We start from the raw sequence: 56189 nt of genomic DNA on the forward strand, positions 1-56189 counted from the left end.
AACCCAAGGGCCCGCAGCGCCCACATCCGCCGATCTGCATCGGCGGCAACGGTGAGAAGCGCACGCTCCGGATCACCGCCCGCTACGCCCAGCACTGGAATTTCGTCAACGGCACCACCGCGGAATTCGCGCGCAAACGCGATGTCCTGGCGGCGCACTGCGCCGATATCGGCCGCGATCCGAAGGAAATCCTGCTCTCGGCGCAGCGACGGCTCGACCCCGGTCTCGGCTACGGAGAGCTGCTCGAGTGGGCGGCCGCGCTGGGTGCCGAAGGGCTGGATCTCGCGATCGTCTACCTGCCGCCGCCGCACGATCCGGCGGTGCTGGAGCCGCTGGCCGAGGCCATCCGGGATTCCGGGCTCGCGTCGTGAACCGGGCCCGGACGGCTCGCCCCCGTATCTGCTGAACAGTTGTGTGCCGTGGGGCGAGTCCGCGGAGGGATCGAAGGGGACGTTGCGGCCCGGGGGTCCGGCCGGAGAACACGAACGGGTATCCGGCGACGGCCGAAACTGTCGAGTGACCGAGTGACCGAGTGACCGGGCAAAGATTCGCCGACGGCACGGCACCGGCCGGGCCGCGGCGGACGATCGGATCGCCCCGCGCGGCCCGGACGCCGAGCCGCTCAGGTGGTGCGGGCGATGACCTGCTCGGCGAAGCGGGACAGGTTCGCGATCTTGGTGTCCAGGCTCTCGGTGTCCTGCTCACGGGTGTAGGGGTTGCGGAAGCCGACGATCACATCGGTGACGCCCTTGTCCTCCAGACGCTTCACGCCGTCCACGGTGAAACCGTCCAGCGAGATGACGTGCACCTCGAAATCGTCGCGCGTTCCGTATTCGGCGCGCAACGCGCCGAGTTCGGCGAGTAGCCGGTCCAGTTCCGCCGGATCACCGCCGGCGTGCATCCAGCCGTCACCGAGCCGGGCGGCACGACGCAGCGCGGGGCGGCTGTGCCCGCCGATGAGCAACGGAATCGGTTCGGTGGGTACCGGCGCGATCTTGATCGGCGGCAGGTCGTAGAACTCGCCGTGGAATTCGAAATAGCCGCCGGCGGTGAGCCCGCGGACGATCTCGAGGCATTCGTCCATGCGCTTGCCGCGCTTGTCGAACGGCACATCGAAGATCTCGAAATCGTCGGGCCACGGGCTGATCCCGACGCCCAGCCCGAGCCGGTTGCCACTCAGCGCCGCCACCGACGCCGCCTGCTTGGCCACCAGCACCGGCGGGCGGATCGGCAGCTTCAGGACGAACGGGGTGAACCGCAAAGTGGTGGTGGCCGCGGCCAGGGCGGCGGCGAGCACGAAGGTCTCGACGAAGGGCTTGTCCTCCAGAAAATCCCGGCTGCCGTCCGGGGTGTAGGGATAGGTGGCATCGGAGTCGCGCGGATAGGCGATGCTGTCGGCCAGCACCATCGACGTGTACCCGGCCGCCTCGGCGGCCTGCGCCAAGGGGATGTAGTAGGACGGGTCGGTCATGGTCTCGGCGTAGGTGAACCGCATAATCGGCCTTTCTGCTGATCGGTCGGGTGAAGTAGAACACGTGCTAGTTTTTCGCGATGGCAAAACTGATCATCGCGCTGCACGGCACCGGCCTCGGCGCCCGGCTCGCCGCGCCGGAACTCCGGAACGCCCTGGCCACCGCGGGAGCGACCGCCGTCGCGCTGAACCTCGACGACGCCGATGTGGCCCCCGCGATGATGCGCTTCGGCCCTGCCGCACCGATCACCGCGCTGGTCTCGGTGTGGACCGACGGCGACCCCGCCGCCGCGCTCGACGTGGTGTCCGATGCGGCGGAGGAACCGGCCCCGCACGCCTACCGGGTCCGCGAACACGTCCGCCTGGACCCACTGCCGGTACCCGACGGCACCCGCAGCGACGCCCTGGCCGATATCGCGCTGCTCCGCCGGCCCGAGTCGATGCCCCGAGCGGAATACCTGCGGTACTGGCTGGTCCATCACACCCCGATCGCGATCCGCACCCAGAACACCGTGGCCTATATCCAGAACGTCGTCGAGGAAGCGCTCACCCCGTCGGCACCGGATATCGCCGCCGTCGTCGAGGAACATTTCCCCATGGCGGCGATGACCGACCCGCACGCGTTCTACGGCAGCGGCGGTGACAAGACCGAACTCGACCGCCGGATCACCGAACTGATGGCCAGCGTCGCCCGCTTCGGCGCGGACACCGGGCTGGACCTGATACCCACCAGCCGCTACCACTGGAACCTCTGAGAACACGGTTCCGCGGCGGCCGCCGACGCTGTCCGGGTTCGCTCACCGGACCCGCGACCGTGCCCGGGAAAACGCTGATCGTCGATACTCGAGCCCTCCCGCGGTTCGACGAACCAGCCAGACCATCGCATCGGAGCCGGTATGACCCTCAGCCCGCAACACGTCCGTGTGTCCGTCCGGGACGCAGTGGCCACCGTCGTCCTGGACCGTCCGCCCGCCAATGCCTTCGATCCCGGGCTCATCGCCGAACTGCGCACGACCCTGGAACCGCTCGCGGCGGACCCCGAGGTGCGGTGCCTGGTCCTGCGCGGTACCGGCCGGTTCTTCGTCGCCGGCGCCGATATCCGGGTGATGCGTGACCTGACCGAGGAAACGCAGCGGGCGATGCGGCCGTGGGTCGATATCGCGCGGCTGCTGGAAACCGCACCCAAACCGGTGCTGGCGGCGATCAACGGTCACGCACTCGGCGGCGGCGCGGAACTGACCCTGGCCTGCGATATGCGGGTGATGACCGAATCGGCGACCATCGGCTTCCCCGAGATCGACCTCGGCCTGTTCCCCGGCGCGGGCGGCAGTCAGCGCCTGCCCCGGCTGTTGGGTGCGCACCGGGCGAAATTGCTCATGATCGAGGGCAGCCGGCTGCCCGCCGCGGAAGCGCTGCGCATCGGGCTGGTGGACGAAGTCGTCGCGGACGCGCGCTTCGACGACCGGATCGACGAACTCGCCGCCGCCCTCGCCGCCAAACCGACCCGGACCGTGGGACTGCTCAAACATGTGGTCGACCAGGGCCGCGACCTCCCCCTCGACGACGCGCTGGACCTGGAGTTCGCCGCCGTCCTCGAACTCGTCCGCACCGCCGACGCGGCCGAAGGGCTGCAGGCGTTCCTCGACAAACGCGCCCCGTCGTTCAGCGGACGTTGAACCGGCCCGAAGGAGTCATGATGAAATTACGGAACTGGCGGCGCGGGATCGTCGCCGTTACCGCGCTCGCCACGGTCGCCCTGGCGGGAACGGCCTGCACCAGGCCCGCGACCCAGCAGGCCGGCGACTCCGGGGCGATCCGTATCTCGGTCGGCGTGGATCCGTCCTACGCGCCGTTCTTCCTCGCCGAGCAGGAGGGCATGTTCGAAGCGGCCGGTCTCGATGTCCGGATCGTGCAGACCGAGGGCGGCGCGGCCTCCGCCCAGAACGTGGTCGCGGGAACCTCCGAGATGTCCGGTAACGCCGACTCCACCGCGCTGACCGTGATGGCCGCCAACCCGAGTCTGCGCGCCCTCGGGGTGTACGAGGAGTCGACGCGGTACTTCCAGGTGGTGGTACGCGAGGGAATCGACCCGAAGTCCATCCGCAAGGTCGGCGTGTTTCCCGGGATCGGCCTGTACTTCACCGATCTCTATCTGATGAGCCTCGGATTGGATCCGGCCACCGTCGAACACGTCACCACAGGCCCGCCCGAACAGCCCGCGCTGCTGGGCCGCGGCGATATCGACGCGTTCGTCTCGTTCGACCCCTGGGTCGGGCAGGCGGTCGAAGGCGGCGGCCGGGTGGTGGCCACCAGCGGCGATTTCGGCGCCAAGTACACGCAGTGGCTGGTGGCGTCCGACGGGTGGCTGGCGGCCAACGAGAAGGTCGCGGCCGAGGTGTTCGATGTGCTGGCCGATGCCGCGGCCATCGTCGACGCCGATCCCGACCGCGCCGCCCGGGCGGTATCCGCGGCGATCCAGCTGGATCCGGCGGAGGCCCGGCGCACCGTGGACCAGATCGATTTCGGCGCGCGCGACTTCACCGACGAGGACATCGCCCGGGCCGAGGACCTGGTCACGTTCTTCCGGGCGCAGGGAAAGATCGGCGGCTCCGTGGATACCGGCCTGGTATTGCGCCGGGGCTGGCTGAACGAGCACGTCCTGGGCGCGCCCGCCTGATACCGCCACCCGGTTCACCCGGTATGTGCTCGCGCACCGGGTGCACCGGCCACGCACTACGAGATCGCCGAAGAACGGAGCAATCATGGTCGAGTCCGCCGTCCGGGTCGTGGAGTTGTCCACCCCTTTCACCCGCTTCGCGGGCCGGGTTCTCGTCGGGCTCGGTTATGAGGTGATCCTGGTCGAACCGGTCGGCGGGGATCCGGCCCGGGCCGACGCGGACGGCCGTTCGTTCGCGCACTGGCACGCCGGGAAGAAGTCGGTGGTGCTGGACGTGGACACCGAGACCGGCCGCGGGGCGCTGGCTCGCCTGGTGGCGACCGCGGATGTCCTGCTCGACGGCAGCCCACCCGGAGCCGAACCCATCGCCCCGGAACCCGGCCCACTCGTGCACGTCCGGGTGACCCCGTTCGGTCTGGACGGCCCCCGCGCGGCGTGGGCGGCCACCGACCTCACCGTCGCCGCACTGGGTGGCATGCTCGCCCAGGTGGGTGATCCCGACGGCCCACCGCTCGCGCTGCCGGAGAACCAGGCCGAACAGCTCGCCGGCGTGAACGCGGCAGTAGGCGCGCTGCTCGGGTTGCGGGCCCGGCGCCACGGCCCGGTTCCGGTCGTCGATATCTCCGCCCAGGAGTGTGTCGCCGCGAGTCTCGAGGCCGGCACGCTGGCCTATCTGCACGAGGACCGGGTACCGACACGCCCGGGCCGGGTCCATCCGCTGGTCCCGCACGGCCTCTTCCAGGCTGCCGACGGTTATGTGGGCGGCGGGCTCGGCGGTAGTCCGCGGATGTGGGACGCCCTGCTCGAGTGGCTGGTGCAGGAGAACGCCGCCGACGATCTGACCGACCCCCGCTGGGCCGACCCGGTGGAACGCAAACTCCATCAGGAGCACATTTTCCAGGTGGTCCAGCGGTTCCTGGCGAAATGGCCCAAGCAGGAATTCGCGGTGGCCGCACAGAGCCGGAAACTGCCCTGGTCGGCGGTCGATCGGCCGGATGAGCTCCTGCTCAACCCCCAGCTCAACGATCGCGACTTCTTCCTCGACGTGGTCGAGGACGGCGCGGTGTCCCGGGACCTCGGCTTCGGTTTCGCCTTCCCGGAGGGCGCCCGGATGCGCGAACTCGCGGTGGCGCGGCCCGGCGAACACCAGAGCCTCGTCCCCACGGCGCCGACGGCCGGTGTCACCGCTTCCGGTACCAGGGCGACCGCATCCGATACCGCGGCCGGGCAGCTGCCGCTGGCCGGTCTGCGGGTCCTCGATCTCACCTGGGTACTGGCCGGGCCCTACTGCACCCGCATCCTGGCCGATCACGGTGCCGAGGTGATCAAGGTGGAATCGCTGGGCCGGCCGGACCCGACCCGCTTCGCACCGTTCATGCACCTGTCCCGGAGCGGCCACGACGATCCGGACACCAGCGGCTATTTCAACGATGTCAACCGCAACAAGCGCAGCATCACCCTGGACACCCGCTCCCCCGCGGGCCTCGAGGTGCTCGCCGACCTGCTGACACACAGCGATGTGGTGGTGGAGAACTTCAGCTCCACCGTGCTGACGCGCATGGGTTTCGGCTACGACCGGCTGCGTGCGCTGCGGCCCGATATCGTCTACGTCTCCATGTCCGGTACCGGGCACACCGGTCCGCGCAGCGGATGGGTGTCCTACGCCGACATCGTCTCGGCGGCCACCGGTTTGACCGCGTTGACCGGGTGGAATGCCGACGAGGTGGTCGGCGTGATCTACGGTCACGGCGATATCGTCGCCGGGTTGCAGGCGGCGACCGCGGTCCTGGCCGCCCTCGAATACCGCGACCGCACCGGCCGCGGCCAGCACATCGACCTGTCCCAGCTCGAGGCGATGGCGTCGCATATGGGCACCAGCGTGCTGCGGTCGACCGCGTCCGGGCGCCCCTGCGTACCGATCGGCAATACCCACCCCGCCATGGCACCGCACGGTGTGTACCGCTGCCTGGGGCCCGACCGCTGGTGCGCGATCGCGGCGCGCGACGACGCCGACTGGCGGCGGCTGTGCGCGGTGATCGAACGCCCGGAGTGGGCGGGAGACCCCCGGTTCGGTACCGCCGCCGCGCGCCGGGCGGCAGCGGGCGCCATCGACGCGGCGATCACCGCGTGGACCGCGGTGCTGCCGGTGGAAGTGGTCGCCGAACGATTGCAGCGCGCGGGGGTGCCGGCGGGGCCGGTGCGGACCGGGCGCGATCTGGTGGAGGACGATCCGCAGCTGCGCGACCGGGAGTACTACGTGCGCGGAGTACATCCGAAAGCCGGTCCCGTCCTGCACGAAGGTTCACCCATCCGGGTGGGCGGACCGGCGGCGGTGCGCCGCGCCGCGCCGCTGCTGGGCGCCGATACCGACACCGTGCTGCGCGATATCGCGGGGTACTCGTCCGGCACCATCGAGCGGCTGCGCGCCCGCGACGTCCTGACCTGACCGCTCATCGATACCCACAGCACACGAACCAGAGGAGAGATCATGCGTGCCGCCCGGCTCCACGACTTCGGCGCAGACCCGGTCGTCGACGACATCGACGTACCGAAACGGAAACCCGGGCAAACCCTGGTCCGGATCGACGCCGCCGCACTCGGCCACCTCGACCTGACCATCGCGAGCGGCACTTTCGATGTCCGCCCGGACCTGCCGCATATCGGCGGCACCGACGGGGCGGGCACCGTGGTCGAATCGGACACCTTCGCGCCGGGAACCCGGGTACTGGTCCGCGGCGGCGGTGTCGGGTTGTTCAAGGACGGCTGCTGGGCCGAGTATCTGGCCGCGGCCGACAAGGTCTTCACCCCGTTCGACCCCGCGCTCGACCCGACGGTCGCGGCCACCTTCCTCCTGCCGAGCACCACCGGGTACGTCGCGGTGCACGATATCGCCCGGGTCGCCGCGGGCGAGCGCGTGATCATTTCCGGTGCCTCGGGCGCGGTCGGTTCGATGGCGGCGCAGTTCGCGCTGGCGGCGGGGGCGGCCGAGGTGATCGGGGTGGTGCCGCGGGCGGACCAGGCCGCGTTGCTGCCGCCCGGGGTGCGTGCGGTGGTCGGGCGGGGCGCGCAGGTCGCGGCGGCGCTGGGCACCGAGCCCGTGGCCGATGTGCTCGTCGATACCCTCGGCGGCGATCTGCTGCCCGTGCTGCTGCGGCGTATCGTGCCCGGCGGCCGGGCCGCCCTCATCGGCTACACGCTGGGTACCGAACTCGCGATCGACCTCCCGAACTGGTTGCTGGCCGATGTGGCGCTGCTTCCGGTCAATATGATCCGCAAAACCGCCCGGCAGGCGGAGCTGGCGCCGAAGCTGATCAGCATGCTGGTGGCCGGCGAAGTCCGGCTGGCCGTCCAGCCCTTCCCACTCGACGAGATCGCCGGTGCGTTGCGGGCCATGCGGGAGGGGAAGGTCGCCGGGCGCGCGGTGGTTACTCCCTGAGTGTGTGCCGTGACAGTTTCCGCGCCCGGTTCGTTGCCGGTGGACCCGACCATTCCCGCGCTGCTGCGCGACCGGGCGGATCGCCGCGGCGATCACCTCGCGCTGCGGGCGGGTTCGACCGCGCTGACCTATCGGGAGCTCGCGGACCGCGTCGCGGCCGTGGCGGGGGCGCTGGCACAGCAGGGTGTCCGGGCCGGGGATCCGGTGGCCGCACTGTCACGCAACCGCATCGAACTCGTCGATCTGCTGCTGGGTTGCGCCTGGCTGGGTGCGGTGGCCGTACCACTGAACACCGCGCTGCGCGGTGACTCCCTGGCCCATGTGCTGACCTCTTCCGGTGCCCGGTATCTGCTGCTCGAGGCCGAATTCGCCGGCCGGGTCGCCGAGGCCGGATACGACGGGGTCACCTGGGTGATCGGCACCGGTCCGGCGCCCGGCCCGCATGGCCGGCCCCGCCCGGCCGCCGCGGTGTCGGCGCTCGACCCGGCGGCGGTGCTGTTCACCTCCGGGACCACCGGCCTGCCCAAAGGCGTCCGCTGTCCGCACGCACAATTCCTGTGGTGGGGCCACGGTGTCGGCGCCTCGCTGGATCTCGGCCCCGACGATGTGCTCTACAACGGTCTGCCCCTGTTCCACACCAATGCGATCAACGCCGTCTTCCAGGCCTTCGTGGCGGGAGCCACCTTCGTCCTCGGCGAGCACTTCTCGGTACGCGAACACTGGCGGCGCGTGGCCGACGCCGAAGCGACGGTGATCTATCTGCTCGGCGCCATGGTCGCCATGCTCGCCGGACGGCCACCGGCGGAACTCGATCGCGCGCACCGGGCCACCCGCGCGCTGGCCCCCGCCACCCCGGCCCACCTGTGCGCACCGTTCCGGGAGCGGTTCGGTGTCGAGCTCGTCGACGGATTCGGCAGCACCGAGACCAATCTCGTACTCGGTAGTCTGCCCGGCGCGCGCCGGGCCGGCTATCTGGGCACGATCATGCCGGGCTACGACGCGGCGGTCGTCGACGAGGCGGGCGCCCCGGTGGCCGACGGTGACCCCGGCGAACTCATGGTGCGTACCGAGCGTTACGGCGCCTTCGCTCTCGGCTATCTCGGGGAGCCCGTCCCCGAGCCGGATGCGTGGCGGCGGACCGGCGACCGGGTGGTCCGCGAACCCGACGGCTGGTTCCGCTTCGTCGATCGCATCAAGGATGTTATCCGCCGGCGCGGGGAGAACATCTCGTCGGTGCAGGTCGAGCAGGTGCTGGCGCGGCATCCGGCGGTCGCTCAGGTCGCCGTGTTCCCGGTGCCGTCGGAGCTGGCCGAGGACGAGGTCATGGCTGCCGTGGTCCCCCGGCCGGGCGAATCGGTCGACCCGGCGGCGCTGCGCCGGTTCGCGGCGGCAGAGCTGGCCGGTTTCGCCCTCCCGCGCTATATCGACGTGGTGACCGAACTGCCGCTCACCGAGACCGGCAAGGTCCGCAAGGCCGAACTGCGCGCCCGCGGAGTCGGCGTGAACACCTGGACGGCCGAATCGAACGCTTCCTGACCGGCGTGCGCATCGGTCGGGTGCCTTGCGTTGTCGGCGCCGGATTCACCTACCGCATCCGTTGAGCGAGCACAGCGCCGGCGTGCACATCGCCGCGCTGTCCGGTGAGCTGTGGTGACATCGCATCGCCTGCAGTGCCCGGCTGATGCCCACCCCCGCGGTACGCAGCGCGCCGGTCACCCGGCTGACATTGAGCCGGGCGGTGGGCCCGGTGACCGACAGCGCGCCGGCGATCGTCTGGGGACCGGTGAACACGGGCACCGCGACGCTCATATAGCCGAGCCTGGTCTCCTCCACCTCCACCGCGATCTGTTCCCGGCGCATCCGCTCGAGTTGCTGCCGCAGCACCGACACCGACATGGTGGTGCGCGAGGTGAGCGCGGTGAAACCCTGTTCGACCACCTCCGCGAACACCGATTGCGGGGAGAACGCCAGGATCATCTTGCCGGTGGCGGTGCAGTACAGCGGCAACCGTCCCGCGACCCGTGACTGCTGTTGCAGACCGCGGTGGCCGACGATCTTCTCGATGTAGAGCACGTCGATCCCGTCGCGCACCGCGAAATGCACGGTCTCCTGCGTCGCGATCAGCAGATCCTCCATATAGGGCAGGGCCGCGTCGCGCAGGATCCGCTGCCGGGGCACCAGCTGACCGAGTTCGAAGAGGCGCAGGCCGAGCCGGTATTTGGTGCCGGACCGCTCCAGCAACCCCCATTCGACCAGCTCACCGGCCAGCCGGTGCACGGAGGCCTTCGCGACACCGCTGCGCCGCGCCAATTCGGTGAGCGCGAGATCGCGGTGCTCGTTGTCGAAGGCGTCCAGGATCATCCGCGCCTTGCTGAGCACCGACGACATCTCGGTGCCCTGGGCGGCCGCCGGTTCGAGGGAAAGATCCGGACCGAGCTCCGCCGGTCGGTGTGCGGCTGCCGTCATGCTGACCTCCTGGCGCCTTCCCGGCACCCTCCGTCGAGGGCCCGGACGGCGAAACTCGCCGGACTCGTGACGCTAGCGCAACACACCAGCGACCTGCATCACACCGGGTCCGCTCAGCGGACCCGGTTCATCGTCGCATTCTCGCGGAGAAAGCGGCGCACCGCGGCGGCGACCGGGACCGCCTCGCGTTCGATCAGCGCCACTGTGCCGTCCGTGAAGATCACCTCGTCCACCACGGCGGCGCCGGTGAGCCGGGCGCGCAGGATGGGCAGGTTCCGGATGGAGAAGGGGTCGGCCCCGGCGCCCAGCAGCAGCACCGGCGCCCGCACGGTGGCGATCCGGTCCTCCATGCGGTAGCGGGCACACGCCCGGTGACCTTCGGCCGGGTCCACGCCGAAGGCGAGCGCATCGCGCAGGAACCGGTCCAGCAGGTCGGTTCCGGGCTGTGGATAGTAGGGGCGGCGCTGTTCCCACAGTGCCCGCAGATGTCCGCCGTCCGGGGTCCGCTCGGCTCGATCCACCGCCGGTCCGTCGGCGTGCGCGCGACGATAGTCCGCATCCGCCCACGGACAGGACGACAGGATCAACGCCGCCACCCGCTCGCGGTAGGCGACGGCCATCTCCAATGCCACGGCGGCACCGGTGTGATGCCCCAGGACCGCCGCCACCGGGATCTCCAAGGCGTCCAGCAACGCCCGGGCGCCCGCGGCGAACGCCTCGATGGTCTGCGGCGCCGGCAGTGCGGCGCTCGCCCCGAACCCGACCATATCCATCGCGATCACCCGATGATCGGGGGCGAGCAAGGGCAGCAGTTCGCGGAACTCGTCCCAGGAGCGCGGTGTCTGGTGCAGCAGCAACAGTGCGGGCCCGGTGCCCTGTTCGGCGTAGTGCAGCTGACCGAACGCGGTATCGGCGTACCCGAACCGGAGGCCCATCAGTACTCCGCGATCATGGTGGTGTCCACGCCGATGGCTTCGATCTTCGCGGCGCCCCCGGGATTGCCGACCGGCTCGTCGCGACCGGGCAGGACTTCGGTGAAGAACCGCAGTGCGTCCTGTTTGAATTCCGGATCGGCCTTGCGGTCCACGGTGATCGCCTCGACCGGGCAGGCCAGTTCACAGGCCCCGCAGTCGATACATTCGGCGGGATTGATGTAGAGCTTGCGGCCGCCCTCGTAGATGCAGTCGACCGGGCACTCCTCCATGCAGGAGCGGTCCATGGTGTCGATGCACGCTTCACCGATGACGAATGGCATATCAGTTCTCCTGTTCGGTGGAGTGGCCGGGAAAGATGTCGGCGTCGGGATCGAGTGCCGCGGCGGCGTTGTTGACGGCGGTGGCCGCCTCGCCGAAACCCACCGCGATCAGCCGGACCTTGCCCGGATACTCGGTGATGTCTCCGGCCGCGTACACGCGCGGGACGGTGGTCCGCATGCGGGTGTCGACGACGATGTGCCGGGACTCGATGCGCATGCCCCAGCCGGTCATGGGCCCGAGGTCGGCGGTGAAGCCGAGCGCGGCGATAACGGACTGGGCCGGCACCGTCGTGGTCGTCTTATCGACCCGGTGGTGGATATCGACCTCGGAGATCCAGCCGTTGCCCCGGACGTCGGTCACGTCGGCGTTCACCAGCATGCGCACGCTGCTGTCCCGGACGCGGGCGACCGTGGCGCTGTGGGCGCGGAATCGGTCGCGCCGGTGCACCAGGGTCACCGAGGCCGCGATCGGTTCGAGGTGGACCGCCCAGTCGAAGGCGCTGTCGCCGCCGCCGACGATGACGACATCACGGCCGCTATGCGCGGACAGGTCGGGGACGAAGTAGCTGAGGCCGCGATCCAGGAAATCCAGCCCCTGGGTGAGCGGGCGCGGTGTGAAGGTCCCGATACCGCCGGTGACGACGACCGCGCCGGCGATGACGGTGCGCCCGGTACTCGTCCCGACCACTACCCGGCCGTCGGCCGCGTGGTCCACGGTCTGTGCCTGCTCCCCCAGCAGATATACCGGGTCGTACGGCGCGGCCTGGGCCAGCAGCCGGTCGATCAGTTCCCGGCCTTTCACCGCCGGGAACCCCGCGATATCGAGGATGGCCTTCTCCGGGTACATCGCGCTCACCTGCCCGCCGGGTTCGGACAGCGCGTCCATCACCGCGACCCGCAGTCCGCGGAAACCCGCGTAATATGCGGCGAACAGTCCGGCCGGTCCGGCGCCGACGACGAGAATGTCGACCTCGCGGGCGGTGCCGGTCGACGCGTGGGGCGATTCGTTCATACCGTGCACGCTAAGAGCGTTGCGACACCGGAGAAATGAATCCGGTCCGGTGAACAGACCCGGTTCACGGGGCGGGCGGGGCGCCCTCGGGCACGACGAACGGCGGGCCCTCGGTACGGCTACCGAAGAACCCGCCGTGCGTGGTCGGTGTCCGGCCGGCCCGGGTGCCCTCGTCGAACCCGGGCCGGACGCGGCCGACCGGTTCCGGTGCCACCGGCAACCGGACGGTACGCACCGGCCTCCGGCTACCGCCGGTTACTTGACGCCGTAGCGTCCGAGGAACCTGGTCGAGACCAGGCGCAGTACTCGGTCGAAAACGAAACCCATGATGCCGAGCACGATGATGCCCACGAACGTCCAGTCGATCCGCCCGTAGTTGCGGGCCTGCCAGATCATCGAGCCGAGGCCGTGTTCGGAGGCCACGATCTCGGCGGACACGATGGTCAGGAAGCTGTTGCCCATGGCCAGCCGGGCGCCGGTGACGATCCCCGGCACCGACGACGGCAGGACCACGGTCTGCATGATCTGCAACCGTCCGGCACCGAGATTGGTCGCCGCCTGCAGTTTGTTCTCGCTGATGGAGACGGTGGCGGCGATCGTGCTCACGGTGACGATGAACACCGAGGTGTAGAAGATCAGCACCACCTTGGAGGTCTCGCCGATCCCGAACCACACCACCGCCAGCGTCACGAACGCGATGGGCGGAATGAACCGGAAGAATTCGATATAGGGGTCGAGCAACTGCCGGATCAGGTTGAACCGGCCCATCAGGATGCCGATCGGGGCGCCGACCACGACGCCCAGGCTCCAGCCGAGCAGGATGCGCTGCCCGGAGGCCACGACCGAGGTCCACAGCACACCGCTGTCGGCCAGTTCCCCGGCGGCCTTCCACACTTCGGCCGGGGAGGCGATCGTGGTCGGGCCGTACCACCAGGCCAGGAACGACCAGACGGCGAGTCCGATGAGCGCCGAGGCGATCCACAGCGCGCCGGTGCGCAGGATGCCGCTGCCGTTGCGGGTGCCGGCGCGCCGCGCCGGTACCGTGCGGGCGCCGCGCGGCGCCCGGATCTCCGCCACCGCGGTCATGCCTTCTCCTCCTCGATATCCCGGACGTCGCCGAGATCCTCTTCCAGACCCTGATTGCGCAGCGACGCCACCACTTCGGCGCGGATATCGTCGCGCAGCCGCTCGTACAGTTCGATGACCTCGGGGTTCGCCCGATCCCGCGGACGGGGCGCGGCCACGTCGTAGACGCTCTTGATGCGCGCCCGCGGCCCCGCCGTCATCACCACCACGCGGTCGGCCAGGGTCAGGGCCTCGTCGATATCGTGGGTGACGAACACGACCGTGCATCCGGTGTGCCGCCAGATCTTGTCCAGTTCGGTCTGCAGCACCTGGCGGGTCTGCGCGTCCAGCGCGCCGAACGGCTCGTCCATCAGGACGAGCGAGGGCTGATTGGCCAGTACGCGCGCGATCTGCACCCGCTGGCGCATACCACCGGAGAGCTGGGCGGGGAATTTCGCGCCCGCATGTGGGAGACCGACCATCCCCAGATATTCGGCGGCGATCCGCGCCTGCTCGGCCTTCTTCGCACCGTGCATCCGGGGGCCGTAGGCGACGTTCTGCGCGACGGTCATCCATTCGAACAGCGCTTCGGAACTCTGGAAGACCATCCCGGCGTGCGGATTGCTCCCCGCCACTTCGTCGCCGTCGCAGACGATACCGCCCGCGGTGGGCCGGACGAACCCGGCCATGGCCGACAGCAGTGTCGATTTCCCGCACCCGCTCGGTCCGAGCAGGCAGACGAATTCACCGGGCCGCACCGCGAGGTCGATTCCGGCGACGATCTCGGCGGACCCGAAGTTGATGTCCAGATCCCGGATCTGCACCGGTACACCCTTGTCCGGGGCACCGGTGGCGGCCGCGGCGGCAGCGGTGGTCACGGTCATTTCTTCTCCTCCTTGTACCAATCGAGCAGCATGGCCGACCGCAGGTCGGGCTGCTCCGAGAGGACGCCGATGTCCTGGTAGAAATCGACGATCGTCTGCGCCGACGCGATATCGTCCGCACCGAGATTCGTGACCCCGAAATCGATTTCGCCGACCGCGGCGACGGTCTGTTCCTCGTCGACATTGACCGCCGCCTTGGTGGCCGCCGCGGCGAGCGCGGGATCCTGTTCCACCCGCGCGCTGGCCGCCGCGAGCACCTGCGCGAACTGCTGTGCCTGGTCCGGGTTGGCGGTCAGCCAGGGTTGCGTCGAGATCGCCCAGTGGTGATAGAACCAGTCGTAATCGCCGGTGACCGCGACCACATGCCCGGTGCCCTGCGCCACCGCGGTGCTCGGCCACGGCTCCCACAGCACATAGCCGTCGATATCGCCGCGCGCGAGCAGCGCCGGCATATCGCTGGGCGTGGCCGAGATCATCTCGACGGCGCCGGCGGGCACCCCGTGGGCCCGCAGGTACTTGTCGGTCGAGATCTGGCCCAGCCCGGGTACCACGCCGACCTTCCGGATATCGGCGGGACCGGTGATGCCGGTACGCAGCACCACCTTGATGTAGTCGCCGGAGGCCTCGTAGGCGAACATCGCCCGCAGCGACGGATTCTGCCGGAGCTGGGAGATCGTGGTGGTGTCGGAACTACCCGCCAGCTGGACCTGGCCACTGGCCAGGGCGTCGACGGCTTCCCCGCCCCGGCCGAACTGGACCAGTTCGACGTCCAGTCCCGCATCCCGGAACATGCCCTCCTGGTCCGCGAGGAAGAACGCCGCGAACGAGGCGTCGATGCCCACCGCGACCCGGATCGGCCCGCTCCCGTTCGTCGCTGTATCCCGGGTCGCCGGTCTGGTGCAGGCCCCGAGCGCGACCGCGAGTGCCACCGCGAGTACCGCCAGGACCACCTTGCCCGGTCTGGATCGCCACGCCATATCTGTACCTCGCTCTGTGATCTGGACCGCATTCACGGTGCCATGGACAGGGAACCTATCCGCTACCCGGGAGCACACGAACGAACGCGGTCCGCCGTACGGACCGGGACCTCGGCGTCACGGTAACCCGCAGGCCCGCCGGTATCGGCGGCCCACCACGGATCTATTTCACGGGTGTGACCAGCATGTTTCCCAGACTTTGCCGGGCGGTTGCCCTGCGGCCGCAACGGTGCCGGACCCAGCCCGGTGGGTGCGGAACGGCGGGCGCGGTACCCACCGAGCCGTATCCCGAGACGCCGGAAGCCGGCCGCACAGTGTGCGGCCGGCTTCCGGCGTCTCCTGCGAAAGGCGAGCGATCAGGCGGCCGACTTCGCCCGTGCCGAGGCCTCGGCCAGGAATTCGAGACTGAGCGGGTTGTACTCGGCGGCGTGTTCGTGCTGCGGCCAGTGCCCGCACGCGGGGTAGAGCTGCAACCGGGCACCCGGAATATCGGCGGCCAGTTTCTCCGCCTCGGGGACATCGCCGAACGGATTCTGCTGACCCCACACCACCAGGGTGGGCGCGGAGATCCGTGCCAGCCGATCCGGCCGGAGCAGGTTGCGCTGCCGGGTCTCCATGTCCTGCAGGGACAGCAGGTTGTGGATATTGGCCACGAAATCGGGCTGATGGTAGATCCGGTGCCGGACCTGCACCAGCTCTTCGGTGGCGTCGGCGGCATCGTGCATCAGCAGGCGCAGGCGGGCCCGGGTGAGCTCGATATCGTCGGTCTCCACGGCCTTGATGGTCGAGGTGCGGATGCGCTCCATGACCTCCGGGTTGGCCACCGTACCGCCCGCGGCGAGCAGTTGCAGCGAGAGCACCCGCTCGGGGTGGTCACCGGCCAGATACGCCGCGACCCAGCCACCCAGGGATTCGCCGACCAGATGTACCTTCTCCAGGCCGGCGGCGTCGAGGTAGTCGAGCAGATGGGTGACATAGCGGGGGATCTCGTACGGATAGTCGGGTTTGCCGGTGTAGCCGTGGCCGAGCATATCGATGGCATGGCATTCGTATCGGTCCGCGTGCGCGGCGATATTGCGGGCGAAGGCCTCGAGGTGACCGCTGGTGCCGTGCAGGAATACCACCGCCTCCGCACCGTTACCGGCCTGGAGCGCCCGGGTCGGGATACCGGCGGCGTCGACGGTTTTCAGAGCGAAATCCACGCCGGTCAGTTCGTGCCAGATCGTCATAGTCAATCCTTTTCGTGAAATCGGATGTCGCGAGAGCGGAGACAGCGCTGCGCGATGATCAGCGGACGGCGGCTTGCCGCGCCGGATCCAGTACGGTGACTCCCATACCGGTGAGCCATTCCGGGACCACTTCGTAGGCCAGCCGTTCCCCCGGGATGTACTCGAGCATCGCGGCCATCATCAGCCAGGTGCGCAGCTCCTGAGCCCCGTTGCCCGCCGCGTCCTCGAGTTCGCCGGTGGTGTATCCGGCCAGTTCGGCGGCTTTGCCGAGGGTGAACAATTCGAGGACCCGGTTGTCGAACTCCGGGGAGATCGCGGCCTCGGCGGCCCGGATGATCTGGCGCCGGCGAACGTCGTAGTCCGCCCAGTTCTCCCGGCCGTCGAGCCAGGCCCGCACCATGAAGTCCTCGTCGTCGCCGTGCGGATCACGCCAATCCGGCCAGGGCAGCCGATGCGAGAGACCACCGGAGGCGATCACCACCACCCGCCGATCGTCCGGGTACGCGGCGACGGCCTCGCGCAATGCCGCCGCGAGTTCCGCGCAGCGGGCGAAGGTCGGCAGCGGCGGCGCGAAAACATTCACCACCAGCGGCACAACGGGCACCTCGAGACCGGCGAGCAGGTACTGGATGGCGTGCGACTGCCCGTGGTCGATCTGCAAGCGCGCCGAGAACGCCGGATCGAACCGGCCGCCTTCGATCAGCGCATCGGCCAGATTCCGCGCGAAGCCGATATCGACATGTTGCGGGCCCGCGGGAGTGCCCGACTCCCCGCTGGCGTGGCATTCGCCGACACCGAGGGTGAAGGGCGGGATCAGATCCAGCCAGAATCCGCGAAAATGGTTGGAGCCGAGCAGGATCACCACATCCGGGCGCGCGGCGGCGATCCGGTCGCGCGCGGTGTACAGGGCGTCGCGGAAACGCTCCGCCTCCGCCTTGTGGGTCGTCTGCTCCCAGTGGGTGTTCATCAGGGTGCTGTGCGACGCGCCCACCCCCAGCACGATCTTCGCCATCAGTCGATTCCTACTTCCTCGAGTGTGCGGGTCGCGGTATCCACCGCGACCCGCACGAGATACCGGGTGAACCGCTCCGCGGCCCGCAGGTCCACCGTGTTCATTCCCCTGGCGAAATCCACCTCGAACGGAGCGTCGGCGACCTTCGGCATCCCCACCCGCACGGTCGGAATTCCTCTGCCACGCAGAATGTTCGCGTCGGTCGCGCCACTGGCGTCGCGGAGATCGCGGTGCGGTTGCCCCTCCACCGCCTCCCAGGCCGCGACCGCGCTGCGGCACAACCACATCCCGGGATCCGACGATTCACCGGGTATCGCCAGGATCTGCGCCACGTCGATACGTACGTCGAGGTCGGCCGCGATCTCGCGCACCGCGGCGAGCAATTCCCGTTTGGCGGCGGTCGGGGTGGTGCGCGGGCCGATCCGCAGATCCACCATCATGCGTACCTGTTCCGGGGTGAACGAGGCTGTGCGCTGCCAGCCGCCGTGGATATTCGCGACCATTCCCTGCGGGAACACCAGCCCGTCCCGGTGCGCCCGCGAGTATTCGGGAAACCACTCCTCCAGGCGCAGCGCCACCGCCCCGGCCACCGCCACCGGATTCCGATAGGGCAGCCGGTGCCGCGATCCCACATAGGTATGGGTGCCGTGCACGATGATCTCGAACCAGGTCAGGCCCACCTCCTCCCAGGAGACGGTCCATCCGGGTTTGGCGATGAGTGCGAAATCCGCCCACACCCCCTGTTCCAGGAGGAATGAGCAACCCACCCCCTGGCCGGTGTTGTGCCGCGGATTGCCCACACCCGGGCGGGCATCGGTCGGCATGCCGCCCGCCCCGAAGGCGGCGATCAGATCGCCGGTCAGCGGTATCCCGGCCGTATGGACGGCCTCGACCGCCGCCATCACGCAGGCGGCGTGCCCCTTGGGGTTCGATGCACCGAGACCGGCCACGTAGTCGCCGTCCACCACCGCGTGCGGCCGCATATCCGGGCGCAGGCCGGCGCCGGCCCACGGTAGGTCCTCCGAATCGTTTCCACTGGTCACGGTATCTATCGGGGCGTAGAGCATGAGGTCGGGACCGGTGCCGGCGCCGGGCACCCGGGCCCACGAGTTCGCCTGCCGGTCGTCGAGGTCCATCGTGTGGGCTTCGATACCGGCGCCGGCGAGCACCTCGGTGATGTGCCGGGCCAGCGGCGCCTCGTCACCGGTCGGGCTGGCGATATCCACCAGACCCGCGGTCAATTCGCGCAACCGGCCGTAATCCACCGCCGCCCAGGCTTTTTCGACCCATTCGCGGCGCTGCCCGTCGAGCCCGCCCAGGGGGTCGGCCGTCATCTCGGGGTGACCGAGTGGATCTGGGTGTTGTTCCGCGCGGCCAGATAACGCCAGCCGATCGGCGCGCCGACGGCCAGCAGTACCCCGGCCAGCACACCGCCACAGATCTTGCCCATGATGTCCTCCTTCGCTATTCCGCCCCGGCGGAGCCGGCGGTCCCGGTACCCGAGGCACCGTTCGACGTGGTCGATGCGGGTTTCTCCGCGGCCCGCGCACGACGTTCCCGGACCGGCCGCACCGGTTTCGCCGGCTCGTGGGTCGCGGCCTCGGCGATGCGGCCGGCGTATTCCTCTTCGGCGAGGTTGCGCCACGCGGTGAGCGAGATATCGGGCCGGTAGAGCTTCTCCGGCGGCGCGTCGGTGACGCTCACCATCCATTCGTCCTGGCCGGAGAACTGGCCGTGGAACAGCCAGCGGATCGCACCCAGATATTTCGCGTAGAAACCCAGCTTGTGGACACCGGTGACGAAGTTGACCATCAGCCCCACATAGTTGTGCCGGTCGTCGTCCACCGGTACGTAGAACTCGTAGTGGATGAAGTTCGGGTACGCGATGCGCAGCACACCGGGCATGGACAGCGACGCGAAGCCCGGGAATTTCTGCGCCTCGATCACCGGGTTCGTCTTCAGCCCGGCTCCTACATTGCCGATCTGGGAGATACGGGTCTCGTCGGGGTTCTTCTTCCACCAGCGTTTGTTGCTCCATTTTCCGACGCCGGGGAAATCGGCCTCCCAGTGCACCTCGTCCTGGACTCGGAAGATCCAGCGGCCCTCGGGCACGATCCGGGTGATGTTCCAGGTGGGCATGGGTTTGAACAACCGCCACAGCGACGTGCGGTGCAGGTACTTCGCGTGCCCCTCATCGAAACCGTTCTCGCACGCGAAGCGCCAGTTCCCGCGGCGCGGCTGGATCCGGCCGCCCACGATGCCCTCGTTCTCCACCAGTTCGCGGGGCAGTTGGTCGTCGATCGGCGGCGCCGGCTCGTTGCCGATCGGGATGTACACCCACACCAGCCCCAGCCGTTCGGCCACCGGGTAGGTCTGCACCGACAGCTTGCCGCACACCTTCGAATCGGGTCCGTCGGTGATGACGGCGGCGAGTTTGCCGTCGGTCAGCCGGAAGGTCCAGCCGTGGTACGGGCAGCTGACGGTGCCCGGGAACTGCTGATCGCCCTCCGACAGGGGTACACCCCGGTGGGGACACCGGTCGTGCAGGGCATAGGCGGTCCCCGCGTCGCGGATCAGCGCGAGCTTTTCGCCGCAGATCGTATAGCTGCGCGGTGTTCCGGTGATGTGGTTCGACCACGTCACCGGGTACCAGTAGCCGCGGTAGCCGCTGCCCGCCTTGTCGTAGTACGGCCAGGCGGTCCAATCCTGCCGGCCGGCCGCCCGCGCCCGCTCCGGGAGCGTGGGCCGGGTCTCCGGTGCCTCCACACCAGTCATATGCGTTCCTCTCGAAGCGAGATCGTCCGGTGCACCGATCTTGGGCCGGAGGACGCCGCGACCCAATGGATCGGGTTCGCTCAGCAGACCGGATCCGACCCGAGCCGGAGCATGGCGCGTCCCGCCGCGCAGAGGGTCCCTGTCTCGTCGTGTTCTTCGAGGTGCAGGATCACCGTGTCGCCGGTGACGTCGCCGACCACACCGGTGACGGTGAGCGTGGTACCCACCGCGGCGGGCGCCCGGTTCCGCCATTCCACCGACCGCACCGCCGCGGGATCGCCCGCGAAACGGGCGGCCGCGCGAAAGAACAGAGTGCCGTGCAGTTGGGCCATGACCACGGTGCCGTCGAGCCCTTCCGCACGGGCGGCCGGAGTGTCGTAGTGGATACGGTGCGCGTTGTGGGTGGCGGCGCCGAAACGCTGGATGCGCACCGGGTCGGTGCGCAGTTCGACCCGTGCGACGGTGTCGCCCACACGCACCACAGATGACCCGGTCATCGGACGATGAACTTTTCGGTGACCGAGGCCAGCGGTCCGGCCGCGGCCGCGCGGTAGCTCTTCCGCACCGTGATCAATACGAAACGGCCGTCCGCCCGGCCCTTCCACTCGACCCGGTCCACCGTCCGGTGCACCTCGATCTCTTCCCCGAGCGGCGGCGGCCGGTGGAAGTCGATGTTCTGCCCGCCCGCCATGAGACGCACGTCCAGACCGGCCGTGCCCGGTACTTCGTCGGCGAACATACCGTCGGCGCGGTATTCCTCGTCCCGCGCGCCCCACGGCCCCCGCAACAGGCTGGGCAGATAGAGCGGGTGCACCGCGAACGCCGGGTGATCGGTCTCGAGGTATCGCGGGTCGTCCTCCGCGCAGGCGCGCGCGAAGGCGATGGTCTCCGCGGCGCGCACCCGGCCGAGCTCCCGGCGTTCCACCGTGCCGAGCAGAGCCGTGGCCCGGGCGTGAACGGTCTCCAGTTCGTCTGTCATGGGCCGACGCTAGGAGCCCCCGCACCACCCGGCAACAGGCCGGGACCGGCCAGCGGACCGCGGTACTTTGCCGCTGCGCGGGTTTCGGGTCAGGTGGGCGTATGGCACCTCCACCGAACAGCTCGTACGCCACGGCGTCCGGCGTCACGTTCCACTACCACGATCTGGGTACGGGTTCCCCGACCCTCTTCCTGCACGGTGGCGGCCCCGGCTGCACCGCTTGGTCGGACTTCGGCCCGGTGGCCCCGCTGTTCGCCCGCGACCGCCGCGCGATCCTGGTCGACCTGTTGCAGTACGGACGCTCGGACAAATGCACCATCACCGGCCCGATGTGGGATTTCCACGCCGCGAAAACGGTGGCCCTGCTGGACGAGCTGGCGATCCCCCGGGCGGATTTCGTCTGCAACTCCTGGGGCGGGACGATCGCGCTGAACCTCGCCGCCAAATACCCCGAGCGGGTGCGCTCCCTGGTGATCACCGGCAGTATGCCGGTGTTCTACGGGCCCCTCGCGCCCCTCCCCGAAGGCGGGCGCCGCGGACGCAACGCCCGCGATATCTACTACGGCGGTACGGGCCCCACCCGGGAGAAGATGCGTGAACTCATCACCCGGCTCGAATGGTTCGACGGCGCCGAGCTGCCCGAGGAAACGCTCGATATGCGCTATCGGCAGAGTCTGGACCCCGAGGAGATCGCGCTGGCGGCGCGTTCGGACAATCCGCGCGGCGAATGGCAGGACCTGACGGCGGAGCTCGGGTCGATCCAGGCGCCCGTGCTGTTCGCCTGGGGTATGCACGACGCGTTCCTCACCCCGGATTACCCGCTGATGCTGGCGCGGATGATTCCGCACGGTCATCTCTATGTGATGGACCGGGCCTCGCACCATCTGCAGGAGGAACGCCCGGACGACTACTACAGCGTGGTCACCGGGTTCCTGAACCAGCGGCACCCCTGACCGCGGGCCGGTTGTCGCCGGTCATGACGCCTCCGGGCCGCGCCCTGCCGCCGGCGCGAGCGCGAAACAGTGGGACGCGCGCACCACGGCCGGCCCGGAGTCAGGATTCGCGATCGGCACCGCGGCGGCCGGCCCGGTAGCGGCCAGGGGTGGTGCCGATGATGTCGGTGAAGGCGGCGATGAAACTGCTCGGATTGGACCATCCGCAGGCGTAGGCGGTCCGGGTGGTGTCGTGACCGTCGGCGAGGAGCACGAGCGCGTGGTAGATGCGCAGCTGGGTGCGCCATTCGTAGAAGGTCATACCGAGTTCGGTGCGTAGCAGCCGGCTCAGGGTGCGGGAGCCGGCTCCGACCGTCTTCCCGAGTTCGGCCAGCGAGGTGTTGTCCGCCGGATTCTCGGCGAGCATCCGCGCGAGGGACTGCAACCGGTCATCCTGTGGCTCCGGCAGATACAGCGGCTGCTCCCGTGTTTCCCGGAGTTCGTCCACCAGGACGCGAAGGAGCCGGGAACGGGCGGCGCGGCGGTAGACCGGCGCCGCACTGTCGGCGCCGGGCGGCGCGGTCAGGGCGAGCAGGACCTCACGCGCGAGACCGGAGGCCAGGAAGACGGCGGGCCGGTCGGGTATACGCCGGGCCAGGGCCGGCGCGAGGAAGACGATCCGCATATCGGTGTCGCCGTGGGCGCGGTGCCGGTGCGCGTAACCGGCGGGGGTCCAGGCGATCCGGTCGGCGGGGACGATCGACGTCCCGCGGTCGGTATGCACGGCCAGGACGCCGGTGGCCGCGTACACCAGATGCCCCTGTGCGTGTGACTGCACCGCGCTCACTCCACCGGACGGCCAGCGGTGCCGTCCGCCGGACGGCCATACGTCCGACGTGACGGTGGTGGTTCTCCGAGGTTGGCGGTGAACGGGCATCATGCGGCAGTTTATCGGTAGCCGGACACACGCCGGCGTGATGATCTGGAGTGGTTGTGAGCCGCGCACAGCGCCCCGCCGAACCACACGTCGTCGGGGACGCACCCCGATTCCGCGGCCCGAGAAAGGGAGAAGCCCATGGCGACGTACGTCCTCGTGCCCGGCGGATGGCACGGCTCATGGTCGTTCGACGCGGTGGTCCCGCTGCTCGAGCGTGCCGGTCACACCGTTCATGCGCTGACCCTGACCGGTTTACGGCCGGACGACGACGAGGCGACGGTGGCGACCGCCAACCTCGATACCCACGCCGCCGACGTGGTGCGCCTCCTCGATCGCGCCCATATCACCGGCGTGACGCTGGTCGGGCACAGTTACGGCGGGATGGTGATCTCCGCCGCCGCCGACCGTGCCCGGGGCCGGGTCGACCGACTCGTGTACCTCGACGCGTACGTGCCGCGCGACGGCGAGTCGTGCTGGTCGTCGACCACCGAGCGCTACCGGCACACGTTCCTCGCCGGCGCGGCGGGCACCGGCTACGCCGTGCTTCCGCCGGCCGGGGGCGATCCGCGCCGCCGACCCCATCCCCTCGCCTCGTTCGTGCAGAAGGTCCGGCTCACCGGCGCCGTCGACCAGATACGCCGGCGCGAGTTCGTCTACTGCTCCGGATGGGAAGACCGCACACCCTTCACCGGACTCCGCACCCGGCTCCGAGCCGATCCGGACTGGCAGGTGCACGACCTCCCGACCGGCCACGATGCGATGCGTGAGGCCCCGGCGGCCGTCGCCGGACTACTCACCTGAGCAGTCCGGCGGGAGGCGGTGATCTCGTACAGCCGCTGTGCGGACCGCACGGCACGGACGGCCGCGTATTCCGGGCCCGGTCGGCGAACCCGTCCGGCTCAGCGGATCGTGCCCGCCCCCGCGATCAGCGGTAGATCGAGGGGCGTGACCCAGCCGGGCGGCAGTTCGTTGACGGCCGGGACGGCGTTGAGGGCGCGCATACCGGTGGCCAGGCAGCCCGCGATCGCCGGGGTGCGGCCCGAACCGTCGGTGAAACGGAACGACGTCTCCTGTGAAATCGACGGGCTACCGACGATATCCACGCGATAGACGTCGTCGCGGGTGCCCGACGGCCAGTCCGGCGCGGCATCGTGACCGATCCGGTTGACGTGTTCGAGGGTGATCACCTCGCGGCCACGGTGAATACCGTTGACGGTGAACCGGATGGCCGCGACCGTGCCCGCCCGGACGGTGCCCTTCGCCGACGGGCGGTCCACGGGGGTGACCCATTTGTCCCATGTCGTGGTGATGCTGTCCAGCTGTATCCCCGCGGCGTCGGCGATCATCGGCACGGTCGGGCCCCACGCCATGATCAGCAGATCGGGATGTTCGAGCAGAGCGGTGAATTCCGGCGGTCTGCCGATACCCATCTCGAATTCGTAGTCGCCCTCGTAATCGGTGTAGTCCAGCAACTCCGAGGCCCGCACCGACTGCACCTCACCGCACAGGCCCATCAGGGTCATCGGGAACAGGTCGTTGGCGAACCCCGGATCGATACCCGTGGTGAAACAGGAGGCCCCGCCCGCCAGGCAGGCCTCGGTGATCGGGTCACGCCAGGCGCGGGGTGTCTTGTCCAGCGCCGGCCAGACCCAGGGCGTCATGGCGGTGGAACACACATCTATACCGGCGCGCAGGAATGCTTCGATCACCCGGATGTTCTCGTCGGCGAACTGGGCGGTGGGGCCGTAGTGCACCACCGCGTCGGGTCGCAGGGCGATCAATTCGTCGATCGAATCCGTCGCCACGGTCCCGGTTTCCGGGGCGCCGCACAGGTCGCCGGCGTCGAGTCCGACCTTCGCCGGGTTGCTCACGCCGACCCCGGCCAGCTCGAATCGCGGGTGGCGCAGGATCTCGGCCAGCACCATCGATCCGACGGTGCCGGTCCCCCACAGCACGATCCGCTTCTTGTCCTCGGTCACGGTGGCTCCTCACCTGGTCAACGATGGAATTCGCCGCAGTCCACGGTCAGCATCTGCCCGGTGACCGCGCTGGCCAGATCGCTGGCGAGGAAGAGTGCCGCGCGGGCGACTTCTTCCGGTCCGGCGAGGCGCAACAGGTCCGTGGGCGCGGCCTTCTCGCGGTAGATATCGTCGTGGGTCACGCCTGCCCGAGTGGCCAGCCAGTCGAAGTACGCCTTGTTGATGTCCTCGTACACGTACGAGGGTGCGACGCTGTTGACCCTGATACCGCGCGGACCCAGTTCCGTCGCGAGCGACGAGGCGAGATGCGCCAGTGCGCCTTTCGACAGTTTGTACCCGGAGTACTCGGGTTGCGAACTGTAGGACACGCACGAGTTGAGCATGATGATCGAGCCGCGGGTGGCCGCGAGCGCGTCCGCGAACAGCGCCGACAGACGCAACGGCGCCAAGACGTTCGTCTCGTTGGCGACGCGCAGCGCGGCGAGATCGATCCCGGTGATCGGGTCCATGGGCGGTATGGCGAAGGCATTGTTGATCAGGCAGTCGACCCGGCCGAATTCGGCCTGTACCCGCTCGGCCAGACCGGCCCGCTGTTCCTCGTCGGTGATATCGGCCGGAACCGGCAGCACCGTCGTACCGTCCGCCCGGATCTTCTCGGCCAGCCGCTCGAGCTTGCGTTCGGTTCGGCTCACCAGGACGAGGTGGGCGCCCATGGCGGCGGCCTCCACGGCGAGCGCGGTGCCCAGACCGGGGCCGACGCCGGAGATCACGACGACTCTGTCCTGTAGCAGGGGTACCGGCCGATAGGCCCGATCGACAGTGGCGGTGGCGGGGTCAGCGGACACGCCTGCTCCTCCCAGTACACAGTGGTTACACCGTGTAACGACTTTGTTGTGACAGACTGTAACGACTCCCGCTCCCGTGAACAAGGACCGATTCTGTGACCGCACGCCATCGTCTGGGCCCGCACCGCGACCCCGCCGTGGACCGGGCGGTACTCGAGGCCGCCCGCGATCTGTTGGTCGAGCGGGGTTACACCGCGACCTCCATCGACGCGATCGCCACCCGGGCGGGCGTCAGCCGGCCGGCGATCTACCGGCGCTGGCCGTCCAAGGCGCACCTGATCGCCAAGGCCGTGTTCCCGGATGTCGGCATGGCAGAGGACGCCCCCGATCTGGTCACCGAGGTGCGCAAGGTGATCCGCGGGACGATCCAGTTGTTCGGCTCGGCCGAAGCCCGCGCGGCCATGCCCGGGCTCATGTCCGATATGCGTGCGGATCCGAGCCTGTACGACAAACTCTCGGCCCGGCTGGATACGCCCACCCGGCAGGAACTGTCGGACTATCTGGCAGCGGGCCGTACCGCCGCCGGACCCACGGCGGATGCGAACACCCTGCTGGACACCATCGCGGGCGCGGCCCTGTTCGCCATGTGTATCCGCGATATCGATGATCTGGACGGTTTCGCCGCGTCGCTGGAGGATCTGCTGCTCCACGGGATCGCCGGACGGCGCGACGACGCCGACCGGTCCGGCGATCATGGTGACGCAGCGGGCTAGCGGGCCCGCGACGTCCTGCCGGTCGTCGACTCGCGCACCGACACCCCCGCCCGCTACAGGACACCGTCCGGCGCGGAATTCGCCGGTGTGACAGGATCGTTCGGTTCGTGACGCCGTACCGAGAAGGGCCCTGGATTGGATCTGCGTTTCGGAGCCGACACAGTGCACCGGGTCCGGCGCGCCGTACTGGCGCTCGCGGTCGGCGCCGGAGTTCTCGGTGCGCCGGCGCCGGCTGTGGCCGAGGACGGTATCGACCCCTATCTCGACCGCGCCGCCGAATCGGCGGACACCCCGTCGCTGCACTGGTCCGACTGCCAGGACGGGTTCCAGTGCGCGACTGCCCAGGTGCCGCTGGACTACAACCGGCCGCGGGACGACCGGATCGACTTGGCGGTCATCAAACTGCCCGCCACCGATCCGGGCCGGCGCATCGGCACCCTGTTCGTGCACTTCGGCGGTCCCGGCGCGTCCGGGGTCGACCGGCTGCGTGAACGAGGCCGGTGGCCGTGGCTTTTCTCCGAGGACCTACGGGCCCGATTCGACGTGGTCTCGTGGGATAGCCGTGCGGTGTCGCGGAGCGCCCCGGTGCGGTGCTTTCCGACGGAGGACGAACAGACGGCCTTCCTCGCCGCCATGCCGGCGATGCCGGCCGCCCCGGCCGAGGAGCCGCCGTTCTACGACTGGTCCGCCCGGTTCGCCGAGCGCTGCGCGCAGCAGGCGGGGCCGATCCTGAACCACGCGTCGACCGCCGACACCGCACGCGACCTCGATCTGTTGCGCCGCGCGGTCGGCGACCCGCTGCTCACCTATCACGGCATCTCCTACGGCACCCAGGTCGGCGCCGTGTACGCGAATATGTTCCCCGGCCGGGTCCGGGCCATGGTGTTCGACGGATCGCTGGACTTCGAGGGCAATATCAACGGCCACGACGGGCAGGGCACCAAGGTGCCACTGGACACCCGGCAGAACGTGGCCGACGCCATCTCCGCCACCTTCGACGCATTCCTGCGCCAGTGTTCGGAGGCGGGTCCGCGCTGCGCGTTCTCCGCGGGCGATCCGAAACCGAAGTGGATCGCACTCATCGAGCGGGCCCGGCTCGCTCCCATCGAGCTGGACGGCCGCGCGTGGACGTATTCGACGATCGTCAACGCGGCCGCCGGCCTGTCGCAGCCGTCCACGTTCCCCGACCTCGCCACGCTGCTGCAGCGATTGTTCGACGCGGGCACCGCCCTCCCGGGCCTGCTGCCGGCCGGTGCCGCGTCCATGGGCAACCGCACCGAGGCCTACCACGCGATCCAGTGCACCGACAGCACCGTGCCGACCGATACCGGCATCTACAGTCGCGCCGCGATATCGGAGGACCAGCGGGTACCGTACTTCGGCCGGGTCGCGGTGTTCAGCAGTATCACCTGCGCGTTCTGGCACGGTCACGCCGCCGACCGGTACACCGGACCGTGGAACCGGCACACCGCCGCGCCGATCCTGGTGCTCAACAACAGGTTCGACCCGGCCACACCGCTGGCCGGCGCCTACGACGGCGCCGGAGAACTGGCCCGCGCCGGGGTCGTGGTCACCGAGGGGGTGGGCCACAGCAGTATGTATGTGCCCAGCACCTGTACCGAACAGGTCAAGCGGGAGTATCTGTTCACCGGCGACCTCCCGCCCGAGGACACCCACTGCGCGGCCGACGGGTCACCGTTCGACTAGGTCCGGCGGCGCCGGCACCGCCGATATCACCCCCGGCGGCGACACTCGCCGTACTACAGCAGTCCCCGAGCGGCCAGGCTGCGGAACAGATCGGCGGTGCCGAACTGCCACGGTTCGCAGTCGTCGCTGGTGCGGACCCGGTTGATCAGGCTGCCCAGGGCCGGGGTGCTGATGGCGACCAGATCGTCCAGATGATGGGTGAATCCGAGTCCCGGCTCGGCACGGTCCTGGACCGGGGCGAACATGGTGCCGAGGAAGAGGACCACACCGTCGGGATACTGGTGGTGAGGTCCCATGAGCTGGTGGATGAGATCCTGTGGGTCGCGGCTGATCTCGGCCATGGACGATTCGGCGCGCAGCGTGAATCCGTCGATGCCCCGCACCCGCAGCGTCACCGTCAGCTTGCGCACCGCGTCGAGATCGAAGGTTCCGTCGAACAACCGGACGAACGGCCCGACGGCGGCGGAGGCATTGTTGTCCTTGGCCGCGGTGAGCAACAGCGCCGACCTGCCCTCGAAATCGCGCAGGTTGACGTCGTTACCGAGACAGGCGCCGACCGCCCGGCCGGCGGACGAGATCAGCAGTACCACTTCGGGTTCCGGATTGTTCCAGGTGGAACGCGGATGAACCCCGATATCGGCGGCAGTCCCGACACCGGCCATCGGCGCGGATTTGGTGAAGATCTCGGCGTCGGGGCCCAGCCCGACCTCGAGGTACTGACTCCACCAGCCCTCGGCGACCAGTAGCTCCTTGAGCCGGGCGGTTTCGGCGGAGCCCGGGGTCAGCGCGGACAGGTCGGTGCCGATGTGTTCGGTGATCTGCTCGCGCACCCGGTCGGCCAGGGTGGCGTCACCGCGGCAGCGTTCCTCGATAACGCGTTCCATCAGGGAGACCACGAAGGTGACACCCGCGGCTTTGATCGGCTGCAGGTCGATCGGGCCGAGCAGTCGCGGGGTGCCCGGCCGCCGGAACTCCGGCGGGGTGTGGGCGACGATCTCGGCGAGCGATCCCAGATCCGGGCCGTCGCAGCCGCGGACGAACGCGGCGGGGTCATTGTGTTCGGCCAGGTCACGCACGGTGGCGACCCGCGCCGTGATATCGATCAGGCGGCCGTCGCGCACGGTGACCACGCTGGGTCCGCCGGCACCCATCACCCGCCCGACGAGGACGGCGCGGTCGTGGTCGGCCGGGAGCAGGGTGTCGGCGGCCGGTGGCCAGGCGATGGTCACGATACGGTCCTCGAGGTCGGGGCCGGCCCGAGGCTGCGCTCGAAGCTGTCGTTCACCTCGCGGGTGAGCCGGCCGATGTCGCGGTGGTCGAACAGGCAGGCCCGCACCGCCGCGGCGCCCGCGTTCTGGAAGGCGATGGCACCCGCGTGCCGGGGCCGCACCCAGGCGTCCTCGATGGTTGCCCGGGTCGCCCGGTAGAAGTCGTGGCTGCCGGTGTTGACGGTGTCGTCGTCCCAGGCGGCGGCCAGCCCCGGCTGTCCTTCTTCGGCGGGGAGAAACCGGCGCTGGGTGCCGGCGGACATGAGCCAGCGCACATGGTCGAGCAGGGCGTCGTCCGGGGTGCAGCGGCTGCTGAACGCGATACCCGTACCGCCCAGGACCGATCCGCGGCGCCCGGCCCGGCCGCGTGGGGCGTCCCCGAACAACAGTGGGCGCGAGCGCCGGGTGTAGTTCACATAGCCGTAGACGTGCGGGCAGAAGTCCGGCCCGTCACCGCCGGCCATCCGCTCCAGCAGGGCGATGGGGTTGTCATTGCCCGCGCCGGGCCGGTCGGGGACGAAATGCCGCAGCGTCTCGATCGCCTCGCCGATCCGGGCCTCGTCGAGGAAGACGTCGCCGGCACCGGGAGATGCGCCGTGGGCGACCGCTATGCCGCACAGGGTGAGGAACAGATGCGGCCCGGAGGTCGGGACCGCGGCCGTCACCCGGCCGGCCAGTTCCACGGCCTGCGACCAGGTATCGGGAACCGGGATACCGCTGTCCCGGCGTACACAGACCTGGGTGGCGGCATCCAGCGGCACCGCCCACAACCGGTCCGCCATCTCGTAGGACCGCAGCGACGGCCCGACGCTCCCGGCTCGCCAGGCGGCCAGTTCGGCGGGCGTGAAGAGCCCGTCGAGCGGTTGCAGCGCGCCGGTCTCGATCGCCTCGCCGACGTGCGGATGATCCAGGACCACCAGGTCGTAGCGTTGCGTGGTCTCCGCGATGGGCGCCGATTCGAACCCCTCGAGCGGCTGGATATCCCAGCGGATCGGGCAGGCGGGGGCGTCCGGGTGGACGGCCGCGGCCCGCAGCGCCCGATAGCCCCGCGGATGGTCCCAGGTGAGGCCCGCCCAGGTCATCGGCGCAGCTCCTCGGGAAGGGCTGCGGCGGGCAGGTTCTGGTAGGCGACCGGACGCGCGAATCGCAGGGCGGCGGCGGTGCCGACCGAGGTCGAGACGGGCGCGGTGGTGGCCGGCCAGGGACCACCGTGCTGCTGGGCGTCGCTCACCGTCACCCCGGTGGGCCACTGGTTCCAGATGATCCGGCCCGCGCGTTCGGCGAGCACATCGAGGGCGTCTGCGGCCTGCTCATCGGATTCCTCGGCACCCTGCACGGTCGCGGTGAGGGTGCCCGCCACGAGTTCCAGTACTGCCAAGGCCTGCGCCGCGTCCGCGTATTCGACGAGCACCGCGGCCGGGCCGAATATCTCGGTGGTGACGAGCGCCGGATCGGCGAGCACGGCGCGTGCGGTGGTGGTGAGGATGCCGGCGCTCGGCGCGTCGGGCGCGTCGGGCCCGGTGCGCGCGGTCTCGACCTCCGGATGCCGCGCCACCGCCGCGAGCGCCGCGCCGAACCCGTCGGCGATCCGCGAGTTCAGCATGGGGCCCACGGCGGGCAGGGTCAGCCGTTCGAGGAAACCGGCCAGGTCCGGCACCAGCACGACGCCGGGTTTGGTGCAGAACTGTCCGGAGCCGAGGGTGGCGGATCCGGCGAACCCGGTGACGATCTCGTCGGCGCGGGCGGCCCACCCGGCGCGAGTCACCAGGACCGGGTTGGTGCTACCGAGTTCGCCGTAGAACGGGATGGGGTCCGGGCGCGAGACCGCCAGGTCGAACAGCGCGCGTCCACCGGCCTCGGAACCGGTGAAACCCACCGCGCGGATCCGGCGGTCCCGGACGGCCGCCGCGCCCGCCTGTTTGCCTTCGATCAGGCCGAAGAGTCCCTCGGGCGCCCCGGCGTCGCGCAGCCGGTCGGTGACCAGCCGGGCCGTCATCCGGGACAGTTCCGGATGACCCTCGTGCGCCTTGACCACGACCGGACACCCTGCCGCGAGCGCGCTCACGGTATCGCCGCCGGCGACGGAGAAGGCGAACGGGAAGTTACTGGCCGCGAAGACCAGCACCGGGCCGATCGGCACATATCCGCGCCGGATATCGGGGCGCGCGCCCATGGGCCAGTCCGGATCGGCCGGATCCACCCGGGTCTCGAACAGCGTGCCCTGCTCGAGGCGGTCGGCGAAGAGGCGGGCCTGGAAAGCGGTGCGTACCAGTTCGTTGCGCAGTCGCGGCAGCGGCAGCGCGGTCTCCCGGTGGGCGAGGTCGGCGAGGTTCCCGGCCTCGGCGTCGAGGCCCGCGGCGATCGCGCGCAGCCAGACCGCGCGTGCGGCGGCGGCCGCGCGCCGGGCCGGACGGCGCGCCAGATGCGCTGCGGCGAGGACGTTCTCGAGCTCCACGGTGTCGGTCATTCGTTCGGCTCCTCGGTCTGCGGCATACGGTCGACGGCGAGTACGTGTTTGCAGACGAGCACGGTCTCACCGCGCTGGTTGACGCCGGTGTACTGCTTGGTGACCAGGCCGATCCGTGGATTGCGGTGTTCGGCGAGATCGACGACCTCGGCGGCCGCCCGCACGGTGTCGCCGGGGAGGACGGGGCGGGGGAACCGGATCCGGTCGTAGCCGTAGGCGACGGCGCGGCCGTTGTATTCGACGGTGAGGCCGACGACCACTCCGAAGGTGAGCACACCGTGGGCGATCACGCTGCCGAACTTCGGCGCGGCGTAGCCCGGATCGGTATGGGCCGGGTGGTGGTCCCCGGTGAGATCGGCGAACCGGGTGATATCGGCGGTGTCGATGATCCGGGTTCCCCCGGTCGCCGTTTCACCGAGTACGTACTCCTCGAAATACCGGTCCCGGAATTCGGGGGTGGTCATACGTTCACTCCTCGTAACACTGTGTCGCTCGGGCGGTCGGTCACATGGTTGAAGTGGTCGTCGCTGCTCTGGTCGGCATCGCTGCGGTAGCGCTTCGACAGGTAGACGGAGATGAACGCGACGGTCGCCATGAACACCATCCACACCGCCACCGGCCACCAGTGCCCGAACCCGGCGAACATGGCGGTGGCGATCAGCGGGGTGGTGCCACCCAGCAGGGCGCCGCTCACTTCGCGGGCGAAGGCCACACCCGAATAGCGCATGGCCGGCGGGAACATCTCGGCCAGGAATGCGGCCTGGGCCGCATAGCAGGTGGCCACCGCGCCGACGAAGCACACGACGAGCGCCAGGATGATCAGCGCGGGGACGCGGGTGTCGATGAGGGCGAACATGGGGAACGCCCAGACGATGCCGAACGCGGCGCCGAACAGGAACAGTCTGCGCCGGCCGAACCGGTCCCCTATCCGGCCGAAGAACGGCATGAACGCCGCCCCCGCCACCAGGACCACGGCATTGATACCGAGGCCGGCCATGGCCGCGAGACCGATATCGTTGGTCAGGTAGCTCAACGCCCAGACCTGCGGGATATAGGAGAACCCGGAGAGCATGAAGTTCGAGCCGAGGCTCAGCGCCAGGCGGCCCTTGGCCGTGCGGAACAGTTCCAGTAGCGGGATCTTCGTCTCGTCGCTCTTCGCCTGTTCGAAGCTCTCGGTCTCGGTGACGCGGCGCCGGATGTACAGGCTGATCACCAGCATGACCAGGCTCATCAGGAACGGGATCCGCCAGCCCCATTGATCGAAGTCGTCCCCGGTCAGCCACAGCACGACCTGAAAGGTGCCCAGGCCCAGCGCCGAACCGAGCCAGACACCCCCGCCCGACCACGAGGCGTAGAACCCGCGGTGACCGCGCGGCGCCGCCTCCGACGACAGCACCACCGCACCGGCGTATTCCGCACCGGCCCCGAGCCCTTGCACGATCCGCAGCAGGACCAGCAGGATCGGGGCGGCGAGACCGATCGAGTGATAACTCGGCAACAGTCCGATGAGCGCGGTCGAGACGCCCATGATGCCGAGGGTGACGATCATGACCGGTTTGCGGCCGATCTTGTCGCCGAGATGCCCGAACACCACACCGCCGAACGGACGGGCGAAATAGCCCACCGCGAAAGTGGCGAACGAGGCCAGCAGACCGGTGGTGGGGCTGGCGTCGACGAAGAAATAGGTGTTGAAGACCAGGGCCGCGGCCGCGCCGTAGAGCGCGAAGTCGTACCACTCGACGAGGCTGCCGACCGCGGAGGCCGCGGCCGCGCGGCGTGCCTGCTGAACCGGTGGGGCGGTTGTAGTCATTGGAGAGATCTTTCGGTGATGCGTGGTCAGGAGATCCGGGAGACGGCCGGAGACCGGTAGCGATGGACGGTGCCGGCGGATTCGAGCTCGTCGATCCGTTCGGTGCTCACGCCGAGTTCCAGCAGAACTTCCTGGGTGTGCTGGCCGTTGAGCGGCGCCGGCCGGTAGACCTTCTGGGTCTGGTTGCTCAGCCGGAACGCGAAACCGGGGGTCACCACGGTGCCCTCGGTGGGATGGTCGTATTCGACGAAGGATTGGTTGTGCCGGACCTGCGGGTCCGCCTGGAGCTGGGTGTAGTCGTACACCGGGCCCACCCACACTCCGGCGCGCCCGAGCGCGTCGAGCCAGTGCGCGGTGGTGTTCGCCGCGAGGTTCTCGGTGACGAGCGCGGAGATGTCGTCTCGATGGGTGAACCCGTCCCGTTCGGCGTCGTACCGCCGGAACCGGTCGTCACCGAACACCTCGGCCAAGGCGTCCATCTCCGCGAAGGAGAGCGCGATATGACCGTCCGAGGTGGGGAAGACACCGTAGGGCGCCCGGATGTAGGAATGCGCGTGGATCTGGTCGCTGGGCTCCTGCGCGACCCCGCCGACGGTGGCCACGCTGATCTCCTGCATCTGGGCCGCGATGAGCGAATCGAGCATATTGATCTCGACGAGCTGGCCCTCGCCGGTGCGTTCCCGATGGAACAGCGCAGCCATCGCGCCTTCGAACGCCGAATAGGCGGTGATGGCGTCCGCCAGGAAGAACGGCGCCGGACGCGGCGCTTCGCCGGTGCGCCGCGCACTCGCCAGCCCGCCGCTCATCGCCTGGAGCAGGACATCCTGCCCGGGCCGGTCGGCGTAGGGACCGGTGGCCCCGTAGCCCGACATCGAGACGTAGACCAGGTCCGGTTTGATCGCCCGCAGGGTCGCGTAGTCCACGCCGAGCCGGCCCGCCACGCCCGGGCGGTAGTTCTGCAGGAAGACATCCGCGCCGCGCACCAGCTCGTAGAGCAGTTCGCGTCCTTTCGGATCCTTCAGGTTCATCGATAGCGAACGCTTATTGCGGTTGAGCGAGAGGAACGAGGCATTCACCTCGTTGCCCCGGGCGCCGCCGGCCGAGACGTGCCGCTGCCATTCACCGCTCACCGGCTCGACCTTGATCACATCGGCTCCGAGATCAGCCAGTTTCTGCGCAGCGAACGGGCCGGCCATCGCGATCGACAGATCCAGCACCCGGATACCGTCCAGCACATTCATCCTGCTTCTCCCTGCCTCGGGACCACTGTACGAGTAGTCACATAGTGTTCTGCGCCACGAATGTTAGCGGTAACGTTAGCGGTAACGCAAGAACCTGGGGGCGCCTTCGATCCCCCGGGCTACGGTTCGGTGAATGCGCCGGACCGGTCGACGCGCATCCCGCCGGGTATGCTCCGCACACGGCGAGAGACAGGGTTTCGGGAGGTGGCGTGGCCGAAGTGGAGCGGCGCCGGCGCGTACGCGCCAAATCGTCCACGAAGTCGGTCACCATGCAGGATGTCGGCCGCGCCGCCGGTGTCTCCGCACAGACCGTCTCGCGTGCGCTGAGCTTCCCGGATCAGGTCTCCGAGGAGACGCGGCACCGGGTCGAACGCGCCATCGCCGACACCGGCTACCTACCGAATCTGGCCGCGAGCAGCCTGGCCTCCAACCGCAGCCGCACCATTGCCGCGATCCTGCCGGTCATCTCCACCTCGATCTTCTCCGACACCCTGCGCGCCGCCGCCACCCGTCTCACCCCCGCCGGTTACCAGTTGATCGTCGGCTACACCGACTATCACCCCGAACGTGAAGAAGATCTGGTGCGCGGGTTCATCCAGCGCCGCCCCGACGGTTTCTTCATCGTCGGCACCCTGCACACCCCGGAAACGTTGCGGCTCCTGCGGAGTTACGGCGCACCCGTCGTGGAGACGTGGGACTGGATCGACGACCCCATGGACACCCTCGTCGGCTTCTCCAACGAATCCGCCACCGGCGACCTGGTGCGCCACCTCGTCGCCCGTGGCCACCGCACGCTGGTCTTCGCGGGCACGATCGGCTCCGGTGACGCCCGCGCGCTGCGCCGTCGCGACGGGTTCGCCCGCGCCGTCGGCGAACTCCTGCCCGGCGAACCGGTCCGGATCGTCGAACTCCCCGATCGCGATATCTCCATGGACACCGGCGTCGCCCTGCTCGACACCACGCTCGAACGCTTCCCGGAAGCGACCGCCGTCATGTTCGCCACCGACGTCTTCGCCGTGGCCGCCGTACTCGCCGCACAGCGCCGCGGGATCGCGGTCCCGGATCGACTGGCCATCACCGGATTCGGCGATTTCGAGATGTCACGCCATCTCAATCCGGCTCTCACCACGGTCAGCGTGGATATCGACGCCATCGGCACCCGGGCCGCGGATCTGCTGCTGGCGCGGCTGGCCGGCACGACGGTCGAGTCGGCCACGGTGGACGTCGGATACCGGATCGTCGCCCGCGAGAGCGCCTGAGCGAAGCGGGGCCTACACCGGGCGATTGTCCGGATCCGCACTTCTTGCCCGGATCCACGGAGCCTGGCTAGGGTCGGGACGGTGACGATCGCGGAAGAAGTCCTGTTGCTGGCCTACGACAACGAGACCGGTAGAGCCCGCACCGGCGCCGCTCAGCTGACCACCGCACTGGCCGGTGCCGCCATCGTGGAACTCACCCTCGACGGCGCCCTTCGGCTCACCGAGGCCGATGAACCGGGCGCGAAGAAGGGACGGCTCGTCGCGACCGGCACCGAATCCGGCGATCCGCGCCTCGCCGAGCTCGTGGCGGTATCCGACGGCCGTAAGCCCAAGGACGCCGTGCGCAAGGTGGGCGGCTACGGGTCATGGCGCAGCCGTTCCCAAGATCTGCGCGGAGCCCTGCTCCGGGACCTCGCCGACGCGGGCGAGATCGCCGAGGTCCACGGCACAGTGTGGAAGCTGTTCCCCACCACGGCCTGGAAACCGGCGCCCGGCGGCGCGAAGGCCGCCGTCGAAGCGCGGGTGCGAGCCGCCGTACTCGACGACACCACCCCCGACGACCGCACCGCCGCATTGATCTCCATCCTGCACGCTGTCGATCTCCTGCCGAAGCTGTTGCCCGAGGCGGACAAACGCGCGGTCCGGAGCCGCGGTAAGGCGATCAGCGAGGGCGAGTGGGGTGGCTCGGCGGTTCGCAAGGCCATCCAGGAGATACAGGCCGTCACCATCGCTGTTCTCGCGGCCACCACCACTGCTGCCGCCGGTAGCGGTAGCTGATCCGGCGCGCGCCCTCCGCGCGCGCTGCCCGTGGCTACGCGGGCGCCGGTGCCTCCGTTCCCAGGTTCTGCGGTTGCAGGGACCGATGCCCGGCGACCCGGTCGGCCGGCTTCTCGGCCGGGTCGTCTGCTCCGCCGACAGTTCGATGGTCACCGCGCCGGCGTTCTCCCGGACGTACCCGGGATGGCGGGTGCCGGGAATCGGCACGACGTCCGCACCGCGCCCGAGCACCCAGGCGAGCGCCACCTGGGACGGCCGGACATCCAGTTCGCCCGTGAAGCCGTCGCGCCACGAATTCCACAGCTTCTCGACCACCTCGGTGAATTCCTGCGAGCGACGGTACCGCTGCGCCCGATAAACGATCAGGAAGGATATCGACAACGCAGGTCACGAATCGGATCGATATAACGGAATCGACCCTCCTGTCGCTCACGCCGCAGATCCGTAGCATCGTGACATGAGTACTTATGTGACGACGAACCCGACCACAGGTACTACCGAACAAGAATTCACCGGACTGCCCGACGACCAGATTTCCGTCGTCGCCGAACGTGCGGCCGAGGGATTCGAGGAATGGCGCCGCACCCCGGTGGCCGAACGGGCCCGGGCGCTGGCGCGCACCGCGGATCTGTACGAGGAACGCGCCACCGAGCTGGCCGCGGCCATTACGAAGGAAATGGGTAAACCGGCGCAGGAGGCGGCCGAGGAAGTGCAACTCGCCGCCGATATCTACCGCTGGTACGCCGAGCACGGTCCCGATCTGCTGACCACCGAGCGGCTCGACCCCCAGGGCGCCGAGGAATCGGTGGTCCAGACCTTGCCGATCGGGCCGCTCGTGGGCGTGATGCCGTGGAACTATCCCTACTACCAGGTGGCGCGCTTCGCCGCGCCGAACCTGCTGCTGGGTAATTCGATCATCCTGAAGCACGCCTCGATCTGCGCGGCCTCATCGAAACTCATGGCCGATGTGCTGCACGAGGCGTCCGTCCCCGAGAACGCGTATATCAACGTGTACGCGAGTTCCGGTCAGATCGCCGAACTCCTGGCGCATCCGGCGATCCGCGGGGTGTCGCTGACCGGTAGCGAACGGGCGGGCGCCGCGGTCGCGACCGAGGCGGCGAAGAATCTGAAGAAGTCGGTGCTCGAACTCGGCGGTTCCGACCCGTTCATCCTGCTCGACACCGACGATATGGCGGAAACCGTGCGCGTCGCCGCCCGGGCGCGCCTGTCCAATGCCGGTCAGGCGTGCAATTCGCCGAAACGCTTCATCGTCCTGGACGACCTCTACGACGACTTCGTCCAAGGGCTGGTGGCCGAGTTCGAGCGCGCGGTCGTCGGCGATCCGTCGGACCCGGAGACCGAGGTGGGGCCGTTGTCCTCGGTCACCGCGCGCGATACCGTCGCCGACCAGATCAGCACCGCCGTGCGGCAGGGGGCGACCCTGCACACCGGCGGTAAGCCGTTGGACGGCGACGGCGCGTTCCTCGCGCCCGCCGTTCTCACCGGTATCACCCCGGAGATGGACGCGTACTCGGAGGAGATCTTCGGCCCGGCCGCGATGGTCTACCGGGTGTCCTCGGCCGACGAAGCGGTGCGCCTGGCCAACGATGTCGAATTCGGGCTGAGCGGGTCGGTGTGGAGCACCGATACCGCACGGGCCGCCGAGGTCGCCGATCGGCTCGATGTCGGGATGGCCTACATCAACGAACACGGGACGACACTGCCCGGTCTGCCGTTCGGCGGGGTGAATCGTTCCGGATACGGTCGTGAACTGGGACGTTGGGGAATGGGCGAGTTCGTCAATGCCAAACTCCGGCGGACCGCCGCTCATTAGGCGTGCCGGGCAGGCCGCCGGGGCCCCACCGACGTGGTCGGACACCGGCGGCCGGTACGCGATATCGCCGCCTCGGCGCCGGGGCCCGCACCGCCGCTGTTCGCACCGCCCGGGGCGCTCCGCTCCGTGCCTGCTTTCGGCGCAGCGCAGCGGGGCGAGGAACGCCGCCGGGTGGGTTCACAGATGTCGATTCGCCCAGTGGACGAGCTTCTCGGCAGACAGCCCCCATGCCTGGACAGCCGAGTTCGGAACGAACGTCGTGATCTCCGGCATTTCGTCGAATTCCGGAACCGTGGCGAGGATGTGCAGATAGCCGCCGTCTTCGAGCCGGGCGGAGAAGGGCTGTTCGGCGTCGTCGGGCGCGGCCTCGAACAGCAGTTCGGGCTCATCGGCGAGCCACGGCTCCAGCAGATCCTCGGCCTGCGCGAACGAAGTCCGGGTGAGCCAGTCCCGTTGTGGCTGCGCGGTGGAGAAATCGTCGATCGCTTCGAAGCAGAGCGAATGCCACTCGTCGGGATCGCTCGCGCGGCATCGTCCGGCCAGACCGGTGAGATCGAACTCGTGGAGTTCGGGATCCGGATCGCCCGCGGCCAGGGTGACATAGCCGGCCGCGACGTCCTGACCGTCGGCGCCGAAGCACCCCGCGGCCGCGTCCACCTCCTCGGCGAACCTGCCGTACTCGTCGGGAGTGAAGAAAGCACACCACTCGGGAACCGAACGGCCTGCTTCGTTCGTCTCGGGTGCCTCTGCGTGGCCGGCTTCGGCGCAGGCGTTCCGCAGCGGCTCGACCGATTTCCGCAGCGCGCCGGGTTTCCGATCGCGGACCAGCTGGTGGAGATAGAACTCGGGAATCACCCCCGTGGTGAATTCCGGTGGGGTGTTGGAGCGGATGACCACGGTCCGGTTGTAGGGGTTGAGGTCGTCGTCGCCACGATCCTGGTATCCCCACCGGGCCGGCGTGGCCTGCAACAGGACTTCCCCGATATACCGCACTGTGCCGGTGGCGAACTCCGCATTGCCCGCCGACCCCGGAGCGGCCCGGTCCGGACAGCGCGCCAGCACGATCGGTTCCAGCGCGTCCAGGGAGTCGAGGGTGAAATCGAACGGGAACTCCGCGGGTAGATAACGTCGGCGCCACTGCTCCAGCTCGTCGTCCATGGTGGCCCGCCAACGGTCGAGAAAATCGCGCGCCGACTCCGTCATGGTCACCCGGTCCTGGACCGTGTACGCCTCGGTCCGGTCGTGCTCATGCGCCATGGACAACCTCATATCTGCTATCGCCTGCCGTTCCCGGGGACAGATTCTGCAACCGACGGGCGACAACTTTCGCCGGTGCCCCGCTCCGATGCTTTACGGTCGGCGGGCACCGAGATCGTGAGCGCCGGGAATACCGGATCATGGGACCGTGAATGTTCCCGCGCCCGGACCTGTTTTCGATGTGTTCGCCGTGTTGAACGGCGCGGTGGACCTGCGGTCCTATCCGCGCCGCAACCTGGTACCGAGCTCGCCTACGCCGGGCGGTTTGGTGTTGGGCTCGGCAGCCTACGAGCGTGTGATCTTCGAGCCCATCGTCCACCTGACCAACGAACGGTATCGAGATGCTCGAAACCCAGGGCTGGGAGCTGGTGAGCGTGATCGACCGGAACATCGAGAACGTCTACTACACCATGGCGTTCATGCGCCGTCGCTGACGCGTGGCCGACCCGGCCGACCTGTCTGCGGAGAGCGCGCACCGAAGTCCGTCGAGAGTTTCGTGCCTGCACGCCGAAGAACCGACCTCCCCGGTAGGACGGCCCTACTCCGGTGCCCGGAAGCCGCCGATCTTCTGCTCGAGCAGTTCGGCCAGCCGCAGCGGGGTGCGGTCCTCGAACATCGGACCGATGAGCTGCACTCCCACCGGCAGCCCCTCGGGGGACCGGCCCACGGGTATGGCGGTGGCGGGCAGGCCGGGCATGGTGGCCATACCGGCCCAGACGAGCTGGTCGAAATACGGGTACTCGACGCCGTCGATGTCGATGTGCCGGTCCTCCAGACCTCCGTTGTGGTCATGCGGGAAGGCGGGAGTCGGCGTGATGGGGCACACCACGGCATCGAACTCGGTGAAGAGCTGCCGCCAGCCGTGGCGGTGGAGTTCGCGACGGTTGTTCGCCTCGACCCACTCGCGGTGGCCGAGCACCATGCCGCGCAGCCGCGCCGCATCGAGACTCCGGTCGTCCGCGCCGAGGGCGGCGGCACGGGTCCGCAGCTGTTCGTACACGTCGACGGGAAGACTTGCGGCGGCGTTCGACAGCATCAGCAACATGTAGAGCGTCGCCGCTTCGGTCGGGTCGGGCAGCAGCGGACTGTGTCGTTCGACACGGGCGCCTTCGTCGACGAGCGCCTCGGCGACCCGGTTCACGCCCGCCCGCACCGCCGATCCGGTCGGAATGAGCGGATGGTCCTCGATGATCAGGACACGGAAGTCGGCGAGCCGCTCGTGGCGCGCGGGCGGCAGTGCGACGTCGTAGGCGACGCCGTGGGTCAACGGGTCGGGTCCGGCCATGACGTCGAGCAACAGCGTGAGGTCGCGGGCGGTGCGCGCCATCGGGCCGACGACGGCGAGGTCGAGGTCGATCGGCAGCGCCGGCGCGGGCGGCGCGACCATGCCGCGGGTCGGCGCCAACCCGAGCGTCGGCTTGTGTGCGTAGATGCCGCAGAAATGCGCGGGGGTGCGCAGCGAACCGGCGAGGTCGGAGCCGATGGACAGCGCGCCGAATCCGGACGCCAGGGCCGCCGCCGAGCCGCCGGACGACCCACCCGACGTGCGGCCGTGATCCCACGGATTGTTGGTGGTGCCGTAGATCTCGTTGAAGGTCTGGATATCTCGCAGAATCAGCGGCACATTGGTCTTACCGAGCACTACCGCGCCGGCGGCCTTCAGCCGCGACACCTGGACCGCGTCCTCGTCGGGTACATAGTTCGCGTGCTGCGGCATGCCCCAGGTGGTGGGCAGCCCGGCCATGTTGTACGACTCCTTGACCGTCACCGGAATACCGAGCAGCGGCCTGTCCTCGCCGCGGGCGCGCGCCCGGTCGGCATCGCGCGCGGCGGCCCGCGCCCGGTCGAAATACGGTACACAGATCGCGTTGATCACCAGATCGTCCCGCTCGATACGAGCGATCGCCTCGTCGGTCAGTTCCACTGACGTCACCGCACCGGCCCGCAATGCCGCCAACATTTCTTCTGCCGACCGAAGATTCCATTCCATGAATTCGACGCTATTGGCCCGCCGGGGAGGGCATAAAATGCCGCTTCGCACAATGGAAAGCCGACCGGACCACCTACACCGGCGAAGTCATACGCTCGTTCTGCCATCGAGGACGTCCCACCCCAGGTCACAGCGTCGGCAGCGGTCCAGTTCATGAGCACAGGGCATAAGAACGCCGCGCCGGGCAACGCGATAGATGTCTCAATACTCGTCCCGCATCGTTTCGGGCGAAGGTTCGAAGTAGCGGCGCAGGTTCTCCGGTCAGAGGGTTTTCGCTCGGGCCGCCACGGTGTCGGCGGCTTCCTTCAAACCGGCGGCGGGGTCCAGTTCGCGGAAACGCTTGACCGCCTCGACCTTCTTGTTCCTGCGCAGCAGATCATCGATTTCGGTGAAGTCGAGGGCTTCGGGATCCTCGATCTCCAGATGCTGCATGATCAGATCGAGTTTGCGCTCGAGACGGTTGATCCTGAGTTCGAGGCGAGAGTTGTTTCCCAACACGACAAAACCGTAACAAGGTGCCCATAGCACGCCAACCGGGTTTCGACGCCCCGGACCGCAGTGATGATGCTTCCCTGTCTGCTCGACCTGACGGTCCGGAACAGTCGGCCTCGACCAGGAGCAGGATTCCGATCGGCTTCGAGTGGGTGGTCGAAGCTATTGCCCGCGGGCCCGGTCCGCGGCGAGGCCTTCGTGGGTGCCGTCGACGATGAGTTCGCGGAGGAACTCGGCCAGGGCGGCGAACACATGGAACACCAGGCGCCCGCCGGGAGTGGTGGTGTCGAGGGATTCTTGCAGGGACCGGAACCCGATGCGACGGCGCCGCAGATCGGCCACGATCATGATCAGGTCCTGCGGGGAGCGGCCGAGCCGGTCCAGGGAGGCGACTACGAGGGTGCCGCCGGCGCGCGGCAAAGCCGGATGCTTCAGCATCCGATCCCGAGGCTCCTGGCGATGCCGGCCGCCACCCGGATACACGACCACCAAGCCGTGGAGGACGTGACCGTCGGCGTACGCGAGGCGCTGGTAGCAGAGTCCGGTAGGGATGCCTGCCACCCGCAGCAGGGCGGCGCGGAGATGGGACTTCGCGTAGCAGAGACCGACCCGCTCGCGTAGTACTTCGCCGACGGTCAAGGTTACGCGGTTTCGCGGACGGCTGGCGCCACCGGGTGGACGACGGCGGTCGGTAGGCTCGCCCGGTGGCCCTGCTCGTGCACCTGACACCGGAGAAGAACGCTCGGCGGATCCGGCGTGCGGGCATCACTCCGGGTAGCCATGGACGCGGAGTGTTCTGTATGCCGGTGATGCCGTCTTATGTGCTGTCGCATCAGTGGTTACGCGAGCTTCGCCGCGGCGGGCAGCGGCTGATCGTCGCGGTGGATTTCCGAATTCCGGACGACGAGCCGGTTCTCGTCGGGCACTACGGCGCCGGCGCGACCGAGATGCCGGTGGCCGAGGCTGTTTCGGTCATCCTGCACGCCGAGGATGCGCGCGGGTACGAGATCCTCGTACCTCGTTCGATCGCCCGTGCCGAACTGCGGCGAGTCCGGCACGTGCGGCAGGTGACGGGTTGGCGGTATCACCCCAGGGCGCACGGGCAGCGGCCCTGCGCGTGTCCGGCATGTTTGGGACGTGGTGAGTTCAAGGCCGCCGACCTACGTCGCCGGTTCGCGACAGACCCCCCGGAACCCACGAAACCTCAACTACTGGAGCAACTGCGCAACGCGGACAAGGATGACGACCTGATCGACGCACTCTACGGCCTGGGCAGCAGGAGCCGCGGTGACGTCACCGATATCGCCCACCTTGTCGACCATCCCAGCTCGGATGTCCGTTACGCGCTCGCCTCGGCGCTGCACAGATATCGCGGCGGCGAGGCCCGTCGGCTTCTGGAACGCCTGTCCACCGATGCCGATCTCGAAGTGCGTGACGCGGCGCGGCGGTGACCGTTCATCATTCGATGGCGGCGAAGTTCATGCGCATCCACGGGATCCATGTGCCGGTGCCGGGATCACGTTCCCACAGCGCGGACATCGACGATCCGTCTTCGGATGGCCGGAGAGTACTGCGCATTCCTTCGCCGTCGAAGAGCCAGGACCCATCGGCGTTCGGGCGTGCCGTCATAGTGCTGTACGCACCGGAGGCGTCGAAGGCCCGCATCATGTAGGTACCGGCCTCCGGGGCGTAGTCGCCGATCAGTTCGAGAGCCCGCGTGCGCTCGCCACCCATCATCACGTCGACGCGGTGCAGCACCCATCGGCCTCCGGTCATCCACTCGTATTCGTCTGTGCCCTCGATTTTCACCGTCTGCCGGCCTTGCTCGTCGAGGACGACACCGGAGGTCTTCCACCTGCCGATGATCGGCTCGAACCGGAGCATCGCGGGGATGAGTGTGGCCATTCGAGGTTCTCTCTTCGTCGGCGGGACATGCTCGGCCCCGAGCAGCGCATCGAATAGATGCGCGCGCAGTGCGCCCGAGGAGTAGACGAGCCGGACCGGGCGGACTCATCGGTACTTTCGATTCCCGGTGAACCCGTGAGATTCCTCCCCGGCGGCCGGGAACCCGACGACGCTCCTCGTCGGGTTCCTACCCAGCCGATCCACTTCGTCGGGCCTGGTACTCCAGCTGTAGATCGCTCGGGCTGCCGGTGCCTACGCTTTCCGTGGCTTGCGCCGCTTGCCTCGGCCGTACGTCGGCAGCGCGCGCATGGCCGTGTCAGTCGTGTTTCGCCCCGTAGCGCAGCAGGACCGCGCCGCATGGGAAGGTGCGGTTCTCCAACAGTCGCAGCGGTATCCATGACGTCAGTGTCGGGAAGAACGGGGTGCCGCCGCCCACGGCGGCGGGCGTGAGCATGATCCGGTACTCGTCCACCAGTCCGGCCCGCACGATCGGTGCGGCCAGCGTCGCGCCGGCCACCTCCAGCCTGCCGTCGGTTTCGGCTTTCAGTTTCGTCACCACCTCGACCGGGTCGCCGCGTTCCAGGCGGGAGTTCCAGTCGACCGACTCCAGGGTGCGGGAGAACACGACCTTGGGCATATCGCGCCAGATGCGGGCGAAGTCCACGTTCCGGGGAGTGGCGTCCGGAGCCTGGTCGGCGGTCGGCCAGTACGCGGACATCAGTTCGTAGAGCCGCCGCCCGTAGAACGCCAGGGCGGTCTCCCGCTCGAAGTCGTTCCAGTACTGGAGGAGCTCTTCGCTCGGATCGGACCAGTCGAGGTTGCCGTGCGCGTCGGCGATGTACCCGTCCACCGAGACGTTGAAGCCATAGATGAGTGTGCCCATGGAGATCAGACTGCGCCGGAGCGCAGAACTCATCGCGACGACACACGAATATTGTCGGATCCTTGTCAGCCGATCGCGGCGCCCGCCGCGGTCGGCCGGAGTGGGGCGGAGGCGAATTCCGCCAGCCCGGCGGCCGGGTCGATACGCGCGGTGAAACCGAGCACCTGCCGGGCGCGCGCGGGGTCGGCGACGATATGGCGCACATCTCCCGACCGCACCGCGCCGGTGACCACGGGTTCCGGCCCGCCGTGGGCGGCGGCCAGGGTCCGCGCGACGTCACCGATGGTGATCGGATGTCCCGAACAGATGTTCAACGGCTGAACCCCGGGCAGCGCGGACTCGACGGCGGCCACATTCGCCGCGGCGATATCGGTGACGTGCACGAAATCCCGCATCTGCCGGCCGTCTTCGAACACCTGCGGCGCCCGTCCCGCCGCCAGCGCCGACCGGAATATCGCCGCGACCCCGGAATACGGGGTATCCCTGGGCATTCCGGGTCCGTAGGCATTGTGGTAGCGAAGTGCGGTGACCGTGCCACCGGTGGCCGCGGCCCAGGCGGTCGCGTAGTGCTCTTGCGCCACCTTGCTCGCCGCGTACAGACTCCGGGGCCGCGCCGGCGTGTCCTCGGGAACCGGAGCCCAGGTGAGTGCTACGCCGTGCCGCCGGTGTTCGAACCGGCCGGCCGCGAGGTCTTCGGGCCGGCGCCCCGCCACTTCCACGATCCCGCCCGGCCCCTGGTAGAGCCCCTCGCCGTACACCACCATCGAGGAAGCCAGGATGAGCCGGCCGCATCCGGCGCGGTCCATCGCGGCCAGCAGTACCGCGGTGCCGTAATCGTTGTGTCCGGCATAGGCGGGCGCGTCCTGGGCATCGACACCGGCGCCCACCACGGCGGCCTGATGACACACCACGTCGACGCCGGGTAGCAGCACATCGAGCCCGGCGGGATCGCGGACATCCACCCGCCGCACCCCCTCCGGCGGCTGCGCCCCGGGTCCGTGCGCGGCGGGCAGCATCAGGTCGACCGCCACCACGTCGTGGCCGCGGGCCCGCAACGCGGCGTGGATATGGGAACCGATGAATCCGGCCGCGCCGGTCAGCAGTACTCGCATACCCCGATCCTGCCTCTCCGAGGGCGCCGGACCCGGCAGCCGGACGTGGGTGTCACGGTTTCGTCGTTCCCGGCCGCGCCGCGTCCGGCTCTGCCGCTCCACGACTCCGCCTTGACCTGAACTTATGTAAAGGTTTCAGACTGGTCGAGTTCACCGGTTGTCGAACCCGAGGAGTGACATCGTGCAGGCAGTACAGGCAAAGGAATTCGGCGGACCCGGTGTCCTCGAGCTGCGGGAGCTTCCGGTCCCGGAACCGGACGCCGGCCAGGTCCTGATACGCGTCGCCGCGGCGGATGTGATGTTCCTCGATACCCGACTGCGGTCGGGATGGGGCACCGACTACTTCGCCGTACAGCCGCCTTACGTACCCGGCGGCGCTGTCGGCGGGGTCGTCACGGCCGTCGGATCGGGCGTCGACCCCGCGCTGCTCGGCACCCGGGTGACCGCACGAACCGTGGCCAGCGGCGTCGGTGGCGGTCTGCCCATCGGCGGCTACGCCGAATACACGCTCGCCGGTGCCGGGCAACTGAACCGGATACCGGACGGTGTGGGCATCGACCGGGCGACGGCGGTGGTCCACGACGGCCATACCGCGCTCGCGGCCTTCGAACGCGCCGGTATCCGGCCCGGGCAGCGGGTGCTGATCACGGCCGCGGCCGGTGGTCTCGGCACATTGCTCACCCAGCTGGCCCATCGGGCGGGAGCCCAGGTGATCGCCGCCGCCCGGGGGGAAACGAAACTCGCGCTCACCCGGCGTCTGGGGGCCGAGACCGCGATCGATTACTCCGAGACCGGCTGGACGGACCGAGCCCTGGCCGCGACCGGCGGCCGGGGACCCGATGTGGTGTTCGACGGCGCGGGCGGCGACCCGGGCGATGCCGCGCTGCGGATCGTGGCCGACGGCGGTCTCTTCATCGGATACGGCGCCGCGGCCGGTGAATTCGCCGCTGCGGGAGCCGACAGCGCCCGCGAGCGAGGAGTGGAGGTTCTCGGCCTGTACGACCTGGACATCGGCAACGACAGCCGGGCCCGCTACGCCACCCGGATCCTCGAACTGCTCGCCACCGAGCAGCTCGAGGTCGTCATCGGACAGACCTTCCCGCTCGCCGACGCCGCCGCGGCGCACGCCGCCATCGAGAACCGTTCCGCGCTCGGCCGCACCATGCTGCGGGTCTGACGTCCCGCCGCCGAATACCCCGCGGCCGCCGCCGATTCAGCCGATGATCTCGGCGTATCGGCGCTCGAGCGCGAGGATCAGCGCCCGGTCCGGCTCGCCACCCGAGCCGGTATCGAGCGAATCCACCAGCGCGTCCAGGCAGACGTGGTATCCGGCGGCGGTCCCCGATATTCCGTGCGGCCCAGGGGTACCGAACCAGACCGTGCACAGCAGCCGGGATCCGGCATCGTCCGGCACGATCTCGAACAGCAGATGCTCGTCGTCCCAGAGGAATTCGAAGAGACGTGGCGGTTCCCAGGTCAGGATCCGACCCGGCAGTACCGGGTCCTCCGGGGCGATTCCCGCTTCGGTCAGTTCTTCGCCTGCCCGCTCGACCGCCTCCGGCCAGAAGCGGAATCGTACCTCCGCACCCGGGCGGCGCTCACCGATGATGTCCGCGGGGAACCAGTGCCGCAGGTGTTCGGATTCGGTGAGCGCCCGCCAGACCTTCTCCGGCGGATGCGCCAGGATGCGTTCGTAGCGGGTGCCCACGCGATCGCCGTCGCGCAGGACTTCACCGAGACGCCGGGTCACGTCGGTCATATCACTCCTCGGGTTCATGGGGTCCTTCGTCGTCGGGCACCGTGTCCAGATATCGCTCGAACTCGTCGAGGCGATCGGCCCAGATCTCCCGGAACGGCGCCAGCCACAGATCGATCTCCCGCAGCCGGGCGGGCGCGAGACCGTAGTGCCGGCGCGGACCGTCCACCCGGACGCGCACCAGCGCCGCCGCGTCGAGCATGCGCAGATGTTTCGACACATTGGGCTGGGCCGCGCCGAGCGCACCCACCAGCTCACCGACGGTGCGCTCACCGTCGCGCAGCAGATCGAGAATCCGCCGCCGGGTGGGATCGGCCAGTACTTCGAAGACATCGCGTACCACCCGGACAATATTTCCCTAGAGGAATATTCCTGTCAAGGCATATTGGGCTCAGGGTTCCACGGACCCCTGGGCGGCCTCGCGTCGTACAGTCGCGGCCACCGTCCGGCCCACCCAGGCCGAGAATTCGCCGACCTGCGCCGCGGGCAGCTCCGCCGCCCGCGCCCGCGGCCGCTCGAAACTACGCAGCGCCTCGCCCACGAGCGCACCGAATCCGTCCCCGGCCGCCACGATGGCCCGACCGGCTTCCCGTTTGGCCACCCAGCGGCCGGTGCGGCAGAAGTACACGGCCCGGCACCCGTTGAGCACCCGATTGTCGGCGAGGTGCCCGGAACCGGACGCATGCTCGTCGACGGACGCCGCCACCGCGGCGAGCAGATCGATCCGGCGCGGCGCGGCGAGCACCTCGCGCACCGCCCGTCCGAACAACGGCAGCCCACTCTGGTGGGCAACCGCACGATCGATCACGTACCAGAACGCCGATGCTTCCGCGGTATCGAAATCCGCGACCGCGGGCAGCAGCGGGCCGGTGTTCAGGTTCAGCAGATAGCCGGGTTCCGGCGCCCCCGACGCGGCGAAATCCGCGTCGTAGACCACCAGCTCCAGTCCGGGGGCGGGGCAATCGAGCGCGGGGTGGGCCAGGGCTTCGGCGAGGTCGTGGACCAACCGCTCGGGCCCGCCGGAGGCGACGACCACCGTGATATCGATATCGCTGCGACCGTGCCGGTAATCCCCGAGCGCCAGGGACCCCACCGCGAACACGCTGAGAAGCCGGTCGCCGTAGACGGCATGGGTCCGCCGTACCAGTTCGGCCAGATACGGCGCGACCTCGATCGGTATCGGCCGGGAAGGCACCGCCGCGCCGGGGCCGGTCACCGGCCGTGCGGGAAGCGTCCGGTCACGCGGAACACTCCTCGGCGTCGATCGGTCATCCGCCCAGGCTAAACCGTCACCCGGCCGGGGTAATCCCGGGCGCATCCTCCCCGACCGGCGCGGTCCGGCACGGCCGGGCCGCCTCGGCCGGGGAGGATGCGGGAGGCTCCGGATTCCGCCGTTGTGGGGCGGGATCCGGAACACTTCCCGGGCCGGGTCTCGAGTATCGGCGCATAGCCACTACCTCTTTCTCGTCGAGCGGTATCCACCGCGATGATCAGCCGCGGACGCGGGTCAGGAACGCGGTGATGTTCTCCCGGATCTGCTCGATCCGGTACTCGGGATCGAAATCGTCGCGATAGGCACGGCCCATCGCGGGCGTTTTCTTCCGGCGGGCGTACAGCGAACACGCCAGATCGTCACACATATAGGTCCCGGTCGAGTTGCCGCGACGGCCGGCCTCGCCCGCCTTCCGTGCCGTCATCAGCACCACCCCGCCGTTGGTGTGCGTGGTGGAGCAGATCGTGCACATCTGCGAACGCCGTGGTCCGCCCGTTTCGTACCGCAGTGCGATACCGGCCGGGCCGTGCTCCTCGGGGATCACGAGATAGGCGCGCCCGGCGGCTCCGGGATCGGACCAGCCGAGGAAGTCCAGGTCGTCCCAGGGGCGGTCGGCCAGATCGGTGGGTATGGACAGCCGTTTGGCGTCGCCCTTCGAGCAATTGACGAACGACGCTCTGATCTCGCGTTCGGTCAGGGGTTCCATGACACTGCATCTCCTTCGAGGAGTCGGGATGGACAAACCGCGATAATTTATCGGCCACGCGGCCGGTGGGCAATCGGTTTTCCGGCGGTGACCGATGCGTACCCGCCTGGGCGTCGACCGCGCGCGGCACCCCCACGCGGCCGCGGGCGACGCGGTGTCGGCCCGGAAACGTTTGGCCGAAAGTGCCGATCCGGACCCCCGGCACCGTCCTACAGTGAGGAAGACCACAGCGGCGACAGGAGTTGGTATGAATGCGCGACGCCCGGTGTCCATCCTGATCATCGGCGCCGGATTCGGTGGTATCGGCGTGGCGATCGAGCTGCGCCGGCACGGATTCGACGACATCACCATCCTCGAGAAGGCCGAAGACCTCGGCGGTGTGTGGCGGGAGAACACCTACCCCGGCGCGGCCTGCGATGTACCGTCCCCGCTGTACTCCTACTCCTTCGAGCAGAAGCCCGATTGGCCACAGCGTTACTCCGGTCAGGCCGCCATCCACGACTATCTGCGCGGCGTGACCCGCCGGCACGGCCTGCTGGAGCGAATCGAGTTCGGCGTCGCGGTCACCGGCGCGGAGTTCGACGAGCAGGCCGGGAGCTGGACGGTGCAGACCGCCGACGGCGGCCGGCGGACCGCGCAGGTGCTGATCTCCGCCGTCGGCCAGCTGTCGCGCCCGCAACTGCCCGCCATCCCGGGCGTCGGCAGTTTCGCCGGCCCCGCCTTCCATTCGGCCCTGTGGGATCACGAGGTCGACCTCACCGGGAAACGAGTGGCCTGTATCGGCACCGGTGCGAGCGCCATCCAGTACGTTCCACAGATCCAGCCGGTGGTCGAGCAACTGACCCTGTTCCAGCGCACCGCGGCCTGGGTGCTGCCCAAGTTCGATACCGACTACTCCCCGGTCCAGCACAAGCTCTTCGCCAAGATCCCCGGCATGCTGCTGGTGGAGCGGCTCGGCTGGTGGCTCACCGCCGAGATCTCCTCGCTGGGTCTGGTGGAACTGCCGATCATCAGCCGTCTCGTCGCGCGGATCGCCGCCCGGAACCTGACGGAGAACGTGGACGATCCCGGCCTGCGGGCCGCACTCACCCCCGACTATCCGATCGCCTGTAAACGCGTCCTGTTCTCCAGCGACTACTATCCCGCGCTCACCCGGCCCAATGTGGAAGTCACCACCTCGGATATCACCGAGATCACTCCGCAGGGTGTGCGGACCGCCGACGGCACCCTGCACGAAGTCGATGTGATCATCTACGGCACCGGGTTCAAGGGCACCGAGTTCCTGTGGCCGATGCGTATCACCGGCCGCGACGGGCGCGAGCTGGCCGAGGTGTGGTCCGCGGGCGCACACGCCTACTACGGGATCACGGTGCCCGAATTCCCGAACCTGTTCATGGTGTACGGACCCAATACGAATCTGGGCGTCGGATCGATCATCTACATGATCGAATCGCAGTCCCGCTATATCCGGCAGGCAGTCGAGCTGCTCGCCGGCACACCCGGCCATGTCCTCGAGGTCCGCGCCGACACCGAGCGCGCTTTCAACGACGCCCTGCAGAAACGCCTCGAACGCACGCCGTGGAACTTCTGCTCGAGCTGGTACCGCAACGCGGCCGGCAAGATCACCAACAACTGGCCGGGTACGGTCACCCGGTACCGCCGCCGCGTCCGCAAACTCGACCCACGGGATTACACGCTGACACCCGCGGCATGACGCCCGCTCCATCGGGCGATCATCCTCACATGTGCTCCTGATCTCTGGGCTCGGTGGCGTCGTCCTGCCAGGCTGACCTCCGGGACCGAGGAGGTGGCGAAGGTGGCCGGAACGCCACGCGGTTGGACGCCGGATGTTTTCGAGGCGGCCGCCCGGACAGCCGGATTCGAACTGGACGCGTCGCAGTACGCGGCCGCCGCCCGACTGGTACAGCTCGGCGACGAGATAGCGCGCCGCCGTAAGCTCTTCGGCTCGACGCCGCGCGGCGTGTACGTCTGGGGACCGGTGGGGCGCGGGAAGAGCTGGCTGACCGATACCTTCTACTCGGCGGTGCCCATCCCCGGGAAACGGCGTATGCACTTCCACGAGTTCTTCCGCGAATTCCACACCCGCTATGCCGCCCACCGCCACGAGAAACACGCTGGCGACCGCGCTGTCCGCGAACTACTCGGCCACTCCCGGCTGGTGTGTTTCGACGAATTCCACGTCCATGATCCCGGCGACGCCACCATCATGGCCCGAGTCGTGCAATCGCTGCTCGCCCAGCGGATCATACTGGTCGCCACGTCGAACTATCCGCCGTCGGGTCTGCTGCCGAATCCGCTGTTCCATCATCTGATCGAACCGCTGGCCGCGACCCTGCACAGTGCACTGGATATCCTCGAGGTCGCGGGTCCCCGCGACTACCGGCGGGCTCGCCGGCCGGGAACATCCGCCGCCGAGTTCGCACGCGGCGGCTACGTCTGGCCCGGTGCCGACGCCCAGCTGGCGCGGGCCGGCCTGGTGCCGCCGGCCCCGGCCGAACGGCAGCGCGTCCGGATCGGTACGCGTACGGTGACCGCCCGGGCAGTGCGCGGCGACGCGGTCTGGTTCGATTTCACCGATCTCTGCGACGGTCCGTACTCGACCATCGACTACCTGAGCCTGGCCGACCGGTTCCGGGACTGGACGCTGTCGGGTCTGCCCCCGCTGGCCACCACCGGCCGCGACGCCGCGCAACGTTTCGCCAACCTGGTGGACGTGCTGTGCGACCGGGACCGCCGCCTGCATCTCGTGGCCTCTGTGCCGCGCACCGAATGCCTGACCGGTGATCTCCTGCCGCCCGATATCCAGCGCACGGCCAGCCGCCTGGCGTTACTGCCGGAGATCGGCGGCGCACCGGTCGCTGTGGCCGATCAGTAGTCGGGGAAGAGCCAGAGGCCCTGCGCCGCGGCCGCCCGCAGGAACGCGGCCAGCGACCGCACCCGGGCCAGCGCGTAGCCGTCGTCGCTGTCGTGGCCGAACAGCGGCGCCGGCACCGCGCCGGTCTCCGCCCGGACGAGCCATTCGTCGAGCCGTTTCAGCAGGCCCCGCACCTCCTCGGGATCGAAAAGGTCGTAGAAACTGAGCCCGAATTCGTCGGATATCCACCCGTCGTACACCTGACCCCGGAAGCCGGTCGGGTCGCCGTCGGAGGGCCAGAACAGCCCACCGGTCGCGAACTCGCGCGCCAGTTCACGGAAGGGCTCGGGCTCCTCCGGATGCAGCCAACCGAACTCGCCGCGTTCCTCCGGCGCCATGTCCTGCAACCGGCGGAAGGCCGCGCCATCGGTCACCCGGCTCTGGCCGGGCCGGACGGCGTACACATCGAGTCCCATGGGTCGAGCCTAAGGTGCCCGTCCCCGCCCCGCAGATCACGCGTTCCCCACCCGGTACGACCGATGACACCGCCGTATCGCCGCGGTCGGCGCACCGCGCGGACGGCGGACGACCTCGGCGGGAACGCGACGCGGCCCAGGAGCGGGATCACGCCGCCGGGCGACGAGGCCGGCCGGGCGGTTCGTCACGCGCCGGGGCGCCGGCCGCCGCGCGGGACGTCCCGGAACGGGACATCGTGGTCCGACCGCGCCTCGCGGGGCATCCCGAGTACGCGTTCGCTGATCACATTGCGGGCCATCTCGGTGGTGCCGCCGCCGATACAGCTCACCTGCCGCATCAGGAACACATCGCCGATACCGCCGAACTCGTCGGTCCAGATCGCACCGCCCGCGGTGGCGATCTCGTATTCGATGGTGGCCCGGCGTGATTCGGCGATACCGCGGAACAATCGGCCGATGGCGGCGGACTGGTCGGAGATACGGCCGGACGCCATACCGGCGCCGAGCCGCCGCTGGAGTTCGGTGCCGACGACCTCGAGCATATGGGCCTCCCCGATCAGATCACGGACTCCCGGCTCGTCGACGGTTCCGGCCCGGTAGGCGATCTCGGCCGGGGACCGGTCGGAGAGGGCGGGTTTCTCGGGCACGGTGACATACGGCGATTCCGACAGCAGGCGTTCGTGGTACATCCAGCGGGTCCCGACCGTCCAGCCGCCGTCCACCGCGCCGATCCGGTCGGTATCGGGCACCCGCACGTCGGTGAGGAATTCCTGGCAGAAGTCGCGGGCGCCGTTGAGCATCTCGATCTGGTGCACCTCGATACCGGGCTGGTGGATCGGCAGCATGAACACCGTCAGGCCGCGGTGTTTGGGCACGTCCCAGTTGGTCCGTGCCAGGCACAGCGCCCAGTCGGAATACCAGGCGCCGGTGGTCCAGATCTTGGCGCCGTTGAGGATCCAGTCGTCGCCGTCGCGGACGGCGGTCGTCACCGCACCCGCGACATCGGAACCGCCGCTGGGTTCGGAGAGGAACTGCATCCAGATCTCCTCACCCCGCAGCATGGCCGGGATATGGCGGCGCTTCTGCTCCTCGGTGCCGAAATCGAGCAGGACCGCCGCGCACGGCGACAGGGTCGGCACCTGGAACCGGGACGGATACTCGTAGCCGGCCAGTTCGCCGGTGAACGCCCGCTGGTGTTCGGCGGTGAGTCCGCGGCCCCCGTATTCGACCGGGATCGCGATACCGGCGAACCCGGCCTCGTAGAACGCGCGCTGGAGTTGCCGGTCGTAGGCGACGGCCGCGAGTTCCTCCTCCCGCGCGACCTTCCGCAGCCCGGCGGTGGCTTCGGCGCGGTAGGGCCCGAGTTCGGCCCGGATCCAGGCCCGGGCCCGCAGGCGGAAGCTCTCGACGTCTTCGATGGCGCCGGTCATACCGGGAACTCCTGTTCGATGAGACGGTCGGCGATCCGGCGGCGGTGTTCGGCCGGCGTGCCGTGGAGTGTTCCGTTGACCGTGGCCCGGCGCAGGAACAGGTGCAGGTCGTGTTCGAAGGTCAGCCCGATTCCCCCGTGCAGCTGGACACAGTCCTGGAGCAGTTCCGGACCGTGGTGGCCGATGAACGCCTGCGCGACATCCACCAGCATGCCCGAATCCGGACTGTTCGCATCGATCGCGGCGGCCGCGCTGTCGGCGATGGCATGCGCGGCCTCGAGCCATGACTTCAAATCCGCGATACGGTGTTTCAGCGCCTGATAGGACGCCAGCGGCCGACCGAAGGAATAGCGGTCGGCCACCCAGTCGAGAGTCATCTCGAAACCGGTCTGCATCGCGCCGACCGTTTCGGCGCAGTGCAGAACGAGCGCGATGGCCAGTTGTCGTTCGATCCGGCCGGCCGCGGTCTCGATGTCGCCCACCAGCCCGGTCCGGGGCACCCGGACATTGTCGAAGACCACCCGGGAGAACCGGCGGGTCAGGTCGGGTGAGCGCAGCGGCGTGCTCGAGACGCCCGGCGTCTCCGCGGGGACGAGGACCTGCGCGAGGCGGCCGGCGTAGCGTCCGGTCACCAGGAGCCGGCCCGCGGCCGCGGCCGATTCGACCGGCTGCTTCACGCCGTCGAGCACCAGATCGGTGCCGTCGTCGCGGATCTCGAGCGCGGTCGCGCCGAGGCCGTGCCGCGGCGCGGGTTCGGCGTGGCACCAGGTCGCGACGGATTCTCCGGACAGCAGTTCGGCGAGCACCGCCGGATGGGCACCGGTATCGGACAGCGCGGCGGCCACGATATTCACCGGCACCAGCGGGCCGGGGGCGGCATGGCGTCCGAATTCGTAGGCCACGAGCGTGAGATCGGCGACGGGCCGGCCGCTGATCGTGCCGCCGCCGCGGTCTTCGCCCACCAGCAGCGAGGTCCACCCGAGTTCGGCGCCGCGGCGCCAGTAATCGGCGGTGAACCCGTCGGCGT

General features: G+C 69.2%; 56 protein-coding genes and 1 pseudogene (2 of these 57 cut by a window edge). 18 read left to right on the top strand and 39 right to left on the bottom strand.

The genetic code is table 11. The annotated features are described in order from the left end of the window. A protein-coding gene (locus IG75_RS0109860) for an LLM class F420-dependent oxidoreductase (RefSeq protein WP_030520892.1) crosses the window boundary here: on the top strand, positions 1-371 show its 3' end. 478 nt of this gene lie to the left of the window's left edge; 371 of the gene's 849 nt are visible here — the last part of the coding sequence; its start codon lies beyond the left edge, outside the window; it ends in the stop codon at positions 369-371. Between the two features lie 251 nt (positions 372-622). Here IG75_RS0109860 and IG75_RS0109865 read toward each other — a convergent pair whose 3' ends face one another. Then, positions 623-1495 carry a TIGR03619 family F420-dependent LLM class oxidoreductase gene (locus tag IG75_RS0109865; protein ID WP_030520893.1) on the bottom strand — a complete coding sequence of 291 codons (873 nt, stop codon included), beginning with the start codon at positions 1493-1495 and terminating at the stop codon, positions 623-625. A 56-nt stretch (positions 1496-1551) separates the two neighbouring features. Here IG75_RS0109865 and IG75_RS0109870 point away from each other — a divergent pair, with 56 nt between their 5' ends. The 6 genes from IG75_RS0109870 to IG75_RS0109895 all read left to right on the top strand — a co-directional run bounded on the left by IG75_RS0109870 (position 1552) and on the right by IG75_RS0109895 (position 9120). Continuing rightward, the gene (locus tag IG75_RS0109870; protein ID WP_030520894.1) at positions 1552-2226 is read left to right on the top strand and encodes an EthD domain-containing protein; all 675 of its coding nucleotides are present in this window, start codon (positions 1552-1554) and stop codon (positions 2224-2226) included. Between the two features lie 141 nt (positions 2227-2367). Continuing rightward, positions 2368-3147, top strand: a complete 780-nt coding sequence (locus IG75_RS0109875; protein ID WP_030520895.1) for an enoyl-CoA hydratase/isomerase family protein — start codon at positions 2368-2370, stop codon at positions 3145-3147. Positions 3148-3167: 20 nt separating this feature from the next. Further along, a complete protein-coding gene (locus tag IG75_RS0109880) occupies positions 3168-4148 on the top strand; it encodes an ABC transporter substrate-binding protein (protein ID WP_030520896.1) in 981 nt (326 codons plus the stop codon). A gap of 85 nt (positions 4149-4233) precedes the next feature. Continuing rightward, a complete protein-coding gene (locus IG75_RS0109885) occupies positions 4234-6594 on the top strand; it encodes a CaiB/BaiF CoA-transferase family protein (RefSeq protein WP_030520897.1) in 2361 nt (786 codons plus the stop codon). Positions 6595-6636: 42 nt separating this feature from the next. Then, on the top strand, positions 6637-7584 hold the full coding sequence (locus IG75_RS0109890; protein ID WP_030520898.1) for a quinone oxidoreductase family protein: 948 nt from the start codon (positions 6637-6639) through the stop codon (positions 7582-7584). Between the two features lie 9 nt (positions 7585-7593). Then, on the top strand, positions 7594-9120 hold the full coding sequence (locus tag IG75_RS0109895; protein WP_051714510.1) for an AMP-binding protein: 1527 nt from the start codon (positions 7594-7596) through the stop codon (positions 9118-9120). Between the two features lie 45 nt (positions 9121-9165). Here the strand turns inward: IG75_RS0109895 and IG75_RS0109900 are convergent, their stop codons facing one another. The 14 genes from IG75_RS0109900 to IG75_RS0109970 form a co-directional block, all read right to left on the bottom strand. Beyond that, positions 9166-10050, bottom strand: coding sequence for an IclR family transcriptional regulator (locus IG75_RS0109900; RefSeq protein WP_030520900.1), 885 nt, complete (start codon positions 10048-10050; stop codon positions 9166-9168). Positions 10051-10163: 113 nt separating this feature from the next. After that, positions 10164-10985 carry an alpha/beta fold hydrolase gene (locus IG75_RS0109905; protein WP_030520901.1) on the bottom strand — a complete coding sequence of 274 codons (822 nt, stop codon included), beginning with the start codon at positions 10983-10985 and terminating at the stop codon, positions 10164-10166. Next, complete coding sequence (locus IG75_RS0109910) at positions 10985-11305, bottom strand: 4Fe-4S dicluster domain-containing protein (RefSeq protein ID WP_030520902.1); 321 nt, start codon at positions 11303-11305, stop codon at positions 10985-10987. The genes IG75_RS0109905 and IG75_RS0109910 overlap by 1 nt, the downstream gene beginning before the upstream one ends. A 1-nt stretch (position 11306) precedes the next feature. Further along, on the bottom strand, positions 11307-12317 hold the full coding sequence (locus IG75_RS0109915; protein ID WP_030520903.1) for an NAD(P)/FAD-dependent oxidoreductase: 1011 nt from the start codon (positions 12315-12317) through the stop codon (positions 11307-11309). A 64-nt stretch (positions 12318-12381) separates the two neighbouring features. Beyond that, positions 12382-12531 carry a hypothetical protein gene (locus tag IG75_RS39030; protein ID WP_156060981.1) on the bottom strand — a complete coding sequence of 50 codons (150 nt, stop codon included), beginning with the start codon at positions 12529-12531 and terminating at the stop codon, positions 12382-12384. A gap of 41 nt (positions 12532-12572) precedes the next feature. After that, on the bottom strand, positions 12573-13403 hold the full coding sequence (locus IG75_RS0109925) for an ABC transporter permease (RefSeq protein WP_030520904.1): 831 nt from the start codon (positions 13401-13403) through the stop codon (positions 12573-12575). Next, positions 13400-14266 (bottom strand): ABC transporter ATP-binding protein, encoded by an 867-nt coding sequence (locus tag IG75_RS0109930; RefSeq protein ID WP_030520905.1) that lies wholly within the window; start codon positions 14264-14266, stop codon positions 13400-13402. The genes IG75_RS0109925 and IG75_RS0109930 overlap by 4 nt, the downstream gene beginning before the upstream one ends. Further along, the gene (locus tag IG75_RS0109935; RefSeq protein WP_030520906.1) at positions 14263-15243 is read right to left on the bottom strand and encodes an ABC transporter substrate-binding protein; all 981 of its coding nucleotides are present in this window, start codon (positions 15241-15243) and stop codon (positions 14263-14265) included. The genes IG75_RS0109930 and IG75_RS0109935 overlap by 4 nt, the downstream gene beginning before the upstream one ends. Before the next feature lie 356 nt (positions 15244-15599). Next, positions 15600-16472, bottom strand: a complete 873-nt coding sequence (locus IG75_RS0109940; RefSeq protein WP_030520907.1) for an alpha/beta fold hydrolase — start codon at positions 16470-16472, stop codon at positions 15600-15602. Between the two features lie 58 nt (positions 16473-16530). Then, entirely contained in the window at positions 16531-17484 is a 954-nt protein-coding gene (locus IG75_RS0109945; protein ID WP_030520908.1) for a DODA-type extradiol aromatic ring-opening family dioxygenase, read from the bottom strand. Further along, a complete protein-coding gene (locus IG75_RS0109950) occupies positions 17484-18818 on the bottom strand; it encodes a M20 family metallopeptidase (protein WP_030520909.1) in 1335 nt (444 codons plus the stop codon). Before IG75_RS0109950 ends, IG75_RS0109945 begins: the two co-directional genes overlap by 1 nt. A gap of 130 nt (positions 18819-18948) precedes the next feature. Next, positions 18949-20259, bottom strand: coding sequence for an aromatic ring-hydroxylating oxygenase subunit alpha (locus IG75_RS0109960; RefSeq protein ID WP_030520910.1), 1311 nt, complete (start codon positions 20257-20259; stop codon positions 18949-18951). An 80-nt stretch (positions 20260-20339) separates the two neighbouring features. Beyond that, positions 20340-20756, bottom strand: a complete 417-nt coding sequence (locus tag IG75_RS0109965) for a hotdog family protein (RefSeq protein ID WP_030520911.1) — start codon at positions 20754-20756, stop codon at positions 20340-20342. Continuing rightward, positions 20753-21238 carry a MaoC family dehydratase N-terminal domain-containing protein gene (locus tag IG75_RS0109970; RefSeq protein WP_030520912.1) on the bottom strand — a complete coding sequence of 162 codons (486 nt, stop codon included), beginning with the start codon at positions 21236-21238 and terminating at the stop codon, positions 20753-20755. The genes IG75_RS0109965 and IG75_RS0109970 overlap by 4 nt, the downstream gene beginning before the upstream one ends. 101 nt (positions 21239-21339) lie before the next feature. On the opposite strand from IG75_RS0109970, the gene IG75_RS0109975 reads away from it, so the two are divergent. Further along, positions 21340-22191: an alpha/beta fold hydrolase gene (locus IG75_RS0109975; protein WP_030520913.1), complete on the top strand. Its 852-nt coding sequence runs from the start codon at positions 21340-21342 to the stop codon at positions 22189-22191. 100 nt (positions 22192-22291) lie between these two features. Here IG75_RS0109975 and IG75_RS0109980 read toward each other — a convergent pair whose 3' ends face one another. Further along, complete coding sequence (locus IG75_RS0109980) at positions 22292-23110, bottom strand: AraC family transcriptional regulator (RefSeq protein ID WP_345703658.1); 819 nt, start codon at positions 23108-23110, stop codon at positions 22292-22294. A gap of 135 nt (positions 23111-23245) precedes the next feature. Between IG75_RS0109980 and IG75_RS0109985 the strand changes: the two genes are divergently transcribed. Next, a complete protein-coding gene (locus IG75_RS0109985) occupies positions 23246-23908 on the top strand; it encodes an alpha/beta fold hydrolase (RefSeq protein WP_030520915.1) in 663 nt (220 codons plus the stop codon). Positions 23909-24006: 98 nt separating this feature from the next. Here IG75_RS0109985 and IG75_RS0109990 read toward each other — a convergent pair whose 3' ends face one another. Next, positions 24007-25032 (bottom strand): NAD(P)H-dependent amine dehydrogenase family protein, encoded by a 1026-nt coding sequence (locus IG75_RS0109990; RefSeq protein WP_051714511.1) that lies wholly within the window; start codon positions 25030-25032, stop codon positions 24007-24009. Positions 25033-25103: 71 nt separating this feature from the next. Continuing rightward, positions 25104-25931, bottom strand: coding sequence for an SDR family oxidoreductase (locus tag IG75_RS0109995; RefSeq protein WP_210436798.1), 828 nt, complete (start codon positions 25929-25931; stop codon positions 25104-25106). Between the two features lie 95 nt (positions 25932-26026). On the opposite strand from IG75_RS0109995, the gene IG75_RS0110000 reads away from it, so the two are divergent. Next, on the top strand, positions 26027-26644 hold the full coding sequence (locus IG75_RS0110000) for a TetR/AcrR family transcriptional regulator (protein ID WP_051714452.1): 618 nt from the start codon (positions 26027-26029) through the stop codon (positions 26642-26644). Between the two features lie 135 nt (positions 26645-26779). After that, the gene (locus tag IG75_RS0110005; protein WP_051714453.1) at positions 26780-28351 is read left to right on the top strand and encodes an alpha/beta fold hydrolase; all 1572 of its coding nucleotides are present in this window, start codon (positions 26780-26782) and stop codon (positions 28349-28351) included. A 53-nt stretch (positions 28352-28404) separates the two neighbouring features. Here IG75_RS0110005 and IG75_RS0110010 read toward each other — a convergent pair whose 3' ends face one another. Genes IG75_RS0110010 through IG75_RS0110035 form a run of 6 tightly spaced genes read right to left on the bottom strand, consistent with a single transcriptional unit; the run spans position 28405 to position 35137 of the window. Continuing rightward, entirely contained in the window at positions 28405-29580 is a 1176-nt protein-coding gene (locus IG75_RS0110010; protein WP_030520920.1) for a fumarylacetoacetate hydrolase family protein, read from the bottom strand. After that, the gene (locus IG75_RS0110015; protein ID WP_051714454.1) at positions 29577-30701 is read right to left on the bottom strand and encodes a type 2 periplasmic-binding domain-containing protein; all 1125 of its coding nucleotides are present in this window, start codon (positions 30699-30701) and stop codon (positions 29577-29579) included. The genes IG75_RS0110010 and IG75_RS0110015 overlap by 4 nt, the downstream gene beginning before the upstream one ends. Continuing rightward, the gene (locus IG75_RS0110020; RefSeq protein WP_030520922.1) at positions 30698-32086 is read right to left on the bottom strand and encodes an aldehyde dehydrogenase (NADP(+)); all 1389 of its coding nucleotides are present in this window, start codon (positions 32084-32086) and stop codon (positions 30698-30700) included. Before IG75_RS0110020 ends, IG75_RS0110015 begins: the two co-directional genes overlap by 4 nt. Further along, positions 32083-32550: a MaoC family dehydratase gene (locus IG75_RS0110025; protein WP_030520923.1), complete on the bottom strand. Its 468-nt coding sequence runs from the start codon at positions 32548-32550 to the stop codon at positions 32083-32085. Before IG75_RS0110025 ends, IG75_RS0110020 begins: the two co-directional genes overlap by 4 nt. Beyond that, positions 32547-33896: an MFS transporter gene (locus IG75_RS0110030; RefSeq protein ID WP_051714455.1), complete on the bottom strand. Its 1350-nt coding sequence runs from the start codon at positions 33894-33896 to the stop codon at positions 32547-32549. The genes IG75_RS0110025 and IG75_RS0110030 overlap by 4 nt, the downstream gene beginning before the upstream one ends. Before the next feature lie 26 nt (positions 33897-33922). Further along, a complete protein-coding gene (locus tag IG75_RS0110035; protein ID WP_030520925.1) occupies positions 33923-35137 on the bottom strand; it encodes a CaiB/BaiF CoA transferase family protein in 1215 nt (404 codons plus the stop codon). A gap of 209 nt (positions 35138-35346) precedes the next feature. On the opposite strand from IG75_RS0110035, the gene IG75_RS0110040 reads away from it, so the two are divergent. Next, positions 35347-36396 (top strand): LacI family DNA-binding transcriptional regulator, encoded by a 1050-nt coding sequence (locus IG75_RS0110040; protein WP_051714456.1) that lies wholly within the window; start codon positions 35347-35349, stop codon positions 36394-36396. Positions 36397-36477: 81 nt separating this feature from the next. Further along, positions 36478-37173: a GOLPH3/VPS74 family protein gene (locus IG75_RS0110045; RefSeq protein ID WP_030520927.1), complete on the top strand. Its 696-nt coding sequence runs from the start codon at positions 36478-36480 to the stop codon at positions 37171-37173. A gap of 34 nt (positions 37174-37207) precedes the next feature. Here IG75_RS0110045 and IG75_RS38180 read toward each other — a convergent pair. Beyond that, a pseudogene (locus IG75_RS38180) lies at positions 37208-37443 on the bottom strand (aldo/keto reductase); the annotation flags it as partial. A gap of 187 nt (positions 37444-37630) precedes the next feature. Between IG75_RS38180 and IG75_RS0110055 the strand changes: the two are divergent. Next, positions 37631-39007 carry an NAD-dependent succinate-semialdehyde dehydrogenase gene (locus IG75_RS0110055; protein ID WP_030520929.1) on the top strand — a complete coding sequence of 459 codons (1377 nt, stop codon included), beginning with the start codon at positions 37631-37633 and terminating at the stop codon, positions 39005-39007. Positions 39008-39184: 177 nt separating this feature from the next. On the opposite strand, the gene IG75_RS0110060 is transcribed toward IG75_RS0110055, so the two are convergent. The 4 genes from IG75_RS0110060 to IG75_RS40745 all read right to left on the bottom strand — a co-directional run bounded on the left by IG75_RS0110060 (position 39185) and on the right by IG75_RS40745 (position 43385). Continuing rightward, positions 39185-40264, bottom strand: a complete 1080-nt coding sequence (locus IG75_RS0110060; RefSeq protein WP_030520930.1) for a hypothetical protein — start codon at positions 40262-40264, stop codon at positions 39185-39187. A 538-nt stretch (positions 40265-40802) separates the two neighbouring features. Then, positions 40803-42254, bottom strand: a complete 1452-nt coding sequence (locus IG75_RS0110070; RefSeq protein WP_030520931.1) for an amidase — start codon at positions 42252-42254, stop codon at positions 40803-40805. A gap of 261 nt (positions 42255-42515) precedes the next feature. Then, the gene (locus IG75_RS0110075) at positions 42516-42752 is read right to left on the bottom strand and encodes a hypothetical protein (RefSeq protein WP_051714457.1); all 237 of its coding nucleotides are present in this window, start codon (positions 42750-42752) and stop codon (positions 42516-42518) included. 156 nt (positions 42753-42908) lie between these two features. Beyond that, a complete protein-coding gene (locus IG75_RS40745) occupies positions 42909-43385 on the bottom strand; it encodes a recombinase family protein (RefSeq protein WP_307688168.1) in 477 nt (158 codons plus the stop codon). 65 nt (positions 43386-43450) lie between these two features. Between IG75_RS40745 and IG75_RS0110085 the strand changes: the two genes are divergently transcribed. After that, positions 43451-44197 carry a HEAT repeat domain-containing protein gene (locus IG75_RS0110085; RefSeq protein WP_030520934.1) on the top strand — a complete coding sequence of 249 codons (747 nt, stop codon included), beginning with the start codon at positions 43451-43453 and terminating at the stop codon, positions 44195-44197. A 7-nt stretch (positions 44198-44204) separates the two neighbouring features. Here the strand turns inward: IG75_RS0110085 and IG75_RS0110090 are convergent, their stop codons facing one another. The 3 genes from IG75_RS0110090 to IG75_RS0110100 form a co-directional block, all read right to left on the bottom strand. Further along, on the bottom strand, positions 44205-44651 hold the full coding sequence (locus IG75_RS0110090) for a DUF1579 family protein (RefSeq protein ID WP_030520935.1): 447 nt from the start codon (positions 44649-44651) through the stop codon (positions 44205-44207). A gap of 316 nt (positions 44652-44967) precedes the next feature. Further along, a complete protein-coding gene (locus IG75_RS0110095) occupies positions 44968-45534 on the bottom strand; it encodes a dihydrofolate reductase family protein (protein WP_030520936.1) in 567 nt (188 codons plus the stop codon). Between the two features lie 65 nt (positions 45535-45599). Further along, entirely contained in the window at positions 45600-46646 is a 1047-nt protein-coding gene (locus IG75_RS0110100; protein WP_030520937.1) for an NAD-dependent epimerase/dehydratase family protein, read from the bottom strand. Between the two features lie 181 nt (positions 46647-46827). Here IG75_RS0110100 and IG75_RS0110105 point away from each other — a divergent pair, with 181 nt between their 5' ends. After that, complete coding sequence (locus tag IG75_RS0110105; RefSeq protein WP_030520938.1) at positions 46828-47823, top strand: zinc-binding dehydrogenase; 996 nt, start codon at positions 46828-46830, stop codon at positions 47821-47823. A 36-nt stretch (positions 47824-47859) separates the two neighbouring features. Here the strand turns inward: IG75_RS0110105 and IG75_RS37290 are convergent, their stop codons facing one another. From IG75_RS37290 to IG75_RS0110125, 4 genes are all read right to left on the bottom strand, one after another. Next, positions 47860-48405, bottom strand: a complete 546-nt coding sequence (locus IG75_RS37290) for an SRPBCC domain-containing protein (RefSeq protein WP_051714458.1) — start codon at positions 48403-48405, stop codon at positions 47860-47862. Between the two features lies 1 nt (position 48406). Next, positions 48407-48745: an ArsR/SmtB family transcription factor gene (locus IG75_RS0110115; RefSeq protein WP_030520940.1), complete on the bottom strand. Its 339-nt coding sequence runs from the start codon at positions 48743-48745 to the stop codon at positions 48407-48409. A gap of 48 nt (positions 48746-48793) precedes the next feature. After that, positions 48794-49618 carry a nucleotidyltransferase domain-containing protein gene (locus IG75_RS0110120; RefSeq protein WP_036513268.1) on the bottom strand — a complete coding sequence of 275 codons (825 nt, stop codon included), beginning with the start codon at positions 49616-49618 and terminating at the stop codon, positions 48794-48796. A 274-nt stretch (positions 49619-49892) separates the two neighbouring features. Further along, positions 49893-50381 (bottom strand): FBP domain-containing protein, encoded by a 489-nt coding sequence (locus tag IG75_RS0110125; protein WP_030520942.1) that lies wholly within the window; start codon positions 50379-50381, stop codon positions 49893-49895. A gap of 247 nt (positions 50382-50628) precedes the next feature. On the opposite strand from IG75_RS0110125, the gene IG75_RS0110130 reads away from it, so the two are divergent. Both IG75_RS0110130 and zapE read left to right on the top strand, forming a co-directional pair. After that, positions 50629-52095: a flavin-containing monooxygenase gene (locus IG75_RS0110130; RefSeq protein WP_030520943.1), complete on the top strand. Its 1467-nt coding sequence runs from the start codon at positions 50629-50631 to the stop codon at positions 52093-52095. Between the two features lie 102 nt (positions 52096-52197). Next, positions 52198-53277, top strand: coding sequence for a cell division protein ZapE (gene zapE, locus IG75_RS0110135; RefSeq protein ID WP_051714512.1), 1080 nt, complete (start codon positions 52198-52200; stop codon positions 53275-53277). Here the strand turns inward: zapE and IG75_RS0110140 are convergent. The 3 genes from IG75_RS0110140 to IG75_RS0110150 all read right to left on the bottom strand — a co-directional run. Then, a complete protein-coding gene (locus IG75_RS0110140) occupies positions 53271-53732 on the bottom strand; it encodes a hypothetical protein (protein ID WP_030520945.1) in 462 nt (153 codons plus the stop codon). The genes zapE and IG75_RS0110140 overlap by 7 nt on opposite strands. Before the next feature lie 185 nt (positions 53733-53917). Continuing rightward, positions 53918-55162 (bottom strand): acyl-CoA dehydrogenase family protein, encoded by a 1245-nt coding sequence (locus tag IG75_RS0110145; protein ID WP_030520946.1) that lies wholly within the window; start codon positions 55160-55162, stop codon positions 53918-53920. Then, positions 55159-56189: the 3' portion of an acyl-CoA dehydrogenase family protein gene (locus tag IG75_RS0110150; RefSeq protein WP_030520947.1), read on the bottom strand. The gene runs 103 nt beyond the window's last position; the window shows 1031 of its 1134 coding nt (coding positions 104-1134); its start codon lies beyond the right edge, outside the window; the stop codon is at positions 55159-55161. The genes IG75_RS0110145 and IG75_RS0110150 overlap by 4 nt, the downstream gene beginning before the upstream one ends.

It is taken from the genome of Nocardia rhamnosiphila NBRC 108938, assembly GCF_000720425.1.
Classification (GTDB): domain Bacteria; phylum Actinomycetota; class Actinomycetes; order Mycobacteriales; family Mycobacteriaceae; genus Nocardia; species Nocardia rhamnosiphila.

Excerpts from the sequence above, each read along its gene's own strand:
- IG75_RS0109975 (WP_030520913.1), top strand. The coding sequence starts at position 21,340 with ATGGCACCTCCACCGAACAGCTCGTACGCCACGGCGTCCGGCGTCACG.
- IG75_RS0109930 (WP_030520905.1), bottom strand. The coding sequence starts at position 14,266 with ATGACCGTGACCACCGCTGCCGCCGCGGCCGCCACCGGTGCCCCGGAC.
- IG75_RS0109945 (WP_030520908.1), bottom strand. The coding sequence starts at position 17,484 with ATGGCGAAGATCGTGCTGGGGGTGGGCGCGTCGCACAGCACCCTGATG.
- IG75_RS0109925 (WP_030520904.1), bottom strand. The coding sequence starts at position 13,403 with ATGACCGCGGTGGCGGAGATCCGGGCGCCGCGCGGCGCCCGCACGGTA.
- IG75_RS0109875 (WP_030520895.1), top strand. The coding sequence starts at position 2,368 with ATGACCCTCAGCCCGCAACACGTCCGTGTGTCCGTCCGGGACGCAGTG.
- IG75_RS0110020 (WP_030520922.1), bottom strand. The coding sequence starts at position 32,086 with ATGACCGACACCGTGGAGCTCGAGAACGTCCTCGCCGCAGCGCATCTG.
- IG75_RS0110140 (WP_030520945.1), bottom strand. The coding sequence starts at position 53,732 with ATGGGACTCGATGTGTACGCCGTCCGGCCCGGCCAGAGCCGGGTGACC.
- IG75_RS0109935 (WP_030520906.1), bottom strand. The coding sequence starts at position 15,243 with ATGGCGTGGCGATCCAGACCGGGCAAGGTGGTCCTGGCGGTACTCGCG.
- IG75_RS0109905 (WP_030520901.1), bottom strand. The coding sequence starts at position 10,985 with ATGGGCCTCCGGTTCGGGTACGCCGATACCGCGTTCGGTCAGCTGCAC.
- IG75_RS0110060 (WP_030520930.1), bottom strand. The coding sequence starts at position 40,264 with ATGGCGCATGAGCACGACCGGACCGAGGCGTACACGGTCCAGGACCGG.
- IG75_RS0110130 (WP_030520943.1), top strand. The coding sequence starts at position 50,629 with ATGAATGCGCGACGCCCGGTGTCCATCCTGATCATCGGCGCCGGATTC.
- IG75_RS0110125 (WP_030520942.1), bottom strand. The coding sequence starts at position 50,381 with ATGGAACCCCTGACCGAACGCGAGATCAGAGCGTCGTTCGTCAATTGC.
- IG75_RS0110015 (WP_051714454.1), bottom strand. The coding sequence starts at position 30,701 with ATGACCTGGGCGGGCCTCACCTGGGACCATCCGCGGGGCTATCGGGCG.
- IG75_RS0109880 (WP_030520896.1), top strand. The coding sequence starts at position 3,168 with ATGAAATTACGGAACTGGCGGCGCGGGATCGTCGCCGTTACCGCGCTC.
- IG75_RS0109990 (WP_051714511.1), bottom strand. The coding sequence starts at position 25,032 with ATGGTGCTGGCCGAGATCCTGCGCCACCCGCGATTCGAGCTGGCCGGG.
- IG75_RS0109965 (WP_030520911.1), bottom strand. The coding sequence starts at position 20,756 with ATGACCGGGTCATCTGTGGTGCGTGTGGGCGACACCGTCGCACGGGTC.
- IG75_RS0109885 (WP_030520897.1), top strand. The coding sequence starts at position 4,234 with ATGGTCGAGTCCGCCGTCCGGGTCGTGGAGTTGTCCACCCCTTTCACC.
- IG75_RS0109910 (WP_030520902.1), bottom strand. The coding sequence starts at position 11,305 with ATGCCATTCGTCATCGGTGAAGCGTGCATCGACACCATGGACCGCTCC.
- IG75_RS0110145 (WP_030520946.1), bottom strand. The coding sequence starts at position 55,162 with ATGACCGGCGCCATCGAAGACGTCGAGAGCTTCCGCCTGCGGGCCCGG.
- IG75_RS0109890 (WP_030520898.1), top strand. The coding sequence starts at position 6,637 with ATGCGTGCCGCCCGGCTCCACGACTTCGGCGCAGACCCGGTCGTCGAC.
- IG75_RS0110025 (WP_030520923.1), bottom strand. The coding sequence starts at position 32,550 with ATGACCACCCCCGAATTCCGGGACCGGTATTTCGAGGAGTACGTACTC.
- IG75_RS0110070 (WP_030520931.1), bottom strand. The coding sequence starts at position 42,254 with ATGGAATGGAATCTTCGGTCGGCAGAAGAAATGTTGGCGGCATTGCGG.
- IG75_RS0109865 (WP_030520893.1), bottom strand. The coding sequence starts at position 1,495 with ATGCGGTTCACCTACGCCGAGACCATGACCGACCCGTCCTACTACATC.
- IG75_RS0109900 (WP_030520900.1), bottom strand. The coding sequence starts at position 10,050 with ATGACGGCAGCCGCACACCGACCGGCGGAGCTCGGTCCGGATCTTTCC.
- IG75_RS0109915 (WP_030520903.1), bottom strand. The coding sequence starts at position 12,317 with ATGAACGAATCGCCCCACGCGTCGACCGGCACCGCCCGCGAGGTCGAC.
- IG75_RS0109980 (WP_345703658.1), bottom strand. The coding sequence starts at position 23,110 with ATGATGCCCGTTCACCGCCAACCTCGGAGAACCACCACCGTCACGTCG.
- IG75_RS0110090 (WP_030520935.1), bottom strand. The coding sequence starts at position 44,651 with ATGGCCACACTCATCCCCGCGATGCTCCGGTTCGAGCCGATCATCGGC.
- IG75_RS0109960 (WP_030520910.1), bottom strand. The coding sequence starts at position 20,259 with ATGACTGGTGTGGAGGCACCGGAGACCCGGCCCACGCTCCCGGAGCGG.
- IG75_RS37290 (WP_051714458.1), bottom strand. The coding sequence starts at position 48,405 with ATGACCGACGTGACCCGGCGTCTCGGTGAAGTCCTGCGCGACGGCGAT.
- IG75_RS0109870 (WP_030520894.1), top strand. The coding sequence starts at position 1,552 with ATGGCAAAACTGATCATCGCGCTGCACGGCACCGGCCTCGGCGCCCGG.
- IG75_RS0110055 (WP_030520929.1), top strand. The coding sequence starts at position 37,631 with ATGAGTACTTATGTGACGACGAACCCGACCACAGGTACTACCGAACAA.
- IG75_RS0110035 (WP_030520925.1), bottom strand. The coding sequence starts at position 35,137 with ATGAATGTGCTGGACGGTATCCGGGTGCTGGATCTGTCGATCGCGATG.
- IG75_RS0109985 (WP_030520915.1), top strand. The coding sequence starts at position 23,246 with ATGGCGACGTACGTCCTCGTGCCCGGCGGATGGCACGGCTCATGGTCG.
- IG75_RS0109940 (WP_030520907.1), bottom strand. The coding sequence starts at position 16,472 with ATGACGATCTGGCACGAACTGACCGGCGTGGATTTCGCTCTGAAAACC.
- IG75_RS0109970 (WP_030520912.1), bottom strand. The coding sequence starts at position 21,238 with ATGACAGACGAACTGGAGACCGTTCACGCCCGGGCCACGGCTCTGCTC.
- IG75_RS0110100 (WP_030520937.1), bottom strand. The coding sequence starts at position 46,646 with ATGCGAGTACTGCTGACCGGCGCGGCCGGATTCATCGGTTCCCATATC.
- IG75_RS0110030 (WP_051714455.1), bottom strand. The coding sequence starts at position 33,896 with ATGACTACAACCGCCCCACCGGTTCAGCAGGCACGCCGCGCGGCCGCG.
- IG75_RS0110095 (WP_030520936.1), bottom strand. The coding sequence starts at position 45,534 with ATGGGCACACTCATCTATGGCTTCAACGTCTCGGTGGACGGGTACATC.
- IG75_RS0109950 (WP_030520909.1), bottom strand. The coding sequence starts at position 18,818 with ATGACGGCCGACCCCCTGGGCGGGCTCGACGGGCAGCGCCGCGAATGG.